Below are 56,664 nucleotides of genomic sequence, written 5' to 3'. Positions count from 1 at the left end.
TCGCTGAAGGAGCCGACGAAGCCGAAACCACGTCCAATATCATCGGCGGCACGGATGAAAACGGCCAATATACCGGCATGAAAGCGCTGCTCGCCGCGCAGACCCAGCTCGATGTGAAGCCGCGCATCCTCGGCGTGCCGGGACTGGATTCACTGCCAGTGGCAGCCGCACTTGCCAGCATTGCGGAGCAGCTGCGCGCCTTTGCCTACGTTTCAGCGTGGGAATGTAAAACCATTTCCGAAGCCCGCCTGTACCGCCAGAACTTCAGCCAGCGCGAAATCATGGTTATCTGGCCTGATTTCGTTGCATGGAACACCGCGACCAGTAAATGCGATACCGCCTATGCCACTGCCCGTGCGCTGGGCCTGCGCGCCAGAATCGACAACGATACGGGCTGGCATAAAACCCTGTCTAACGTCGGCGTCAACGGCGTGACAGGTATTTCTGCGTCGGTGTTCTGGGATCTGCAGCAGACCGGCACCGACGCCGACCTGTTAAACGAGGCCGACGTCACCACGCTAATCCGTAAAGACGGTTTCCGCTTCTGGGGCAACCGTACCTGCAGCGATGACCCGCTGTTTCAGTTTGAGAACTACACCCGCACCGCGCAGGTGCTGGGCACAGATATTTATGACCAGATGGACAGCAGCCTGCGCACACTTACCCAGGACACAACGAAATTTCTGCTCAATATAGATAAATGGGTACAGGCAAACCCGGTTCTGTCAGCGGGCCTTGCTAAAGCGGCAATGGCAGGACTTATTTTTGTTGGCGCACTGGGTGCTATCGGGCTGGTAGCCTGGCCGGTGATTGCGGGCGTCAATACCCTGATTGCCGGGGCGGGCTTCCTCGGTACGGCATTCAGCATCGCGGGCGGAGCTATCACGGCCGCGCTCGGCGCTATCACGCTTCCGGTTGTGGCCGTCGCAGCGGCAATCGTGGCCGGGGCGCTACTGGTGCGGAAATATTGGGAGCCTATCAGCGCGCTTATTGCGGGAATGGCCGAAGGCTTTACCGCAGCGATGGGGCCGATCAGTGATTCCTTCGGTTCTCTGAAGCCGGCTTTTGAGTGGGTAGGTGGCAAGGTCAAAGAGCTGTGGGACTGGTTCGGCAAACTGCTGGAGCCGGTGAAATCCACGCAGACCGAACTTGCCGCCGCCGGAGACATGGGTAAGAAGTTCGGCAACATGCTGGCCGAGGCGCTGAAAATTCCGGGGCACGCACTCGATCAGCTGATGGGCGGCATTGATTGGGTGCTGGAAAAGCTCGGCATCATCGACACGAAATCCGATGGCCTGAAAGACAAGGTGCCGTCGCCTGATCCGGTGGCGACCGGCGGCGCGGGCGCCGATACCGGCGGGCTGCAATACAATATCGCCTACGGTGGCGCACCTTACCGCCCGGTTTCAGCCCCTTCAGCCGGGGGCGGATTCACCGACCGCAGCCAGAATACCTATCAGTATGAAATCAACATGCACGAGGGCATGACCAAAGACGACGCAATGGCGCTAATGGCGCAGCACCAGGCAAAAGAGCAGCGCAATCGTCAGGCGCAGAACCGCAGCAAAATGGGTTGGGAGGATTAACCGATGATGATGATTTACGGCATGATGCCATTTATGCGACAGACCCTGCCTTACGGGGATATGCAGCAGAATATCGACTACCGCTGGCCCACTAACAGCCGCTTCGGGCAGCGTCCGTCGGCGCAGTTTATCGGGCCGGGCGATGAAAAAATCACGCTATCCGGGGAGCTGCGCCCGGAAATCACAGGCGGCTCGGTGTCGCTGATGACCGTCCGCCTGATGGCCGACGAGGGGATGGCATGGCCGCTGATTGGCGGCAGTGGCATGATTTACGGCATGTACGTGATCGAGAGTATTTCTAACACCTTCAGCGAGTTCTACCCCAACGGAACGGCCAGCAAAATCATGTTTACCCTGAGCCTTAAGCGCGTGGATGAGTCGCTTACCTCTATGTTTGGCGATCTGAAGAAACAGGCTGACGGGCTTATCAGCGGCTCAAGCAATCTGCCAGGGCAGCTCACGTCAGCAATTGACGGCGTGAAGTCGGCGGCTGGTAGCCAGATTTCAACTGCAGGGGGGCTGCCCGGATGATCGGGATAAGCAGCCTGCCGGTGCAGGCCGGGGCGCAGCTGACGCCGGATTTCATGCTCAAGGTTAACTCCAAAGACGTCACAACCAATATCCGGGATCGCCTTATCTCGATGACGCTGACCGATAATCGCGGCTTTGAGGCTGACCAGCTGGATATTGAGCTGGACGACGCCGACGGGCAGCTGGCTATGCCGGTGCGCGGCGCAGTGATAACGCTGTTTCTCGGCTGGAAAGGCCAGACGCTTTTCGGGAAAGGTAATTTCACGGTGGATGAGGTAGAGCACCACGGCGCGCCGGACACCATGACCATTCGTGCCCGCAGCGCTGATTTCCGTGGCTCGCTCAATTCCCGCCGGGAGGTGTCCTATCACGACACAACCCTGGGGGAAGTCGTGACGCAGATAGCCGCGCGCAATAACTTAAAGCCCATGCTGGCCGTTGGCTTCGCCGGAATTGCCGTGGCTCATATCGACCAGACCCAGGAGACTGACGCTAAATTCCTGACGCGACTCGCTACACTTTACGGCGCGGTTGCGGCAGTAAAGGCCGGGCGGCTTCTGTTTATTAAGCCCGGTAACGGCGTCACTGCCAGCGGCAAGCCGATTCCGCAGATGACTATCACGCGGCAGGATGGCGACCGGCACAGCTTCAGCATTGCCGACCGTGGCGCATACACCGGCGTCTCTGCGAACTGGCTGCATACCAAAGACCCGAAGCCGAAAAAGGTGAAGGTGAAGCGCAAGCCAAAGGTAAAGCATCTGCGCGCGCTGGAGCACCCGGCGGCTAAAAAGAAAAAGACGACCACGACCAAAACGCCGGAGGCCCGTGAAGGTGATTATCTGGCTGGCACGGAAGACAACATATTCACGCTGACGACTGTGTATGCGACGAAAGCGGCCGCGATGCGGGCGGCTAAAGCAAAGTGGGATAAGCTGCAGCGCGGCGTCGCTGAATTCTCGCTTACGCTCGCGATGGGGCGTGCCGACCTGTACCCGGAGACACCGGTCAGTGTGAGCGGCTTTAAATCCGTGATCGATGCGCAGCCGTGGATTATCAGTAAGGTGACGCATAGCCTGAGCGGTAGCGGGTATACAACCACGCTTGAGTTTGAAGTGCTGCTTTCAGATATTGAATATCAGTCAGAAACAGAGGGTGAAACGGAAACTGCTTAATCAGGGTGTAATTTGCAAAACACAATTTGCAAATTCAAACTAAGTGGCTCTCCCCTGCCCTTTTTTGAGGATATTAATCATGATGCACTGCCCTTTATGCCAGACAGCAGCCCACGCAAAAAGCAGCCGCTATGTTTCAAAAGAAACAAAAGAACGTTATCACCAATGCCAGAATATTAATTGCAGCTGCACATTCAAAACGCATGAGACCGTTACTGGAATGATTGTCTCACCTGGGCAAATCAATAAGGTTCCACTCTACACCAGCCAACAGCAACCTTCACTTTTGCACTAATTTAGCCCGCTCAGCGGGCTTTTTCATGTTTGAAAAACTACAATCAAACATTGAATACTGGTTTTATATACAGTAATTTAACCCCCTTTTATCAAGGGGGCTGCATGGCAATAAGGAAATTGAATACAGGTAAGTGGCTCTGCGAGTGCTATCTCAATGGAAGGGATGGTAAACGAGTGAGACGACAGTTCAGGACCCGAGCTGAAGCCATTGCCTTTGAGCAATACACTCAGGACGAAATGAAGGCTAAACCCTGGCTGGCTGAGAAAGAGGATAACCGCAAGCTTAGCGAACTTATCGAGCTATGGTACAAACTGCACGGTTGCTCGCTAAGTGACAGAAAAGGCCGACTCGGCAAACTCAACATTATCTGTAATGGCATGGGAAACCCCGTTGCTGCCTCTATCACTTCGAAGGATTGGGCACATTATCGGGAGCGACGTTTACAGGGCCTCATACAGAATGGATACAAAACCAGTGATAAATCGTTAAAGGTCTCACCGGGTACCATTAACTGTGAGCATGCATTCCTTCGCGCTCTTTTTAATGAGCTGGAACGGCTTGGCGAAATTAGCTACCCCAACCCACTTAAAAATATACGCGAATTTGATCAGCCAGAGAAAGAAATGGCATGGCTGACTGAAGCCCAGATACAAAAGCTGTTTGCCGCCTGCAAATTTCACGATAACCCTGATCTGACGCTGATTATCAAAATCTGCCTTTCAACCGGGTGCCGGTGGAGTGAAGCCGCGAATCTTAAAGCCTCACAATTGTCTCCAAACAAAATTACCTTCATCAATACCAAAGGCAAAAAGAACCGTTCGGTACCCATCGGCAATGCCCTTTATAACGAATTAAAAGACAAAGAAGGCCGTTTTTTTGCAGAGTGCTATCGCCAGTTTTATCGGGTCATTCGCCTGGCCGGCATTGAATTACCAGAAGGCCAGATGAGCCATGTACTGCGCCATAGCTTTGCCAGTCACTTTATGATGGCCGGGGGAAATATCATCGTGCTGCAGCGCATCTTAGGACACTCAGATATCAGAGTAACAATGCGTTATGCGCACTTTGCGCCAGATCATTTCGAAGACGCTATCAAGCTGAACCCAATTGCAAATTTGATTTGCTGAGCGAATAATCGGTCATACGTTTATTCAGGATAAAAAAGGGATTAAATGAAACTTGGAAGGTTAGGTTCAGTTTTGGTAGTCATTACTATGCTGGCTGGTTGTGCTACCAACATGTCGGAAAGAGCATCTCGCGTGCAAATAATCTCCGCAGAAGATGCAAAACAATATCAATTTGTCGCTAACTTAACGGGCACTTCTACCCTGACCGGGGTAGCAAGGCATACCGGTTATCAAAATGCATTAAATGAAGTATTAGATAAAGCTGCTACAGCTGGCGCGCAATATGTAGTTCTCGATCCTAATAGTGCGCCTTCGTATTGGACAACAAGTGAAGTTGTTAGAGGCACCGCTTACAAGAATAAATAGCCGCCACTATAGTTCAAAATAGATGATTACAAGCACGTTACGCCACTGTTTAATGCCGAACATTGGCGGTTAGAGAGTGGCGACAAAGTGGCGGCACAGAGTCCAGCAGAGTAGCACAGAAGGTAACAGTAAGGGGTTTAACTGATTGTTTTTTCTATAAGTTACTGTTTTTAATGACCAACCAAAAAAAGACCGAATACGATTCCTATATTCGGTCCAGGGAAATGGCTCTCAAGGAGCCGTGCGCTAAAAGTTGGCATTTATGAAGGCGATGTCGCCTTGCCATTTAACATTAGAACAGCACGGTGGAATTGCCAGCAAACGAGAGGCGCAGGACCATAAACCGGATCAGTTTGTGATCGCAACGGCAAAAAAGAGGGGTTGGGCGCAGCGCGATGCTGCACCCGACAGGTTTATTTACCGCACAGCGCCTGGGTGCGCTCAACAATCGGCTGCAGACTCATCATCTGGCCCGGATGCGCTTTATCTTCAACCTGAATCACGCTGATCGGCTGCGCTTTCACCTGTTTATTTTTGAACAGTGTGTCGGCGATATCGTTCAGGGGGTATGTCATCAGCGTGCTCGGGTTGATGGCAAACATCGCACCATCTTTCTCACAGGTCAGCATCACCTCTTCACGGTTAAACGGCCACTTCTCTTTACCGATCTCAAAGCGGCTGACGGTAATGATTTGTGCCGCCAGCGCCTGGCCGCATACGGATAACAACAGGATTGCAGGGATCACTTTCTTCAGCAACATAACTACCCTTTTCTCTCTTAAACCACATTCAGGCTGGCGACAGCGTGGCAAATACGCTGACCAGCCCAACCACTCCACACGCCAGCAGCAGTTCAAGCTGCGTCATGCGAATAAATTTTTGCTGCGTCCCGCTGCCCGCCAGGCGGAATCGCGGCACCAGCCAGTATCGGTTAATCAGCGCCACCAGCACCATCAGGGCAACCAGCAACACTTTACACAGCAACAATACAATGTAGCGTGAATCGTGCCACGTCAGCGGCCAGCCCGCGATCATCACGCTGTTTATCAGGCCACTCAGCAGCGTTAACGCCACCGCCAGATGACCATAGCGCGAAAAGCGCATCATGGTACGGATAGCGTCGGTACGCCGATCGATCTGGCGCGCCTCCCGCATCAACAGCAACAGAGGCAGTAATCCGCCCGTCCAGAACGCCGCGGCAATCAGATGTAGTGCATGATTGAGCTGCTGAAACAATCCCGGCCAGCCATCGCGCATCGCGGCATGACCAATCAGAGCCATGCAGGCCAGTTGCAGAACGCCCGCCAGCAGTAACACCTGCTGACGCAGCCGCCCGGTCAGTAGCAACCCGGCAACGGCCAGCAGGCTAAACAGGATTTCCCACAGCCACACGCCACCGAAGTGCGTGCCAATCACCGCCAGCCAGATATCGACATCGGCCAGATTGGCGCTGTCGCCGCTCATCAACACATTCTGGCAGGCCAGCATCGCCAGTGCACTCAGCAGCGCCAGCCAGGCGCTCCCTTTCACCAGCGGGTTTAATCGTCGCGCCAGCAGGGGTCGATAGCGTTTGGGTGCCAGCAGCGCACTGTAACAGGCGCTGCCGGTCAGCAGCATCACGGCGGCAAAATGCAGCGCGCGTAACAGGATCCAGAGGGTGGTCACCGGAGTTACTTCACGCTAAAGCGATAGCTTCCTGCGGTTTTATGTCCATCCACTGACAGCACATGCCAGTTAACCTGATAGCTGCCCGCTTGCAGCGGCTGAGACAGGCCCACAATCAACCGGTTTTTCTGGCCAGATTCAACGCGGGCTTTAGCAGTGGCGACAGGCTTCTGTTCACTATCCAGCAGCGTAACGCCGCTGAATGCCGCTTCAATATCTTCACTGAAGTTCAGCGTCAGCGCATCGGTGGATGTCGTTACCTGCGCTTTGGCCGCCGGGATTGAAGACTGGAGATGCGCATGCGCCGCTGCCAGCGAACTGAATGTCATCAGTCCGGCTGCCGCCAGCGCAATAACCATGCGGGAAATCAGTTTTTTATGCATAAGATCATCCTTTTAACCGCCGCCAGGGCGATAAACGTGGCAAAAGGATACGCTGCTGTATTTGCACTGTCGAGGCCAGCGATGCGATCCTTTATCCTTGATTCAGACCGCCGAAAACATTACTTTTGCCCGCTATCGTCAGGAGAATATTATGAGCCATAACCTTGCCCTGCTGTCCCAGGAAGAGAAAGACAAGATTAATGTCGATTTGGCGGCAGCGGGTGTGGCGTTTAAAGAGCGCTATAACATGCCGATCGTCGCCGAAATGGTGGCGCAGGAGCAGCCCGAAGCGCTGCGTGACTGGTTTCGTCAGCGTCTGATGCACTACCGCCAGGCGTCGCTCAGCCTGTCGCGCCTTCCTTATGAACCGAAGATGAAGCAATGATATTTCGCGTTATTGATACCGAAACCTGCGGTCTGCAGGGTGGCGTAGTCGAAGTGGCGTCCGTGGATGTGGTCAACGGCCAGATTGTGAATCCGATGAGCGATCTCACCCTGCCCGACCGCCCTATCAGCCGTCAGGCGATGGCCGTGCATCGCATCACCGAAGCGATGGTCGCCGGTAAGCCGACCATTGAAGAGGCGATCCCACGCTATCACGGCAGTGCTTTTTACGTGGCGCATAACGCCAGTTTTGATCGCCGGATGCTGCCGGAAATGTACGGAGAGTGGATCTGCACCATGCAGCTGGCGCGTCAGCTCTGGCCGGGCATTAAATATGGCAACCAGGCACTGCGTCATTCGCTGAAACTGGATGTCACGCCGCCCGCCGACCTGCATGCCCACCGCGCGCTCTATGACTGCTATGTTACGGCAGCACTGCTGATTCGAATTATGGAGACCTCCGGCTGGAGTGCCTCCGAGATGATTGTGCGGTCACAACCGGCGGCCCAGCGCGACGACGTTCTGCCGTTTGGCAAATACCGCGGCCAGGCGATCGCGGTGGTTGCGCGCAAGGATCCGGGCTATCTGAAGTGGATGCTGGATAACGTCAGCGATCTGCGCCCGCCATTGCGGCAGGCGCTGCGTAAGTACCTGACCGAATCTCAGTAATCCTGAGCTGGCGGTAAGGTGCCCTGCGCCAGTCCCAGCAGGAAGGTGTATTCCATCGCGATCCCTTCATAGGCTTTGTAGCGCCCCGACTTGCCGCCGTGACCCGCATCCATGTCGGTGCAGAGCAGCAGCAGGTTATTGTCGGTTTTCATCGATCTCAGCTTCGCCACCCACTTGGCTGGTTCCCAGTACTGCACCTGCGAATCATGCAGGCCGGTGGTGACCAGCAGATGAGGATAGGCTTTCGCCTCGATGTTGTCATAAGGGCTGTACTGGCGGATATAACGGTAGTACTCAGGATCATTAGGGTTGCCCCACTCGTCATACTCGCCAGTGGTCAGCGGAATCGACTCATCCAGCATCGTGGTCACCACATCCACAAACGGCACCTGGGCAACCACGCCGTGGAACCGCTGCGGTGCCAGGTTAATCACCCCGCCCATGAGTAAGCCACCCGCGCTGCCACCCATGGCATAGAGTCGTTCCGGGTGTCCGATGCCACGCGCCACCAGCGCGTTAGTGACATCGATAAAATCGGTGAAGCTGTTCATTTTGTTCAGCAGGCGACCGCCGTCATACCATTGCTGCCCCAGCTCACCGCCGCCGCGCACCTGTATCAGCGCATAGACAAATCCGCGATCCAGCAGGCTCAGGCGGCTGACGCTGAAATCGGCATCCATACTGCTGCCGTAGGCACCGTAGCCATACACCAGCATCGGATTCTGACCGGGCTGATAATGTTTGCGGTGATAGACCAGCGATACCGGCACTTCGGTGCCATCGCTGACTTTGATCCAGTGATGTTCGCTTTTGTAATCTTCCGCGTTAAAGCCTTTCACCGCGCTCTGCTTCAGGATGCGGCGTTCGCCGGTATCCATATCCAGTTCAAACAGCGTGGTCGGCGTGGTCATCGACGAATAGCCGTAACGCAGTTTGCTGGTGCGCGGCGTCGGATTGTAGGCCAGCCAGGTCACATAGGTCGGATCGTCAAAGGCGATGCCGCTGGTTTCACCGCTGGCCCAGTTGATCTGCCGCAGGCTGGTCAAGCCGCGCTGGCGCTCCTCGACCACCAGCCAGTCCCGAAACAGCTGAAAATCTTCCATCACTACCTGTTCACGTGCCGGGATCAGGGTTTCCCAGCGTGACTCGTCCAGATAGCGGCTGCGGTACAGCCCGAAGTTTTCGCCTTCCCGGTTGGATCGAATGAAGAACTGATGATCGTAGTGGTCGATGCTGTACTCATGATCGTGGCGGCGCGGCAGAAACACATGGGGCTGCGCGTCGGGGAAGTTCGCATCAATCAGCTGAATTTCGCTGGTGTTGGTGCTGTAGAGGGCAATCATGATCAACTGCTTGGAGGTGGTCTTATGTACGCTGAGATGATAAGTGTCATCCTGCTCTTCATAGACCAGCTGGTCGTCGAACTGCGGCGTACCCAGTTCGTGTCGCCACACCTGATAAGAAAGCAGCGTCTGCGGGTGTTTTCGCACATAGTAGAGGGTGCGCGAGTCGTTACCCCATGCGAAGCTGGAAGAGGCATTGCTCAGCACTTCAGGGTACCAGCTGCCACTCTCCAGGTTACGGAAGCGGATGCCATATTGCCGGCGAGACAGGAAATCTTCAGCCAGCGCCATGACAAGGTTATCCGGACTGATATGCAGCGCGCCCATGGTGTAGAAATCACTGTGCGAGGCGCGCTGGTTGGCATCCAGCAGCAGGCTCCACTCGCCAGACTCATCGCTCGCGGCAGGCTGGCGGTAATAGGCCGGGTATTCGTTACCGCTCTGATAACGGCTCTGATAACGGTAGCCATTTTTCACATAGGGCACTGAGTGATCTTCAGGCGGCAGCCGATCGATAATCTCTTTTAATACCCGGTCCTGCAGTGGCTGCTGTGACGACATGATTTTTTTGCCGTAGTTGTTTTCGGCACGCAGGTAATCAAGGACCTCGCTGTTTTCGCGCTTGTCGTCGCGCAGCCAGTAGTAGTCGTCAACGCGCGTCTCGCCGTGCAGCGTCATCTCATGGGGTATTTTTTTTGCGATGGGTGCTTTCATCCATCCGTCTCCGTGAACGTAATGATCTGTAAGCGTAACACTTCAGCAGCGGGAAGCCAGGTATAGGTTGAGAAGCAGCCGCTGGCGGATCACATCCTGTGACCCGCCAGCGGAATATCAGAGGGATTAACTGGCGGGTAAACGGGCTTTCTCAGCCTCAAGATCCTGCTGGATGCCGTCGCGGACATCCTGAGGGATTTTCAGCGCGTCGCCCAGCGCGGAGAGATAGCTGCGCTCCATGAAGTGATCAACGTCGATAGCGGCACAGCTCAGGAAGTAGAGCTCCAGCGCCTCCTCCTCGTTTTTCACATCGGCGGCCAGCCACTGCGGATCCAGCGGGCGGTTCATCGCTTTCTGGATCAGCTGTTCCGCTTCCTGACCGTAGCCGGACTGATGAATATTCTGCTCAATGGCTGCCCGTTCCTGATCGTCAATGTGCCCGTCGCTTTTGGCGGCAAACACCAGCGCCGTCACCAGACGTTCAGCCCGCAGGTTAACCGGCGTCTGCGCCACGCCAAAGTCAGGTTCATTCTGGTGCGCTTCGCTGACCCGCTGCTTGTATTTGTTCCATAACACCGCGCCCGCAGCCGCACCGCCACCGATAATCAGCGCCTTGCCGCCATATTTTGTCAGCAGTTTTCGCGACGATTTACTGGCAATCAGCATACCGGCCAGGCCGCCCAGCGCACCCGGCGCCAGCATGTCGCTTAAGCCGCCGCCCGATTTGCCCTCACCGCCCTTCTTCGTCAGTACCGACTGAATTTGTTGCAACCAGTTATTCATCATCCACTCCTTTTAAGATGTCAGTCCGCTATCCTGACGAAAAGGATGTCAGGAAACGTCAGAGCGGGAAAAGTAAGGCAAAAGGTCGTGCCAGATGGACGAAAGATGAGAACGCAAACGTTTTCGTTTATACTTGCGCGCGAATTTTGACTGCTTAGGTGAAGAAATGACGACTCTCGGAACAGCGCTGCGTCCGGCAGCAACGCGTGTGATGCTATTGGGTTCAGGTGAACTGGGTAAAGAGGTGGCGCTGGAGTGTCAGCGTCTGGGTGTGGAAGTGATCGCGGTTGATCGTTACGCCGATGCCCCGGCGATGCACGTCGCCCATCGCAGCCATGTGATTAACATGCTGGATGGCGCGGCACTGGCTGCGCTGATTGCTGAAGAGAAGCCTGATTTTGTCGTACCGGAAATCGAAGCTATCGCCACGGAGACGCTGGTTGAGCTGGAGCAGCAAGGCCAGCGCGTGGTGCCGACTGCCCGTGCCGCGCGGCTGACCATGAACCGCGAAGGCATTCGGCGGCTGGCGGCTGAAGAGCTCTCTCTGCCGACCTCCCGCTATCGCTTTGCCGACAGCAAGGCGCGCTTTGATGAAGCGGCTACCGAAATCGGCTTTCCCTGCATTGTGAAGCCGGTAATGAGTTCATCCGGCAAAGGTCAGAGCTTTATCCGCGACGCCAGCCAGCTCGATAATGCCTGGGACTATGCGCAACAGGGTGGCCGCGCGGGTGCCGGACGCGTCATTGTCGAAGGGGTTGTCGACTTCGATTTCGAGATCACCCTGCTGACCATCAGCGCAGTCGATGGCATTCATTTCTGTGCGCCGATTGGTCACCGTCAGGAGGATGGCGATTACCGTGAATCCTGGCAGCCGCAGCAGATGAGTGATGTGGCGCTGCAGCGGGCACAGGATGTTGCCGCGCAGGTGGTTCAGGCGCTGGGTGGCTATGGTTTGTTTGGCGTTGAGCTGTTTGTCTGCGGTGATGAGGTGATATTCAGCGAAGTTTCGCCGCGTCCACACGACACCGGCATGGTGACGCTGATTTCGCAGGATCTGTCAGAGTTTGCGCTGCATGTGCGGGCGTTTCTCGGTCTGCCGATTGGCGCGATTCGCCAGTACGGTCCGTCAGCGTCCGCCGTTATTCTGCCGCAACTGACCAGCCAGAATGTGCAGTTTGTGAATGTCGAAGCGGCGCTGGGTGCCGGTCTGCAACTGCGCCTGTTCGGCAAGCCGGAAATCAGCGGCCAGCGTCGGCTGGGCGTGGCGCTCGCCAGCGGTGACAGCACCGATCAGGCGATTGCGCGTGCCGTTGCCAGCGCAGCAGCGGTCACGGTTCAGGGGTAAACGTGTGCGGTGAGCAGACGCTCACCGCCATAACTTACTTCGCGCCTTCAACAGCTTCGCGTGCCAGGCGGGTGATGCGATCCCAGTCGCCCGCTTCCAGCGCGTCGTTGGGCACCAGCCACGAACCGCCGATGCACAGCACGCTTTTCAGCGCCAGATAGTCACGGTAGTTCGCCGGAGAGATGCCGCCGGTCGGGCAGAATCGCACCTGCGGGAAGGGTCCGCCAATCGCCTGCAGCGCTTTAACGCCGCCGTTCGCTTCTGCCGGGAAAAACTTGAACTCGCGCAGACCGTAGTCCATACCGGTCATTAACTCAGAAACGGTGCTGATGCCGGGAATCAACGGTACCGACCCCTCAACCGCCGCTTTCAGCAGCGACTCGGTGACGCCAGGACTGATCACAAACTGCGCACCGGCATCGGTCACTTCCTGTAACTGCTGCGGATTAATCACCGTTCCCGCACCGACGATCGCATCCGGCACTTCTTTAATCATCGCACGTAAGGCATCCATCGCCACTGGCGTGCGCAGCGTCACTTCCAGCACTCTGACACCGCCTGCCACCAGCGCTTTTGCCATCGGCACGGCGTGTTCCAGTTTGTTCACAACGATGACCGGCACCACAGGTCCGGTGGTCAGAATCTGTTCTGCACTCGTTTTCCAGTTTTTCATCAGTTCCCCTTGCTTGATAACACCGGGATTGCGACCCGGTCATGGAGCATCGGCTCCTGCCCTGTAAATTGCGTCACTACCATACATGATCAGCTTCCTGAGCGTCTATCATCCTGCGACCATTTTGAAACGGCAGTTCAATTTTATTCGTGTTGGCTGGCCCGGATTAAGGGCGAAAAAAAAGCCCGCGTTGCGGGCTTCATCATCACTTTCGTTATTCGAACTCGTTCCACGAGCGGCCATCGCGGGTAATCATCGCCACTGAGGCCACCGGTCCCCAGGTGCCCGCCTGATACTGCTTGGAAGAGTCGCCGTCCGCAGCCCAGGCATCGATAATGGAATCGACATAGGTCCACGCGGCTTCCACTTCATCGCGGCGCACAAACAGCGCCTGGATACCGCGCATGCTCTCCAGCAGCAGACGCTCGTAAGCATCGGCAAGGTGCGACTGGTTAAAGGTCTCGGAGTAGCTCAGATCCAGCTTGGTGGTCTGCAGTTTGTGTTTATGATCGAGGCCCGGCACTTTGTTCAGGATCTCGATATCCACCCCTTCGTCCGGCTGCAGACGAATCGTCAGCTTGTTCTGCGGCAGCTCGGAGTAGGAGTCTTTAAACAGGTTCATTTCCGGGTTTTTGAAGTAGACCACCACTTCTGAACACTTGGTCGGCAAACGCTTACCGGTACGCAGGTAGAACGGCACACCCGCCCAGCGCCAGTTGTCGATATCGACACGAATTGCCACGAAGGTCTCTGTGGCGCTCGACTTATTGGCACCCTCTTCTTCCAGGTAGCCAGGCACTTTTTTGCCCTGCACAAAGCCAGCGGTGTACTGGCCGCGAACGGTTTTCTCACGCACGTTGGTCTGATCGATGCGGCGCAGCGAGCGCAGCACTTTAACTTTTTCGTCACGGATGCTGTCGGCGCTGAGATCGGACGGCGGCGACATGGCGATCATGGTCAGAATCTGCAGCAGGTGGTTCTGGATCATGTCGCGCATCTGGCCCGCTTTATCGAAGTAACCCCAGCGGCCTTCGATACCCACTTCTTCGGCCACGGTAATCTGGACGTGGTCGATGGTGCGGTTATCCCAGTTATTCACGAAGATAGAGTTAGCAAAGCGCAGCGCCAGCAGGTTAAGCACGGTCTCTTTGCCAAGATAGTGGTCAATACGGAACACCTGGCTCTCATCAAAGTACTCACCAACGCTGTCGTTGATCTCCTGCGAGGTTTCCAGTGAGGTGCCCAGCGGCTTCTCCATCACTACGCGCGCCGGTTTAGCATTCAGCTTCGCGGTGCCGAGCCCCTGGCAGATGGCGCCAAAGGTGCTGGGTGGCATGGCGAAGTAGTTGATGGTGGTGCGATTTTTCTGGTCCAGCATCTTGCCCAGTTTCGGGAAGTGCGTGGTGTCGTTGACATCGAGGTTGCAGAAGTCGAGACGATTGCTGAGTTTGTCCCACAGCGCTTCGTCAATCTTCTCCTTCATGAAGGTTTCCAGCGCTTCACGTACCACTTTGGTGTATTCCGCTTTATCCCACTCGGCACGGCCGACACCAATAATGCGGGTTTCCTCGTGGATCTGCCCCGCTTTCTCTAACTGGTACAGTGAAGGCAACAGTTTACGGCGTGCAAGATCGCCTTTGGCACCGAAAATCACCAGATCGCATGCCTGGGCTGTTTGTGTTACCGCCATTTTCCTCTCCTCGTTGCAGGATAGTCCGGTGGTGATGCATCCTCTGCCACCGGGTCCAGGTTATTATTTTCTTTGAGCACAATGTACTTTTTTCCCCGCGCCAGGTAAACCGACTCGCCGGGTCAACCGCATTAACTCTGTACCGGATGTGCTAAGCGCGTGTGATGACACGTGCGGATTGCCGGTTTTTTCTGTGTCTGTTGGTGTCAGGAAAATCAGGCACCGGTCAAAGTATCCCAAAAAAAAGGGCAATCGACTTGTCCGCCGTTGCGCCTGGCAGGTGCTGACACGATATAGTCTCTGTTAATCGACTCTGACGACAGGGATAATTGAAATTGGTAAAAGTGATTATGGTCATCGGCTTATGAATATGCTGGAAAAAATTGAGGCGCAGTTCGCCGCGCTCAGCAATGCGGAACAGAAAGTCGCCCGGCAGATTCTGGCTGCGCCTCAGGCGGCGATGCACTCCAGCATTGCGACCCTGGCGCGCGAAGCGTGCGTCAGCGAACCCACGGTGAATCGCTTCTGTCATCGACTGGGCGCGCGCGGCTTTCCCGACTTTAAGCTGCAACTGGCGCAGAGCCTGGTGAAAAGCAGCAACTGGGTCAGCCGGGGCGTGGAGGACGATGACAGTGTGGAGAACTACAGCCACAAAATCTTTGACTCGGCGCTGGCAGGGCTGCAGCGGGTGCGGGATCAACTGGATAGCGCCCAACTGCAGCAGGCCGTCACCCTGATTACTCAGGCTGACAAACTTGCCTTTTTCGGGCTGGGGGCTTCCGCTGTGGTGGCGCATGACGCCTTTACCAAATTTCTGCGCTTTAATCTGCCGGTCATCTGGTCAGACGATATTGTGATCCAGCGCATGAGTTGCATAAATAGTCGAGCCGGTGACGTTTTTGTTCTCATTTCGCATACTGGACGCACAAAAAATATGGTAGAACTGGCTCGCCTGGCCCGTGTAAACGGTTCCACCGTTATAGCCATCACCTCTGCCGATTCTCCCCTTGCCCATGAAGCAGCGATAGCTTTAGTGCTTGATGTACCGGAAGATACGGATATCTATTTGCCGATGGTATCGCGCCTGGCGCAGTTGACCGTGATCGATGTGTTGGCGACCGGTTTCACTCTGGAACGGGGTGCGCCCTTCCGGGAAAACCTGAAACGCGTGAAAGAGGCGTTGAAAGCGTCGCGTTACGAAAAGCACACCATTCGGGAAAAGGATGATCAGTAAAAAAAATTAACATCACATTTACAATGTGAGTCGTATCACAACCCGTCGATCATATAGAATAGATAACCATGCTGTGTCCACAGACCAGGGCACGCTTAAATGTTTACGGAGTCCTCGATGTCAAGACGTCTCAGAAGAACCAAAATCGTTACAACCCTCGGCCCGGCCACCGATCGTGATAATAATTTAGAAAAAATCATCGCTGCCGGCGCGAACGTTGTACGACTCAACTTCTCTCACGGCACGCCAGAAGATCACCAGATCCGTGCCGATAAAGTGCGCGAGATTGCCGCAAAACTGGGTCGCCACGTGGCCATCCTCGGTGACCTCCAGGGTCCAAAAATTCGTGTTTCAACCTTCAAAGAAGGCAAAGTTTTCCTGAATATCGGCGACCGTTTCCTGCTGGATGCCAATCTGGGTAAAGGCGAAGGGGATAAAGAGCGCGTCGGTATCGACTACAAAGGCCTGCCGGCAGATGTGGTGCCGGGCGATATCCTGCTGCTGGATGATGGCCGCGTGCAGCTGAAAGTGCTGGAAGTTCAGGATATGAAGGTGTTCACCGAAGTCACCGTGGGTGGCCCGCTGTCGAACAACAAAGGCATTAACAAACTGGGCGGCGGACTCTCAGCTGAAGCGCTGACCGAAAAAGATAAAGCGGATATCATCACTGCCGCCAAAATCCGCGTCGACTATCTGGCCGTCTCTTTCCCACGCTGTGGTGAAGATATGAATCTGGCACGTCGTCTGGCGCGCGAAGCAGGTTGTGACGCCAAACTGGTCGCAAAAGTGGAACGTGCCGAAGCGGTCGCCAGCCAGGAAGCGATGGATGACATCATTCTGGCCTCTGATGTAGTGATGGTGGCGCGTGGCGATCTGGGCGTTGAGATTGGCGATCCGGAACTGGTCGGCATTCAGAAAGCATTGATTCGTCGTGCCCGCCAGCTTAACCGCACCATCATTACCGCGACGCAGATGATGGAGTCGATGATCACTAACCCGATGCCGACCCGCGCAGAAGTGATGGACGTGGCGAACGCCGTGCTGGATGGCACCGATGCTGTGATGCTCTCTGCGGAAACCGCAGCGGGTCAGTATCCGGCTGAAACTGTCTCAGCGATGGCGAAGGTCTGCCTGGGCGCGGAGAAGATCCCGAGCGTCAACGTCTCCAAGCATCGTCTGGACGTGCAGTTCGACAATGTCGAAGAAGCGATTGCTATGTCATCCATGTACGCCGCGAACCACCTGCAGGGCGTTACCGCGATCATCACCATGACCGAGTCGGGCCGTACCCCGCTGATGACCTCTCGTATCACCTCAGGCCTGCCGATTTTTGCCATGTCACGCCATGAACGCACACTGAATCTCACCGCGCTCTATCGCGGCGTAACGCCGGTGTTCTTCGACAGCAATAACGACGGTGTGGCTGCTGCACACGATGCGGTTAACCTGCTGCGCGACAAAGGCTTCCTGGTCTCTGGCGATCTGGTCATTGTGACGCAGGGCGATGTGATGGGCGCCACCGGCACCACCAATACCACACGTGTGCTGCGCGTGGATTAATTGAGCCCGGGTTTACATTGTCGGTGTAGAATAAACGACGCGACTGCCTGGCAGTCGCGTTTTCTTTTCTGACAAGGAGGCCAGATGGCCCGTTTCCACCCCATCAGCCAGCTTACCGGCCGAATTTTACTCTTTCCTCTGGCGTTAGTGCTGTTCGAGTTTGCCACCTATATTGCTCATGACATGATCCAGCCTGGCATGCTGATCGTCACCAGCGAATTTTCCGTCGGCCCTGAATGGGTCTCTACCTCCCTGACCGCCTACCTGATTGGCGGCGTGGTGCTGCAATGGCTGTTGGGTCCTCTCTCTGATAAGTTTGGCCGGCGACCGGTGATGCTCTTCGGCATCCTGTTTTTTGCCGTCGCCTGCATGCTGATGCACTGGGTCAGCTCGATTGAAGAATTTGTCAGCCTGCGCTTTATTCAGGGCATCAGCCTCTGCTTTATCGGCGCGGTCGGTTATGCCGCAATTCAGGAAGCCTTCGATGAGGCGCTGGCGGTGCGCATGATGGCGCTGATGGCCAACGTGGCGCTGCTGGCTCCGCTGGCGGGTCCGCTTGCCGGTGCAGCCTGGCTCACCATTGGCAGCTGGCGCAGCATGTTCTGGCTGTTTGCCGCCTGCAGCCTGGTCGCCTTTGTGGTGCTGTGGCGTGTGATGCCCGAAACCGCAGGTGACCGCAGTCACTCCATCGCCCTGCCCAATCTGGCACGCAACTATGGCCGGCTGATGAAAGACCGGCTGGTGATGTTTGGTTCCTTCGCTATCGGGCTGGTGTTTATCCCGATCCTCACCTGGGTTGCTCTTTCGCCGGTGATCCTGATGCACGACGAAGGTCTGTCACGCATGCAGTACGCCCTGTTGCAGCTGCCGGTGTTTCTGGCGATGATCGCCGGTAACCTGACGCTGAGTAAGCTGGCGGGACGCGTGCCGATTGAACAGCCGGTGAAGTTCGCCGCCTGGCCGATTCTGATTGGTCTGAGCCTGGCGCTGGTGGCGAGCCTGATGAACAGCCACGGTTATCTGCTGATAACCGCTGGCCTGAGTCTCTACGCCTTTGGCGCGGGCATGGTCAATGCCGGACTGTATCGCCTGACGCTCTACGCCAGCAACGAAGGCAAAGGCAGCGTGGCAGCGATGCTGGGAATGATCAGTATTATGACGCTGGCGGTGGGAATTGAGCTGGCGAAAAGCGGCTACTTCAGCGGCGGCACGCTGTGGTTCTGCCTGGTCAACTTTATCAGCGGCGTGCTCTGGTTTGGCCTGGTGATCCTGTTTATGCGCGAGCGTAAACGTCGCAGCAGGCTGGAGGCGTTATAAAAAGGCAGCCCAGCCACAGGTGTGTCCTGAGCAGGCAGCTCAGAAGCTCAAAGCAAGGGAGCACACACCTGTAGCCAGTGATTAGGAGATAAGAAAAGGCCGTTTTCGCGGCCTTTTTGCTATTTGCGCGGATAGAGATCTTTGCGCGAATAGGGCTCGATGTCACCCTCTTTGCGGGTCTTCAGCAGCTTGAGGATCCAGGTGTACTGCTCGGGATGCGGGCGGACAAACACTTCCACTTCTTCATTCATCCGGCGAGCCAACTGGTGATCGTCAGCTTCCAGCAGATCGTCCATCGGCGGACGCACATAAATCTCAAGCTTGTGCGTTTCGCTGTTATAAACCGGAAACAGCGGCACCACACGAGCGCGGCAGACTTTCATCAGTCGCCCTACCGCAGGCAGCGTCGCTTTATAGGTGGCAAAGAAATCGACGAACTCGCTGTGCTCCGGGCCATGATCCTGATCGGGCAGGTAGTAGCCCCAGTAGCCCTGACGGATCGAACTGATAAAGGGTTTAATGCCGTCGTTGCGGGCATGAAGCCGTCCGCCATAACCGCGGCGTGCGGTGTTCCACGCATAGTCCATCAGCGGATCGCTCTGGTTATGGAACATTGCCGCCATCTTTTGCCCTTCTGACGCCAGCAGCATGGCAGGAATATCCACCGCCCAGCCGTGTGGCACCAGGAAAATCACATTCTGCTGGTCCGCTTTCATCTGGTCGATAATGTCACGACCATGCCACTCTACACGTTCACGGATACTCGCCGGATCGCGCAGCACCAGCTCGGTCATCATTGCCATCGCCTGCGGTGCCGTCGCAAACATCTCATCGACCAGCGTTGCACGCTGCGCCTCGCTGAGTTCCGGCAGACAGTAATAGAGGTTAATCAGCGCACGGCGACGTGCGCCCTTTGCCAGCTTACCGGCGAATTTGCCTAACCGACCCAGCAGCGGATCGCGCACTTTCGGCGGTAAATACGCCAGACCCGCCAACGCACCAATTGCCAGCCAGCTGCCCCAGTATTTAGGTTTGAGAAAAGAACGTTCAAAAACGGGAATAAATTCAGTGTTATTTTTTTTACGGGTTTCCATGCACTCGCCTCAAGCAATGACCGGCTAATGATAGTGACGACCTGAAAATTTGCAATCATCCTGCGCCAGATAGCAAAAAACCGACGGGGAACCCGTCGGTTTTTGCGCGATTTAACGAAATTCGCTTACTTCAGACCCAGCTGAGGCAGCCAGGATTTAACCTGTGCCATGTAATCGCTGCGATCTTTACCGGTCAGGCCTTCCATGCGCGGCAGTTTCGCCGTTAATGGGTTGACCGCCTGATTATTGATCCAGATTTCAAAATGCAGATGCGGCCCGGTGGAACGTCCGGTGTTGCCTGACAGTCCAATACGGTCGCCACGCTTCACTTTCTGACCTGGCTTCACCAGCACTTTCTTCATGTGCATATAGCGCGTCATATACTGACGGCCATGACGAATGGCGACGTAGTTACCCGCGGCACCGCCGTTCTTCGCCACCACTATTTCACCATCACCCACTGCCAGCACCGGCGTACCGATCGGCAGCGCAAAGTCGACGCCTTTATGAGGCGCAATGCGGCCGGTAACCGGGTTGAGACGACGCGGATTAAAGTTAGAGGAGACACGATACTGCTTAACCGTCGGGAAGCGCATAAAGCCGCGCGCCAGACCGGAGCCGCTGCGATCGTAGAACTTGCCATCTTCGGCGCGGAAAGCGTAATAGTCTTTACCCCCGCTGCGCAGGCGCACACCCAGCAACTGACTCTGCGCACTCTTGCCATCCAGCATTTCGCGTGACATCAGTACACTGAACTGGTCACCTGCACGCAGCTTACGGAAGTCCATCTGCCACTGCAGCGCTTTGATTACGGCGCTGGCTTCGGCACTGCTCAGCCCGGCACGCTGGGCGCTGGCGGCAAAACTGCCGCGTACTTCGCCCTGCATCACGCTGTTGCGCCATTCGCCCTTCTGCATCTCCGCATCCATCTTAAAGCCACCTTTAGGGGTGCGCTCATAGGTGCGGGTTTCACGGCGGGAAATTTCCCAGCTCAGGGTTTTCAGGCCGCCATCATCATCCAGCGTCCAGCTCAGCTGCTGACCAACCTGCAGATTACGCAGATCGCGGTCGCTCATCACCAGCGCATTAATGTCACTGATGTCGATGCCATACTGATTCAGGGCACTGCTCAGAGTATCGCCGGATGAAACGGTGTAGTCGTGAACACCGGCCGTTTCGGGCACGTCGGTGTCCACATCGTCCGCAGGCAATTCTTCTTCCGGTTCCGGTGTGCTCTGATCGATAGGCTCACTGGCTTCCGGCAACAGCGTGCGGAACGTGTTCTTATCCAGTTCAATGTTTTTGACGATGGGCGTCACATCATCCGAAGGATGATAAACGTAAGGCCGCCAGACAGCGACGGCCAGAGTGACTACAGTTAAAGAACCCAGCATTACGCGGTGGGGGCGCGGCAAATTATTAAATGCGAGGGCGACAGAGCGGGCTATCTGCTGCACTTTTACCTATTCCTCATGCTCCATTCAGGCAGCTTTCATACTGGCTCGACAGTTGTGAGAGGAATTTCACATAGCTGTCTTTGGCTAAGCTGATGTCTGTTCCCAGGGGATCGAGCGTGCCTTTACGCACCTGCGTTCCGCGGGCGACAGCATCGATGACTGCTGGCCTGAATTGTGGCTCAGCAAAGACGCAGACCGCCTTTTGCTCAACCAACTGTGTTCGTATCTGATGTAAACGCTGAGCGCCCGGTTGAATTTCAGGATTGACGGTAAAGTGCCCGGTGGGCGAGAGACCGTATTGTTTTTCAAAGTACGTGTAAGCGTCGTGAAAAACGAAATATCCTTTATTTCTGACCGGAGCGAGTTGTGCGCTAACGCGTTTGTCCGTGTCCGCCAAAGCTACCTCAAACTGCTGGAGGTTGGCGTCAAGTTTGGCTTTATCTTGCGGCATAAGTTCCAATAATTTTCCATGGATTGCAACCGCGGTCTTGCGCGCAATCTCTGGCGACAACCACAGGTGCATATTAAACTCGCCGTGATGATGGTGATGGGCATCGGCGTCCTGTTCTTCGGATTTTTCCGCTGTGTGTTCATCTTCATCTTCACCACCGCTAATCAATAACGGTTTTACCCCGTCGATGTTCACCATCGCGAGGTTTTTTTGGGCCGGAAGTTCAGCCGCAGACTTCGCCATAAAGGCTTCCATTTCAGGCCCGACCCATACGACTAAGTCCGCGTTTTTTAAGCGTTTTGCATCTGAGGGCCGCAGGGAATAATCGTGTTCAGAGGCACCGTCCGGTAGCAGAACGTCAACCGGTGTGACACCATCGGCAATGGCCGCAGCGATAAACCCTACCGGTTTGAGTGAAGCCACGACATTCGCCTGAGCTGGAAGGGTTAACGAAGCTGTAACGGAGAAAGCAGTTAAGGCGAAAATTGCGCCCTTTTTATTATGTAACATATTGCGTCATTCCATCGTGACCATGAGGTGGAATGTGATATTATAACATTCGAAATTCTGTGCAACCTGTAAATACTATGACCTCACTTGTCACACTCGATAATGTTTCGATAAAGTTTAACCAGCGCAATGTGTTATCCGGTGTCAGCCTGGCACTGCAGCCTGGCCGCATCCTCACCCTGCTGGGTCCTAACGGTGCCGGAAAATCAACGCTGGTGCGTGTGGTGCTGGGACTGCTCGCTCCCACCACCGGTTCCGTTCAGCGTGATCCCGGACTGCGAATTGGCTATGTGCCACAGAAGCTGCACATCGACCCGACCCTGCCAGTGACCGTTGAACGCTTTATGCGTCTGACCCGTGGCAGCAAAAACGCCGAGATCCTGCCAGCACTGAAACGCGTGCAGGCGGGTCACCTGCTCAACGCCCCTCTGCAAAAGCTTTCCGGTGGTGAAACCCAGCGTGTGCTGCTGGCGCGCGCCCTGCTGAATCAGCCTCAGTTGCTGGTACTCGATGAGCCTACTCAGGGTGTGGATGTGAATGGTCAGGTGTCACTCTATGACCTTATCAATCAGTTACGCGTCGAACTGAACTGCGGCGTACTGATGGTCTCCCACGATCTGCATCTGGTGATGGCCAAAACCGACGAAGTGCTGTGCCTTAACCATCACATCTGTTGTTCCGGCACCCCGGAAGCGGTATCGCAGCATCCGGAATTTATCGCCATGTTTGGTCCGCGCGGCGCGGAGGAGCTGGCGATTTATCGTCATCATCATAATCACCGTCACGACCTTCAGGGACGTATCGTTTTACGCAAAGGACAGGGTCCATCATGATTGAGTTGTTATTACCGGGCTGGATAGGCGGTGTGATGTTAGCGCTGGCTGCCGGTCCGCTGGGATCGTTTGTTGTCTGGCGCAAGATGTCCTATTTCGGCGATACCCTGGCGCATGCCTCTCTGCTGGGCGTGGCATTTGGCCTGCTGTTTAACGTGAATCCTTACTACGCGGTGATTCTGGTCACGGTCTGCCTGGCGCTGGGACTGGTCTGGCTGGAGCGTCGTCCACATCTGGCTATCGATACCCTGCTGGGGATTATGGCGCACAGCGCGCTGTCGCTGGGCCTGGTGGTGGTCAGCCTGATGAAGAACGTTCGCGTCGATCTGATGGCTTATCTGTTTGGCGATCTGCTGGCGGTGACGCCAGACGACCTCTGGATGATGGGTGGCGGCGTGGTGATCGTGCTGCTGGTGATGGCGTGGCAGTGGCGGTCGCTGCTGTCGATGACCATCAGCCCGGAACTGGCACAGGTGGACGGCGTCAATATCCAGCGTACCCGACTGATTCTGATGCTGGTCACGGCACTGACGATTGGGGTGGCGATGAAGTTCGTGGGTGCGCTGATCATCACCTCACTGCTGATTATCCCCGCTGCGACCGCTCGTCGCTTTGTGCGTTCACCGGAAGGCATGGCGGCCGTCGCCGTAGTCATCGGGGTGATTGCCGTCACCGGCGGCCTGACCTTCTCCGCCTTCTACGACACGCCTGCCGGGCCGTCAGTGGTGCTCTGCGCCGCCATCCTGTTTATTTTCAGTATGGTCCGGAAACCAGCAGTCTAGTTACTCTTGACGCGTGATGCCGAAGTGACGATAAGCGTGCTGCGTGGCCATTCGGCCACGCGGTGTGCGCTGAATGAAGCCCTGCTGAATCAGGAAGGGTTCAATCACATCTTCGATGGTTTCGCGCTCTTCACCAATAGCCGCAGCCAGGTTATCCAGCCCCACCGGCCCACCCATAAATTTGTCGATGATCGCCAGCAGCAGTTTACGGTCCATATAATCGAACCCTTCGCTGTCTACGTTAAGCATATCCAGCGCGCTGCAGGAGACTTCACCGCTCAGGTCACCATTTGCCCGCACTTCGGCGAAGTCACGAACGCGGCGCAGCAAGCGATTGGCAATACGCGGCGTGCCGCGGGCGCGACGGGCGATCTCTAACGCCCCTTCGTCACTCAGCGCCAGACCCAGACAGGCGGCGCTGCGGCCTACGATGTGCTGCAAATCTTTAACCTGATAGAACTCAAGCCGCTGCACAATGCCGAAACGATCGCGCAGCGGCGAGGTCAGCGAGCCAGCACGCGTGGTGGCACCAATCAGGGTAAACGGCGGCAGATCGAGCTTGATTGAGCGCGCAGCCGGGCCTTCGCCAATCATGATATCCAGCTGATAATCTTCCATCGCCGGGTAGAGTATCTCTTCCACCACCGGTGAGAGACGATGGATTTCATCGATAAACAGGACGTCATGCGGTTCAAGGTTGGTCAGCATCGCCGCCAGGTCGCCCGCCTTTTCCAGCACCGGACCTGAAGTAGTGCGAAGATTGACACCCATCTCGTTGGCCACGATGTTCGCCAAGGTGGTTTTACCCAGTCCCGGCGGACCGAAGATCAGCAGATGATCGAGCGCATCGCCGCGCAGTTGCGCTGCCTTGATGAAAATCTCCATCTGCTCACGCACCTGCGGCTGACCGACATACTCGGTCAGCATCTTCGGGCGAATAGCGCGGTCAATAACCTCTTCTTCGCTGATACTGGCAGCGGAGATCAGGCGGTCGGCTTCTATCATGACTTACCTCAAATGGCGGCGCGTAGCGCTTCGCGGATCAGGGTTTCGCAATCCGCATCCGGTCGACCGACTTTACTGATCATACGGCTCGCTTCCTGCGGTTTATAACCCAGTGATACCAGCGCTGCAACCGCTTCGGATTCCGCATCATTGGTTTCCGGCTCGGCGCTCGGCGTGGTCAGCGTAAACGCAGAATCGCCGCCAAACAGGTCGCCGTGCATTCCTTTGAAGCGGTCCTTCATTTCGACCACCAGACGCTCAGCCGTCTTTTTGCCCACGCCTGGCAGTTTCACCAGTGACGCGATCTCCTCTTTCTCGACAGCGGTCACAAACTGCTGCGCCGACATGCCGGAGAGGATCGCCAGCGCCAGCTTAGGTCCGACGCCATTCACTTTAATCAGTTCGCGAAACAGCGCGCGCTCCTGCTTGCTGTTAAAACCAAACAGCAGCTGCGCATCTTCACGCACCACGAAGTGGGTAAAAATCACCGCTTCGTGCTGAAGTTCAGGCAACTCATAAAAACAGGTCATGGGCATATAAATTTCATAGCCGACGCCGTGTGCCTCAAGCAGCACCAGTGGCGGCTGCTTTTCCAGAATATTGCCCCGTAAACGACCTATCACCTGAACGCTTCCTTAACTAACGAATGTGGCGGATTTTATAACATAAAAAAGGCTGGATGAATATCCAGCCTGAGAGTGATACCTGAGCGATGACGGCTAACCTGAGCGTAACCGTCCGCGCGTCAGCACCAGCTTGCTGTCACTCATGCGAGCCGCATTCTGAGCCACATGACAGTGCGTAATGGCAATTGCCAGCGCATCGGCGGCATCTGCCTGTGGGTTCGCCGGCAGCTTCAGCAGGGTTCGCACCATGTGCTGCACCTGACTTTTCTCGGCGCTGCCGATGCCAACCACGGTCTGTTTTACCTGACGGGCGGCATACTCAAACACCGGCAGATCGTGGTTTACTGCGGCAACAATCGCGGCCCCGCGTGCCTGGCCGAGCTTCAGCGCGGAGTCTGCATTCTTCGCCATGAACACCTGTTCAATGGCGAAGAAGTCGGGTGAAAACTGCGTAATGATTTCACAGACGCCCGCATAAATCAGCTTCAGACGGGCGGGCAACTCGGTGGTGTTAGTGCGGATACAGCCGCTGCCCAGATAAGTGAGCTGGCGGCCAGTCTGACGAATAACACCATAACCGGTGATGCGTGAGCCGGGATCAATACCCAGGATAATCGACATTACGCCTCTTTGGTTAAAGTGATTACGGTAGACGCCATTACAGCGTTTCCGCTACCTCGTCGGAGATTTCACCGTTGTGATAGACCTCCTGCACATCGTCGCAATCTTCCAGCATGTCGATCAGACGCAGCAGTTTAGGTGCGGTTTCCGCATCCATTTCGGCTTTGGTGGTCGGGATCATCGCCACTTCTGCAGTGTCCGCTTTCAGGCCGAGTGCTTCCAGTGCATCACGCACCGTGCCCATCTCTTCCCATGCGGTGAAGACATCAATTGCGCCGTCGTCATAGCTGACCACATCTTCTGCGCCTGCTTCCAGAGCCGCTTCCATCACCGCATCTTCATCCTGACCCGGCGCATAGGAGATCACGCCTTTTTTGTTGAACAGGTAAGCCACGGAGCCGTCGGTGCCGAGATTCCCGCCGGTTTTGGTGAAGGCGTGACGCACTTCGCCCACGGTACGGTTACGGTTGTCACTCAGGCATTCAATCATGATGGCCGAGCCACCAGGACCGTAGCCTTCGTAGATGATGGTTTCCATGTTGGCATTGTCATCGCCGCCCACACCGCGCGCGATAGCGCGATCCATGGTGTCACGCGTCATATTGTTCGCCAGCGCTTTATCCATCGCTGCACGCAGACGCGGGTTTGAGCCCGGATCGCCGCCGCCCAGCTTGGCCGCCGTCACCAGCTCACGAATGATTTTGGTGAAGATTTTGCCGCGCTTGGCATCCTGCGCCGCTTTACGGTGTTTGGTGTTTGCCCACTTACTGTGTCCTGCCATTTTAAATTTTCTCCGATCTTTTACAGGGTGCAGGCTATCCTGCTTGCGAGCCTGTTTACCGTCCGTACGCATACAGGTGACTGACAACCTGAATGCCCCGAGGGCGAGCGTCGCGAAGCATCCTCACGTACAACCGTACGCTGACGATATCGCGCGGGCGGTGAACAACCTCACGGTGCCGATTACGCCTGACTGTTCAATATGTTGGTGAAGTCCTGTTAAAACTCACCAGATTCATAAAATTTAATCTATCCGCCGCCGGAATACCGGGCGATGGCGAGCATTCAGATAAATTCTTCAATTGCCTGGCGGTTACTCCATGATCGGGTTAATGCTGCAGCGTCAGCGGGTGCCAGCCAGCGAAACGCCAGATGCTCGGTGAGCATCACATTGCGCTCCGTCGGCAGTTGCAGGCGAAACCAGTGCTCGTGATTATGGGTGACATCAGGGGCGTAGCGATGGCGGAAATGGGGAAAGATTTCAAAGTCGATCTGACGCTGACAATCCTCCACCTCCAGCCGCTCGGCCAGCACGTCGATGCCGATTTCTTCATTCACTTCACGACACGCGGTCGCCAGCGGTGACTCTCCCGCCTCCAGGCTGCCGGTGACCGACTGCCAGAACGTGGGATCGTCACGCCGCTGCAGCATCAACACCCGGCCAGTATCGCGCGCCGAAATGACGACCAGCACTGAAACCGGGTGTTTATAGCCCATTATTTATTCTCAGGCTTTTCTTTTTTAACGACCTGAATGCCGAGCTCCAGCAGGGAAGCCGGATTAGCTTCGCTTGGCGCTTCGGTCATCATGCAGGCGGCCGCCGTGGTTTTCGGGAACGCAATGACGTCACGAATATTATCGGTGCCGGTCAGCAGCATGGTCAGACGATCCAGACCAAAGGCCAGGCCCGCATGCGGTGGCGTACCGAACTTCAGCGCATCCAGCAGGAAGCCAAACTTCTCACGCTGCTCATGCTCTTCGATACCCAGAATGCTGAACACCGTCTGCTGCATTTTGCCGTTGTGGATACGCACTGAACCGCCGCCCACTTCATAACCGTTGATCACCATGTCGTAGGCATTCGCCACGGCACGGGTTGGATCGGCGGCCAGCTCTTCTGCGCTCATCTCTTTTGGCGCCGTGAACGGATGGTGCATCGCAGCCAGACCGCCCTCTTCGTCCTCTTCGAACATCGGGAAGTCGATCACCCACAGCGGTGCCCAGGCTTTCTCATCAGTGATGTTCAGCTCGCGGCCCACTTTCAGGCGCAGCGCACCCAGTGCATCCGCGACTACTTTGGCGCGATCGGCACCAAAGAAGATAATGTCGCCATCCTGAGCGCCGGTGCGGCTCAGAATGCCTTCTACGATCTCTGCATTCAGGAATTTGGCAACCGGGCTCTGCACGCCTTCCAGGCCGTCAGCACGGACGTTAACCTTCATCCACGCCAGACCTTTGGCACCGTAAATCTCCACGAACTTGCCATATTCATCAATCTGCTTACGGCTCAGCTGTGCGCCGGTCGGTACGCGCAGCGCGGCAACACGGCCCTTTTCATCATTAGCCGGGCCAGAGAAGACCTGGAACTCCACGTTTTTCAGCAGGTCGCCGACGTCCACCAGCTCCATCGGATTACGCAGATCCGGTTTATCAGAACCGTAGCGATGCATCGCCTCTGCAAAGGTCATCTGCGGGAACTCGCCGAGATCAACGCCCTGCACGTCCTGCCATAGATTGCGGATTAAACGCTCCATGATTTCACGCACCTGTGGCGCGGTCATAAAGGAGGTTTCCACGTCGATCTGGGTAAATTCTGGCTGACGATCGGCGCGTAAATCTTCGTCGCGGAAGCATTTAACGATCTGATAGTAACGGTCAAAACCGGACATCATCAGCAGCTGTTTGAACAGCTGAGGTGACTGCGGCAGCGCATAGAATTTGCCTTTATGTACCCGGCTTGGCACCAGATAGTCACGCGCGCCTTCCGGCGTCGCTTTGGTCAGCATCGGGGTTTCGATATCCAGGAAACCTGCGTCATCCATAAAGCGACGAACGAAGCTGGTGATTTTTGCGCGGGTTTTCAGACGCGTCACCATCTCAGGGCGGCGCAGATCCAGATAGCGGTACTTCAGGCGCGCTTCTTCGCTGTTGGTCTGATTCGAGTCCAGCGGCAGTGGCTCAGAGCGGTTAATAATGGTCAGTGCCTGGGCAAACACTTCCACTTCACCGGTCGCCATGTCGCTGTTTTTGTTCTTCTCATCACGCGCACGTACGGTACCGGTGATCTGGATACAGAATTCGTTACGCAGTTCAGAAGCCAGCTTAAATGCGTCCTGGCGATCGGGATCAAAAAACACCTGCACGATGCCTTCACGGTCGCGCATATCGATAAAAATCAAACTGCCCAGATCGCGACGGCGGTTTACCCAGCCGCAAAGCGTGACTTGCTGACCCACATGAGACAGATTGAGCTGTCCGCAATATTCTGTACGCATAACACTATCCTTTTAACTTCGCCGCTGCATCTGACAGCATCCGGCCGCGTTACCTGTTGCGATGCTGTCGCAAAAATGGCGGTCATTATAATGGAAAAAGCCAGACAGGATAAGCAGATCCGCGCCAAAGCGCCGATTTCCTGTGTGCATTTGCCCCCCAGCCTGACCATAGCGGATAATGGGGTATCTTAATCTGCAGCCAGGAGCGCGCGTGACACTTCGTATTGGCCTGCCCCAGTGGCAGCATTCACACTGGAAACGCTGGGGCATCGAAAGCCTGGCGGACTATGCCCGCTATTTCCATTGTGTAGAGGGAAATACCACGCTCTATGCGCTGCCGAATCCGGAAACGGTGATGCGCTGGCGCGATATGACGCACGATGCGTTTCGCTTCTGCTTTAAGTTTCCCAATACCATCAGCCATCAGGCGGCGCTGCAGCACAGCGACGACCTGCTGACCGATTTCCTGCGCCTGATGGAGCCGCTGGCCGATCGCATCGGTCAGTACTGGCTGCAACTGCCTGCCAGCTTCTCTCCGACGCAGCTCGACGACCTGTGGCGCTTTCTCGACAGTCTGCCGCGCCGTTTTCACTACGGCGTCGAAGTCCGCCATCCCGCTTTCTTCGCTAAAGGGGATGCTGAACGGGCGCTGAATCGCGGCCTGCTGGCGCGCGGCATCAATCGCGTGATGCTCGACAGCCGTCCGGTTCACGCCTCTACCTCGCAAAGTCCGGCCGCGCTGGTGGCCCGCGCGCAAAAACCCCGGGTGCCGCCTCATGCATTGCGAACCGGCTCGCAGCCGATGGTGCGGTTTATCGGCAGCGACAGTGTGGAAGAGAGCGTGCCGCTGTTTCAGATCTGGCGTGACAAACTGACAGATTGGCAGCAACAGGGCGACGCCATGCTGTTTCTGCACACGCCCGATATGGGTCAGGTCTTTCCGCTGGTGCAGGCGCTCTGGCCGCAGCTGCAACAGATCGATCCCGGCATAGGTAGCGGACCGGACTGGCCGCAGCAGACGTCACTGTTTTGATTCCTGCCCAGGACAGCGGGCTGCACGCCCGTTAGAATAGAAGCATTATGGACAGTCGCAGGGGTGGCAATGGTTAGCGCGTTATATGTGGTGATGGGTGCATTACTGGTGATGAAATTCACGCTGGACGTGGTCCGCTATCGCCGATTCTACCGTGTGGCGTATGGCGATGGCGGCTACCATGACCTGAAAATGGCGATTCGCATTCACGGCAACGCCATCGAAACCATTCCGCTGGCGCTGTTCCTGCTGGTAATGATGGAGATGAACGGCGCCGATATCTGGATGGTGCATCTCACGGGTCTGCTGTTCTTTATCAGTCGCCTGCTGCACGCCTGGGGTTTGCGCAGCAGCGCAATGGCAGGCCGCAAATATGGCATGCTGCTGACGCTGTTTTCCCTGTGCGGCATGGTGATTTTTAACCTGATCTATATGCCGTGGGAACTGGTGCTGACGCTGCATTAAGCTGGCCTGGGTTAAGGGGTGCAGCCCGCCCCACTTTCTGCGAGAATAGCGCCCTTTCCGTCGTCTCTTCGGATTTTCGATATGTCTGACCGCGATCAACTCTTCTCAGCGCCCATTGCAAAACTGGGCGACTGGACTTTTGACGAGCGTGTAGCTGAAGTCTTTCCTGACATGATTCAGCGCTCGGTGCCGGGCTACTCCAACATCATTTCGATGATTGGCATGCTGGCAGAACGTTTTGTTACCCCGGACAGCAAGGTTTATGACCTGGGCTGCTCGCTGGGCGCGGCCACCCTGTCGGTGCGCCGCAATATTCAGGTGCCGGGTTGCCAGATCATCGCAGTGGATAACTCCCCGGCGATGGTGGAGCGCTGTCGTCGCCATCTTGATGCGTTTCGCGCGGACACACCGGTAACGGTGCTGGAAGCGGATATCCGCGACATTGAGATTGAGAACGCCTCTCTGGTGGTACTCAACTTTACGCTGCAGTTTCTGGAACCGCCTGCGCGTCTGGCGCTGCTGGAAAAGATCTGGCAGGGACTGAAACCGGGCGGCGCGCTGGTGCTGTCAGAAAAATTCAGTTTTGAAGATGCCGAAGTCGGTGAGCTGCTGTTTAACATGCATCACGACTTCAAGCGCGCCAACGGCTACAGCGAACTGGAAATCAGCCAGAAACGCAGCATGCTGGAAAATGTGATGCTGACTGACAGCGTTGAAGCTCATAAAGCCCGTCTGAAACAGGCCGGTTTCTCGCACGCCGAACTCTGGTTCCAGTGCTTTAATTTTGGATCTCTGGTGGCGTTGAAATGATCGACTTTGGCCGTTTTTATCAGCAAATTGCGGTGGGACCGCTGGCGAAGTGGCTGGAAGTGTTACCGGCGCAAATCAGCGAGTGGCAGCGTGAAAACCTGCATGGGCACTTCCGCGACTGGTACAAGTCGCTGGAGTATCTGCCGCTGCTGGAACCTCAAAAGCTTGACCTGCTGCACAGCGTTACTGCCGACCGCGATGACATCAGCGATCGCCATCGTCAGGGTATTGAGAAATTACTGCGCAACCTGATGCCGTGGCGCAAGGGGCCCTATTTCCTTTATGGCACCCACATCAACACCGAATGGCGTTCGGACTGGAAGTGGGAGCGCGTACTACCGCACATCTCTCCACTGGCCGGCCGCACAGTGCTCGATGTGGGCTGCGGCAGTGGCTATCACATGTGGCGGATGATTGGCGCGGGTGCCCATCTGGTGGTCGGAATCGATCCAATGCAGCTGTTCCTGGTGCAGTTCGAAGCGGTGCGTAAGCTGCTGAACGACGATCGCCGGGCGCATATGCTGCCGCTGGGCATTGAGCAGTTACCGGTGTTGCAGGCGTTCGATACCGTGTTCTCGATGGGCGTGCTCTATCACCGCCGTTCGCCGCTGGATCACCTGTTACAGCTTAAGAATCAGCTGGTCAGCGGTGGCGAGCTGGTGCTGGAGACGCTGGTGATTGAGGGCGATGTAAATCAGGTGCTGGTGCCCGGTGAGCGATATGCGCAGATGCGCAATGTCTTCTTTATTCCGTCAGCTGAAGCGCTGAAAAGCTGGCTGGAAAAAAGCGGCTTTGTGGATGTCCGGATTGTCGATTTCGCCCTCACTACCACTGAAGAGCAACGCCGTACTGACTGGATGACCAGCGAGTCTCTGGCTGAATTCCTCGATCCCGATGACCCCAGCAAAACGGTCGAGGGCTATCCGGCGCCTCTGCGCGCCGTGCTGGTCGCCACCAAACCGTAATGCCCTAGCGGCGAGACAACGCCAGTTTCGCCGCAAATCCTATAAACACACAGCCGGTCAGGCGATCCATCACCTTCAGCACCCGCGGTTTGCGCAAATGACCGGCGAAATAGTGGCTGCCGCCAATCAGTACCGCATTCCAGATCAGCCCCAGCAGCATGTGTGCCAGCGCCATCAGACTACACCAGAGCGCCACCGACGCCCCTGCCGGGATAAACTGTGGCAAAAAACTCACATAGAAGATGCCCACTTTGGGGTTTAGCAGATTGCCCAGCAGCCCGCGGCTGAAACAGGCAAGATAGCCCTGTTGCAGCGCCGGTTGTTGCGAGTCGATTGCTGCCTGGCGGGGTTTCAGCAACAATTTCAGCCCCAGATAAAGTAACCAGGCGGCACCCAGCCACTTAAGCAGGTTATAGGCCATTTCGGAGGCCAGCAGCAGCGCGCCTAATCCGAATCCCACCGCAACACCCCAGACCAGACAGCCGAGCGTGATACCCAGTGCCGTCACGCTGGCGCGCTTTGCGCCCTGAGCGACTGCAGAGCGCAGCACCAGCGCGGTATCAAAGCCCGGCGTCAGCGTCAGTATGGTGATGGCAAACAGAAATGAAAACAGCGTGGTGGTCATGGCGTTCTCCCTGGAGGTAACAGCCGGTCAGCAGCGTATGGGTGTCCTGCCAGCGTAACAGGCCCGTCGAATTATCTCACCCTTGTCACTCTCCCTGTTCGTCAGCGTGTGCCAGGCTAAGGGCGGTTTAACTTCATATTAAGGAGCTGTGATTATGAGTAAATTTATCTTCTCTTCACCCCGTAAATATGTGCAGGGCGCGGGCGTGCTGGACGAGCTGGGCCCCTACGTGGCCGAACTGGGTGATAACGCTTTCCTGGTTGCGGATGATGTCGTCTGGAAATTGATCGGCGAACGCGCCCAACAGGCGCTGCAAAAGGCGGGCGTTACCTTCAACTGGCACCCGTTCAACGGCGAGGCGTCGAGCAATGAGATCACCCGTCTGAGCCAGCTGGCGAAAAACCAGGGCTGTAACGTGGTTGTCGGGCTGGGCGGCGGCAAAACGCTGGATACGGTTAAAGCGGTGGCGGATGAGCTGAAGCAGCCGGTAGCCATCGTGCCTACTATCGCCTCCACTGATGCCCCCTGTAGCGCGCTGTCGGTCATCTATTCTGACAGCGGCGTATTTGAGAGCTATCGCTTCTACAGCAAAAATCCTGATTTGGTGCTGGTGGACACCGCAGTCTGCGCCAGTGCACCAGCACGACTCTTTGCCTCCGGCATTGCCGATGGACTGGCGACCTGGGTTGAAGCGCAGGCGGTGGCGCGTTCGCATTCAAAATCGATGGTCAATGGTGATCCGACAATTGCCGGACTGGCGATTGCCCGTGCCTGTGAAGAAACGCTGCTTACCTGGGGTTACAGCGCCTATGTTGCCGTCACCCAAAAACGAGTGACGCCCGCCGTGGAAGCGGTGGTTGAGGCGAATACGCTGCTATCAGGGCTGGGTTTTGAAAACGGAGGGCTGGCAGCTGCGCACGCTATTCATAATGGGTTCACCGCGATTGATGGTGATATCCACCATCTGACCCATGGCGAGAAAGTCGCCTACGGCACACTGACGCAGATGGTGCTTGAGAAGCGTCCGGATGAGGACATTGCGCGCTATATCCGCTTCTATCGCTCGATCAACATGCCGACCACGCTCCGGGAACTGCATCTGGAAAATGAGAGCTGGGAGAATCTGGTTAAAGTGGGTGCACTGGCGAACACTGAGGGCGACACGCTGAAAAACCTTAATCCAAACCTTTCACCGGAAGATATTGCAAACGCGCTGCTGGCGCTGGATGCCTTTAGTCAGACGGTTAAATAGTCACACGACAGGCGATCATCCGATCGCCTTTTACTCCGCCGCCGCCGGCTGGTCCCAGTACTCATATTTGTAGGCGGAACTGAGATGGCGCTCAATAGTGCCGCGCGTGAAGATTTCGGTCTCGTGCAGATAGCTCAGGGTACAGTTACCCACCTGATCCCAGGACTGACACTCATCTACTGACCGGATGGTGCTCAGCGGTGTGGTCGCCGTGCCGTTGAGCCGCACTTCACGCCATTGGGGATCGTAGGTATAACTGTCGGTGCTGCGGGCCGATGTGGTGCGGGTCACCAGACCCTGCGGATTCCAGTGGTAATGATTTTCACCGTTGGTCAGGGGATCGCTGCCGCGCGCCACGCTCTTCTCCAGCCTGAACTGCCGATCATAACGGTAAGTCGTGTCGGTAAAGCCGCTTTTACCCATGCTGGTAAACCTGTCGGAGGCGCTGGTAATGTTGCCATGCTGACCTTTCTGCCAGTTAATCGTCCCCTGTCGGTTATCGACCACCACCTCTTTGCCCTCTTTCAGCACTTTTACCAGATACGCATATTCCGCCACCCAGCCGCCCTGAACCCGGGCAATGTGTTGCTCCATGCTGAGAATAACGTTGCGCTCACTTTTGTCATAGCTGACGTCGGCAACCGTCAGATCGCCACAGGCGTCAAACTGCCCCAACACCCGCTTTTGCGAGTTCACATCTTTACCAAACTCGCCCGCAACCACCTGCTTCACCGCGCCTTTCGCATTCCCGCCCAGCAAAATCAGGTTATTGCTGTTAGCCACAGCAGCGTTGTTCGGGCTGCATGCGCTGGCTGCAGCGCTGCCACTGCAGAGAGCAGTCAGGATCAGAGTCAGGACAGCAATCGGATTGGGTTTCATAGGATACTTTTCCAGGCGACGTTGCTTTCAGTGTAAACGCTGCGGTGATGAACAGCGGCAATCTGTGAAGATTTCAGCCTGCATCGCCTTTTAAGGTTTTAAGGACCGGAGAGGCAACACGGCATCAGCATAACGAATAAAGCGGGTGATTACGTTGCTGCCGGGCCTGAAAGTCCTGGATGACATGTAATGATTAATAAGGGGCAGGTGATTTTTATCGAGCCAGGCGAAAGAGTGATAATTTCGCTGCAGCCAGATTTAGATCCCTCTGACATCAATAACATGCCAGAGAAGCGCAAAACAATTTAACCGGGACGGCGTGTGTTTTACACAAAAAGAACCCCAGCAAGGATACTGGGGTTTGGTACTTGCAAACACCACGTCAATGATCGGCGTGCTGCGCGGCAAAATCTGTTGTGGTTCAGGCGACCCGAACGGTGCTCATCTGCATCACGCTTTTCATCGCCTCAACCACATCGCCGTCTACACAGTAGCGGCTGAACTCGTCAGTCTCGGCTTCTGAACACATGGAGACCCCCGCTTTGCGGTAGCGCATCGGCGACGCGACAAGGCGGCTGGCCGAGCTGTGAACTTCATCAATCCCCATGTCGAGAAACTTTTGCAGGTTGCTGAGACGTACCCCGGCACCCGCCATAATGATAGGACCGGTGCTGGCCTCATTTAGTTCCCTGAGTAATGCAATTCCGTTTTCAGCGCTCTGCTGCTGACCGGATGTCAGAATACGCGCCACTCCCAAATCCGTAAGTTCTTCCAGCGCACGCTTTGGGCTGTGACAGAGATCGAAGGCGCGATGAAAGGTTACGGCCAGGCCGTCACAAAGCGCCATAATCTGCCGCATCTGACCATGATGAATGTGAGCATCTTCATCCAGCATCCCAATCACCAGACCAGGAAAACCAAGTTCACGGATTAACGCCACATCCGATTTCATCGCTTCAAATTCGCGTGCGGTGTAACAAAAATCGCCACCACGTGGACGGACAATAGGATGAACCGGAATCGAAACTTCTTGCCGGGCGGCATTCAGCATCCCCGCTGATGGGGTCAGGCCGCCTTCACGCGGTGCGGCACAGAGTTCAACCCGATCGGCGCCCGCCTGTTGTGCGGTCACAGCGCAATCCACGCCATAGCAGCAAATTTCCAGTGTGGTCATTCTCTTCTCCTTTACATGACTCTGGTTCAAGGCAGATTCATCAGTTAGTCTGGCTGCTGGAATGAGTTTACCGGGAAAGTTAACTATGGCATTCAATTTCGACCAACGGATAGACCGTCGTCACAGCGATAGCCTTAAATGGAACAAATATGCGGACCAGGACATTCTGCCGTTGTGGGTGGCAGACACCGATTTCCGATCGCCTGACTGCGTCATCGATGCGATTAAAACCCGTGCCGAACATGGGATTTTCGGCTATGGCGACACGCCAGTTGAATTTATCGATAGTGCGATAGCCTGGCTCGCCTCGCGCTATCAGTGGCACGTTAATCCGGAATGGATTGTGGTTTTGCCGGGTGTCGTAAGCGGGCTGAATCTGGCGGTGCGCGCTTTCACCGCGCCTGACGAGCTGACGATTGCGCCAACACCCATCTATCCGCCGTTTCGCGGTGCAGCAAAACTGGCAGAGCGCGGTCAGATCACGCTGCCACTGACGCTGCAAGAGGGACGCTGGCTGCTGGATCTGGATGCGCCGGAAGGTCAGCTGGACGATAAAGCGCGGCTGTTAATGCTGTGCAACCCGCAGAATCCGGGCGGCACCGTCTATCGCCGCGAGGAACTGCAGGCGCAGCTGGAATTTGCGCAGAAGCACGATTTGATTGTCTGTTCCGACGAGATCCACAGCGATCTGCTGCTGGAACCCGGCGTTAAGCACATACCCTTTGCTTCACTGAGCGAAGATGCAGCCCAGCGTAGCGTGACGCTGATGTCACCCTCAAAGTCCTTTAATATTGCTGGTCTGGGGGCTTCCATCGCCATCATCCCCAACGCCGGGCTGCGCGCGCAATTCAACCGGGTACGACGCGGCATTGTGCCAGATGTTGATATTCTGGCACTCACGGCAGCAGCAGCGGCATGGCGCGAGGGTGAGCCCTGGCTGAATGCGCAGAATGCCTATCTGCGCAGTAACCGTGACTGGCTGGTGTCGCAGGTCAATAAGATGACCGGCCTGTCACTCGCCTCACCGGAAGCGACCTACCTGGCCTGGATCGACGCCAGCGCGCTGGGTATGGCCAGCCCGGCGCTCTATTTTGAAAAGCACGGGCTGGGCTTAACCGCCGGACGTGAGTTTGGCAATGACCAGTTTGTCCGGCTCAATTTCGGCTGTACCCGCGCGCTGCTCGACGAAGCTGTTGCGCGCCTGAAGCGTGCGTTAGCCGCCCGCCTTTAGTTCTGTTCGCTGGCGACAATCTCCTCCAGTCGCCACGGATGGAACTTGATTGTCGTCTGCCCATCCGTAACCGCCAGGGTCGGATTGGGCAGGCGCTCATTCTCGCCCTGCGGTGAACTGGTTTTAAATGAGATACCCGGCTGCGTCAGTGCCTCATCTGACAGCAAGGCCATCGCACGCACGCCCAGCGTCTGATGATCGCCGCGTAACACCACCTCAATATGCTCCCAGCCTTCATGGCGATAACGCTTTTCACCCGGCCATGGCAGTTCAACCACATCAATCTGCCTGCCTGCGACAATCAGCGGGTCATGGAGTTTAAACAGGCAAATCTTCCTGCCATTGATCATCGCCGCCGAAAACTGCGTGCCAATCTGCTGCAAACCTTGCTGCCAGCGCATCGCCGTTGTGTCCTGATGGCAACGCACGGCGATATGGTCCACCTCCAGATCGGTAAGGCGCAAACCGAGCCGCTGCGCAAAACTTTGCAACGATTCTTCAAAACGTCCTAAATCTGTCTTTAAATCATCCAATTCTGCCGGAAAAGATCTCTTCACTACCCCACTTCCTCTCAATTTGTTTAGCATTTATAACCCGCCTGCCTTTTGGCGCGCCGCGTGCTCAGCATCACATAATGATAAGATTCATCTTATTTGGCCCGAAATTTAACGCTAATCCTCATAATAACATCTTTCATTTCGGATTTATCTCCTGTTTAGGACCATGAGTTCCTTGATGAAAGCATGTTAAATATATGATTTATATCGACTTCTTTAATACAATAAGATAACTCTCATTTACCTGGTAAACAATTGCAGCCCACCCCGCCTTCCTATAAATTTGACCTAACACAACCAAAAGGAATGGCTCTATGTCTATGCTCATCGTTGTCGCTGTCCTGATCGCACTGATGGGATTTGCAATCTCCCGCCATTGGAAGGTGCGTGAAGATAAAAGCGTAAAGAACCCACGCCGTCATCTGCGACGTCGTTAATGCTTCAGGGAAACATCTATTAAGCTCTGTTTCCCCGCTTCATCCAACTGCTGACGCCCACTGACATTTCACGTATACTTTTCCCCTCATTTTTTTCCGTTTTGTCTGCCCCATCCGTTTCTGCCTCTCCGTGACGCGATGCGCTCAGGCAAGATGATGACAGCCCGGCTTTCTGGTCCGGGCGTTGCTCAGCACATGAAGGTAACTCGGTGAATATTCAGGCACTTCTTTCCGCAAAAGTCAGTCAGGCAATGGTTTTAGCCGGCGCACCCGCCGATTGCGAACCCCAGGTTCGTCAATCCGCCCGGGTTCAGTTTGGAGACTATCAGGCCAACGGCATTATGGCCGTGGCGAAAAAGCTGGGACAGGCACCGCGACAATTAGCGGAAACGGTGATTCAGCACCTCGACCTGACCGGCATCGCCAGCAAAGTCGAAATTGCCGGGCCGGGCTTCATCAATATCTTCCTTGACCACAACTGGCTGGCCAGTCATGCCCGGGAAGCGCTGCGTCTGCCGCGCCTTGGCGTGCAACTGGCCGAGCCCCAGACTATCGTCGTCGACTACTCTGCGCCTAACGTTGCGAAAGAGATGCATGTGGGCCACGTCCGCTCCACCATCATTGGTGACGCGGCGGTGCGTACGCTGGAGTTTCTCGGACATAAAGTGATCCGAGCGAACCACGTTGGCGACTGGGGAACGCAGTTCGGTATGTTGATCGCGTTCCTGGAAAAGCAGCAGAATGAAGATCATGCAGAGATGGCGCTGGCCGATCTCGAAGGCTTCTACCGTGAAGCCAAGCGCACTTATGATGAAGATCCTGAGTTTGCCGAGCGCGCACGCAGTTATGTGGTGAAATTACAGGGCGGCGATGACTATTGCCGCCAGATGTGGAAGAAGCTGGTCGACATCACCATGAGTCAGAACCAGAAAATCTATGACCGCATGAACGTCACGCTGACGCGCAATGATGTTATGGGTGAAAGTCTCTATAACGATATGCTGCCTGGTATCGTCTCCGATCTGAAACAGAAAGGCTTAGCGGTAGAGAGTGAAGGTGCGACCGTGGTGTTCCTGGATGAATTCCAGAACAAAGAGGGTGAACCGATGGGCGTCATCATCCAGAAAAAGGATGGCGGCTACCTCTACACCACCACCGATATCGCCTGTGCGAAATATCGTTACGAAACGCTGAAAGCCGATCGTGTGCTCTATTACATCGACTCACGTCAGCATCAGCATCTGGTTCAGGCCTGGACTATCGTCCGCAAAGCGGGTTATGTGCCGGAATCTGTTCCGCTGGAGCACCATGCATTCGGCATGATGCTGGGCAAAGATGGCCGTCCGTTCAAAACCCGCAGCGGTGGCACCATCAAGCTCTCCGATCTGCTGGATGAAGCCTATCAGCGTGCCTACACGCTGGTGCGTGAGAAGAACCCGGAGATGAGCGAAGCGGAAGTGAAAACGCTGGCGGAAGTGGTTGGCATCAGCGCGGTAAAATACGCCGACCTGTCAAAAAGCCGTACCACCGATTACATTTTCGACTGGGACAACATGCTGGCGTTCGAAGGCAATACCGCGCCTTACATGCAGTATGCCTATACCCGCGTTCTCTCCGTGTTCCGCAAGGCGGGCATTGATGCCGATTCGCTGGATGCGGAGATTGTGATCAGCGAAGAGCGTGAGGCGCAGCTGGCCACCCGTCTGCTGCAGTTCGAAGAGGTCATTACTCAGGTCGCTCGTGACGGCACGCCACACGTGATGTGTGCCTATCTCTACGATCTGGCCGGTCTGTTCTCCGGATTCTACGAGCACTGCCCTATTCTCACCGCAGAATCAGACACAACCCGTCTGAGCCGACTGCAGCTGGCCGCGCTGACCGCGAAGACGCTGAAGCAGGGTCTGGATACGCTGGGCATCGACACCGTCGAGCGCATGTAATCTCTGAAACGGAGAGGGGGTTCCCTCTCCGTTGCTGAATTCGTATATCCGCTCTGATCCCCCAAATCTTCGCAGCAGGATGGTGTTATGTCTGTAGCCGCGCACCTCATCAGCAGCCACCTTCCCACCATAAAACAGTTACAGTGCTTTCTGGCTGTTGCGCACGAGCTGAATTTTCGCCGGGCCGCAGAACGTCTCAGCATGACGCAACCGCCGCTGACCCGTCAGATTCAGAGTCTGGAAGATCTGCTGGGCCACTCGCTGTTCAGCCGCACGACCCATGAGGTAACGCTCACCGATTCTGGCCGTGCGCTGGTCGCGAAAGCGGAAGCGATCCTGACTGCGCTGAGTGCCCTGAAGCAGGATGCGCAGCCCGCCGCGGCACGGCTACGCATCGGGCTGACCCGCACGCTGAACTTTGAACTGATTTCGCCACTTAACCGGCAGCTCGCCGCTTTTCATGCCAGCGAAGAGATGGAGATGCCCCGCCTGACCTCCCCTCAGCTTTTGCAAAGCCTGGCCAAAAACAGTCTGGATTTAATACTCACCGGAGAAAAGGGGTCGGATACGGAAGACACCATTCAGTACGCCTGGGTTTACCGTGAGCCGCTGCTGATTGCCATACCGTCGGCGCATCCTGCCAGTGTGGCGGAACGGGTCTCGCTGGAAGCGCTGGCCGATCTGCCGCTGTTCTGGTTTGCCCGCAGCGCCAATCCGCTGTTTTACGATAAATGCGAGCGCTACTTCGCCACGCTCAGCGTCTCGCTGAAACGGGTGAGAGAGCCGGACGATTCCCTGCTGATGCTGTCACACATCGCCAGAGGAAAAGGATTCGCCCTGATGCCGCAGTCAAAATGCACCTTTAATCAGGCAGGTCTCTGTTACCGCCCGCTGACAGAAGATGCGGCACAGCAGCTGGCGATTGATGTTTACGCGGCGATTCGCGCCGATGAAAAAAATGAGGCCGTTCTCAATGCGCTGAGAGAACTCTCTCATCCCGGGAATGCGATAACGTCCGCATGATGCCGTGCCGCTGAAACAGAGCGAAGCACCACCACACTCTTCTTACTTCTTATTCACGCTCAGCCTGTTGTTGAGATATTACTGTAGCGACATGCCGGATGTATGTCTGAAGCCCTTTCATTCGCCTGATACCTTTTTTGCATGACGGAAAGAGCAATTCATTGCTTTCACGCGGAGTGAAACAATCGCGTCTCACATACGAGGAGCGACAATGAAAAAGCGAACGTTAACTCAGGGTCTGGACGTCAGCGCAATCGGCTATGGCGCGATGGGGCTCAGCGAATTTTATGGTCAGACCGATGACCGTCATTCCCTGCAACTGCTCAATAAGCTGCGCGATCTGGATATCACCTTTATCGATACCGCCGATCTTTACGGTCGCGGTCACAACGAGCAGTTGATAGGTCAGTTTCTTGCCGGGCTCAATCGGGCCGAACGGCTGAAGTTCACCGTGGCCACCAAATGTGGCATTGAACGTCCTGCTGAAGAGGCCTATGCCCGCACCATCAACAATCAGCCGGACTACATTACCCGCTGCTGCCATGCATCACTGAAACGGCTAGGCGTTGAGCGTATCGATCTCTTTTATCTGCACCGGATCAGTCCGGCGACACCGATTGAGGAGAGCATGCAGTGTCTCAGCCGTCTGGTGCAGGAGGGAAAGATTGCCCGGATTGGGCTGTGTGAAGCATCGGCTTCAACACTGAATCGGGCGCAGGCGATCCATCCGCTGGCCGCGCTGCAGACGGAGTATTCACTCTGGACGCGTGACGTCGAAGAGGAGATTCTCCCTATGGTGAAAAAACTCGGTATCGGACTGGTGCCCTATTCACCGCTGGGCAGAGGATTTCTGACGGGTAAATACCGTAAAAACAGCGATTTTGCCGAGGGTGATTTCCGCAAAAATAATGACCGTTTCCGGCAGGAAAATATCGATCACAATCTCCAGCTTCTTAACGCGGTGACGCCACTTGCTGAGAAATATCACGCCACCACCGGGCAGATTGCGCTGGCCTGGCTACTGGCACAGTATGACAAAATTGTGCCGATACCGGGCACCAAACAGATCGCTTACCTTACTGAAAACGCGCAGGCCGCAGATATCGAGCTGGAAGAGGAAGATATCGCGATGCTGAACGCTGTTCATCAGCAGATTGAAGTTAAAGGCGGTCGCTACTCTGAGGAGGGAATGAAGGGGGTGAACGCCTGAATACAAACTACGCACTTGCGCACTGTGCCTCGGTGCGTTAAATTGTTTTCAGTGTGATACAGGGAGGTAATGAGGTGGCGACGTTAAGGAATATTGAAAGTTTCAGGGATGACTGGCTTAAGGATTATTTTTTATATGGCAAATTTTCTAAAAGAATACCGTCAAGCCTCTCATCAGCGCTGGCGCGAAAGCTCGACATGATCAATGCGGCGATTAACTATAAGGATTTAAGGTCGCCGCCTGGCAATCGTTATGAGGAACTAAATCCGCCTCTCAAGGGATATGCTTCAATCAGGGTCAATGAGCAATATCGGCTGATCTTTAAATGGATAGAAGGTAAGGCCGTTGACCTTTATCTGGATGCTCATAGCTATAAAACGCACAAGCGATGAAAACTGAGCCTGGCTGCATCAGGCGCTGTAAGACAGCATGTAACACATCAACCTCTGTCAGTAATAAAGAGAGCAAGACTATGAACCAGGCGACCCGCAAACCGACCACTGTCGGTGACGTATTACTTTACGAATATCTGGAGCCAACCGGCCTGAAGATTCTCGACTTAGCGGAGATGCTAAAAGTGCACCGCAACACCGTCAGCGCCCTGGTCAACAATAACCGGAAGCTGACGCCGGATATGGCTTTCAGGCTGGCTGCAGCCTTCGAAACCAGCGTTGAGTTCTGGCTTAATCTGCAAAACAGTGTCGATATCTGGGAAGTGATGCATGATGCCAGGGCACAGGAGGAGATCAGTCGCGTAACACCGTTGAAGGATTTTCTGGTGCAGAAAGAGAATCAGCTGGCGTGAAAAGCTTTATAACGCACTGGTCATGACGGGATTTGAAACGGGTCAATTATCTGTCAGCCGCTGGGTCAGGGTTAGCATCGGTTTACAGCCAGGGTCATCACGTAACAAGGGAGCCAGGAGGCGATCTCTGGCTCGCCTTCAGTCAATTCAGCAACGATATCCTTACTCGTAATTGACCATCACTTCACTGCTCACCACCCGTAATCCGGGTGGCAGCGCCCCGCTTCCGGCGAAACCAAACACCATATGCAGGGTCTCACTGGCGCTCAGATGTGCCAGCCCGCGCGTGGTGCCGCTTGCCCCCTCCAGGGAAGTGCAGCGCTGTTCGCCGCACAAGCGCACCTGCAGGCCGGACGGGGCCGGTCTGCTCAGCTGGTAACGCCAGTTAATGACGCTGACCTCCCCGCCAATGTCGGCGGGCGGCGTCAGCGGCTGCGCCCGTTGCCAGCTGCCGCGGTTCGCCAGCAGCGGCCCATTGGCCGAAGCACTCCAGGCACCACCGGCCGCCTGCGCCATCAGTGGCAGCATCACGAATGCCATCACCAGCCAGCGCATTATTTGCCTCCGATGGTGGCAGTCATACGGATCTGACGGTTGTCGCTCAGCTCCAGGTTAGAGAGCACCACCAGCTGTGGCAGATTGCGGCGCAGGAAACGCGCCAGCAGCGCACGCAGCGGATGATTGACCAACAGCACCGGTGGCGCACCCAGCATCTCCTGACGCTGCAATGCCGCCTGTGCCTGACTTAACAGCCGATCGGCCAGACCCGGCTCCAGTCCGCCACCGCCCTGCAACGCCTGTAACAGCAGGCGCTCCAGCGTGGAATCGAGCCCGATAACCTGCACTTCATCATTACCCGGGAACCACTGCTGAGTAATCGCACGGCCCAGCGCCACACGCACCACGCTGGTCAGCTCCTGCGGATCGCTCTGCACCGGCGCGTGTTCCGCCAGCGTTTCGATAATGGTGCGCATATCGCGAATCGACACCCGCTCCACCAGCAGGTTCTGCAGCACCTTGTGCAGGGTGGTCAGCGAGATCACTCCCGGCACCAGATCTTCGGTCAGCTTCGGCATCTCCTGAGTCACACGATCCAGCAACTGCTGCGCTTCCTGACGGCCAAACAGCTCGCTGGCGAACTGGCCAATCAGATGGTTAAGGTGGGTTGCCACCACGGTACTGGCTTCAACCACGGTAAAGCCCTGAATCTGTGCCTGCTCTTTCAGCGCGCTATCAATCCAGACCGCCGCCAGTCCAAAGGCGGGATCAACGGTCGCTTCGCCTGGCAGACTTCCGGCAGCCGTGCCCGGGTTAATCGCCATCCAGCGGCCAGGATAGGCATCACCGCTGCCAATCTCCACCCCTTTCATCAGGATGCGATAGCGTGCCGGTGGCAGCTCCATGTTGTCGCGGATATGCACTACCGGCGGCAGGAAACCGACATCCTGAGCGACTTTCTTACGGATACTGCGGATACGTCCCAGCAGCTCACCGTTTTGCTGATGATCGACCATCGGAATCAGGCGATAGCCCACTTCCATGCCCAGTGTATCTTCCAGCTGCACATCGGTCCACGACGCTTCGGTGGCGGCTGGCGTATCCGCCGTTTTGGCGATGCCGCCCGTGACTTCCACTTTCTTCTTCGGCTGCATTTCGCGGCCGCGCAGCCACCAGGCCAGACCCAGTAAGGCGGCGGTGAACAGCAGGAAGACGAAGTTCGGCATGCCCGGCACCAGACCGAGCAGACCAATCACGCCGGCGCTCAGCATCAGCACGCGCGGATCTTTGAACAGCTGGGTGACCATCTGTTCGCCGACATCCTGATCGGTGGCAACGCGCGTCACGATAACACCGGCTGCGGTAGAGATAACCAGCGCCGGGATCTGCGCGACCAGACCATCACCGATGGTCAGCAGCGTATAGGTCTCTGCGGCATGACCCACATCCATACCGTGCTGCACCACGCCCACCAGCAGGCCGCCGATGACGTTGATCACCATGATCATAATACCGGCGACGGCATCACCACGAACGAACTTACTGGCACCGTCCATCGAACCGTAGAAGTCCGCTTCCTGGGTCACTTCGGCACGGCGGCGTTTGGCGTCATCTTCACCGATCAGACCGGCGTTGAGGTCGGCATCGATCGCCATCTGCTTACCGGGCATCCCGTCCAGCACAAAGCGCGCGCCCACTTCGGCGATACGGCCAGCACCTTTGGTGATAACCATAAAGTTGATGATGACGAGGATGATAAACACCACGATACCGATGGCGAAGTTACCGCCCACCAGGAAGTGACCGAACGCTTCAACCACCTGTCCTGCCGCGGCGGCACCCGTATGCCCTTCCATCAGGATGATACGGGTTGAAGCCACGTTCAGCGCCAGACGAAGCAAGGTAGAGAACAGCAGAATGGTCGGGAACGCCGCAAACTCCAGGGTCCGCTGGGTGAACATCGCCACCAGCAGGATCATGATCGACAGCGCAATGTTAAAGGTGAACAGCAGATCGAGGATGAACGGCGGTAATGGCAGAACCATCATCGACAGGATCATCAGGATCAGTACCGGCCCGGCCAGCACCTGCCACTGCATATCTTTAAAGTTGCCCGGTAAACGTAGTTTTGCGGCCAGGTTATTAGCCATCGTTTTTGCTCTCTCCTGCAAAGTCCATCTCTGCCGGAACCGGCAGGTTTTTTGGTTTGGTTGGGATCAGGCCGCCTTCGCGCTTCCAGCGACGCGACTGCCAGACCCACGCCAGCACCTCGGCCACGGCGGCATAGAGCGCGCCGGGAATGTGCTGACCAATTTCAGTATGTCGGTATAACGCACGCGCCAGCGGCGGTGCTTCCAGAACCGGGATGCGGTGTTCGGCAGCCAGTTCACGAATTCTCAGGGCGATCTCACCTGCGCCTTTCGCCACCACTTTCGGCGCACTCATCTTCTTCTCGTTGTACTGCAGTGCCACCGAGTAGTGCGTCGGGTTGGTGACGATGACATCGGCTTTCGGCACATCCGCCATCATTCGGCGTCGCGCTGCGGCGCGCATCTGCTGCCGGATGCGCCCTTTAACGTGCGGGTCACCTTCCTGCTGCTTATGCTCGTCGCGGATCTCCTGCATCGACATCTTCAGCTTTTTAAAGTGGCTGTGCAGCTGCCAGAAGACGTCATACCCGACCATCGGGATCAGCCCCAGCATCACCAGCGAACAGCAGACTGCGATCATCTCCATGCCGTGAATCAGCGCGGTGACGGGCGCTTCGCTGATCAACCGCAGCATCTCGGGCCAGTGGCTCCAGATGTACCACCAGCCCACCGAGCCAACCAGAATAGTCTTGAGGATGCCTTTAAACAGTTCGGTCCAGGCCTGCGCCGCAAACATTCGCTTGAACCCAGCCATCGGGCTCATCTTCTTCAGGTCGAACTTGATCGATTTACCGCTGAAAACGATACCGCCCAGCAGCATGGGCGCGGCGATTGCCACCAGCACCAGACCGCCCATCAATGGCAGCAGCGCCATCAGTGCCTGCGTGATCAGGCTGCCGATGTGGCTGACGATAATTTTGTCATCTCTGACCATGCCGTGATCAAAACGGAGTCCGGTGGCGACCATCGCCGCCAGCCGGTGCGCCATCATGTTGCCGCCCATCCACAGGATCATGATGCCGGCCAGCAGCATCAGTACGGATGTGAGTTCGCGCGAACGCGGAATCTGGCCCTCTTCACGCGCTTTCTCAAGTCGGTGGGCCGTGGGCGATTCTGTTTTGTCTTCGTCGCTATCTTCAGCCACGACAAACCTCGGTTGGCAGGAATTCTGAGCATAGGATGCCAAATCTGGCTTAAGTTAAAGCGGAGATAAGATGAAGAAAACAGGCGTTCTTTCGGGGATGGGTCTGACAATGCGGAACGGGGCCACCCGAAGGTGACCCTGTTTATTATAAGCTGCAGCTGTTTCACCCGCCCGCAGGCGGACGAAACCTAGAACCCTAAGCTGTCCAGCAGGTCATCAACCTGATCCTGGTTCGCCACCACGCCCGGTGCATCGGCGTGAATCTGCGGCCCGTTCAGCAGGCTGGTGCCTTCCTGACGCTTCTCAGCGCTGACTTCTGGCATATTCTCCAGCAGCACCATTAACAGCTGGCGCTCAATTTCCTGGATCACATCCATCATGCGCTTGATCACCTGACCGGTCAGGTCCTGGAAATCCTGCGCCATCATGATTTCAAGCAGCTGCTTGTTGGTAAAGGCGGTATGCTCTGGCACGGCGGTGAGGAATGCGCGCGTATCCGTCACCAACTCCCGCGCATCACCCAGTTCAATCGGGTTCTCAAACCACTCATCCCAACGCCCTTTCAGCTGGGTTGCCCCGGCTTCCATCTTATCCTGATGGGGTTGTGCTGCTTCAACACAGTTCAACGCACGGTCAGCGGCCTGCGCCGTCATCTGCACAACATAATCCAGACGGTCGCGGGCATCAGGAATGGCTTCAGCCGCATCGGCTATGGCTTTATCCAGCCCCAGCTCGCGCAGGCTGTCGCGCAGCATGCGCGTCAGAGAGCCAATACGTGAAATGATGTCGTGTGCCGCGGCATCCTCAGTTGGTTTCGGAAAGTCGCTCATCACATCCCCTTACATGCCCAGTTTTTCGAAAATTTTACCCAGCTTTTCTTCCAGGGTTGCCGCAGTGAATGGCTTCACGACATATCCGCTGGCACCGGCCTGGGCGGCGGCGATAATGTTCTCTTTCTTCGCTTCCGCGGTCACCATCAACACCGGCAGCGAACTCATTGCCGCGTCGGCACGAATGGTCTGCAGCAGCTGCAGGCCATCCATGTTTGGCATGTTCCAGTCGGAAATCACGAAGTCGAAACCACCCGCTTTCAGTTTGCCGAGGGCGTCCACACCATCTTCCGCTTCTTCTACGTTATTGAAGCCCAGCTCTTTCAGCAGGTTACGCACAATACGACGCATCGTATTGAAGTCGTCTACTACCAAAAAGCGCATGTTTTTATCAGCCATATCTACTCCTGAGTTGTCTCGCCCGGCGGGACGGGCCTGTTAAATACGCAATGCCTGTCCGGCGCTAATTTTCGCCAGCATGTGCTGGCTGATGTTGCTTAAATCCACGACTTCGCTCACGCCGCCTGTGGCAATGGCCTCACGCGGCATGCCAAATACCACACAGCTGGCTTCGTTCTGGGCGATAGTCCAGGCGCCTGCCCGATGCATTTCCAGCATCCCGGCGGCACCGTCGTTGCCCATGCCGGTGAGGATGACCCCCACCGCATTTCGTCCGGCGTAAGTTGCCACCGATTTAAACAGCACATCCACAGAGGGTTTGTGCCGGTTAACCGGTGGTCCTTCATTCAGTTTCACCACATAGTTGGCGCCACTTCGGGCCAGCTCCATGTGCATTGCGCCTGGCGCGATGTAGGCATGGCCTGGCAGAATACGCTCACCATCTTCAGCTTCCTTCACCGTGATCTGACACAACTTGTTCAGACGCTCGGCAAAAGAGCGGGTAAAGCCTGGCGGCATATGCTGGGTAATCAGCAGTGCCGGGCTGGTCGCCGGTAACGGCTGCAGCACATGGCGAATCGCCTCGGTACCCCCGGTTGAGGAGCCAATCGCAATCAGCTTCTCACTACTCAGCAGCGGGCCCGCTTTCAGCGTCGCCGGCACCGGCATCGCTGCACGGTTGTGCAGTCGGGCACGGGAAGCGGCACGAATTTTGTCGCCAATCATCTGGCTGTAAGACAGCATCCCTTCGCGGATACCGAGCTGTGGCTTGGTGACGAAATCCACCGCTCCCAGCTCCAGCGCGCGCAGGGTAATTTCAGAGCCTTTCCCGGTCAGCGATGAAACCATCACCACCGGCATTGGCCGTAACCGCATCAGTTTTTCCAGGAAATCGAGGCCATCCATGCGCGGCATTTCCACATCCAGCGTCAGCACCTGCGGATTGAACTGCTTAATCAAATCGCGGGCGACCAGCGGATCGGGTGCCGTAGCGACCATCTCCATATCCGGATGGCTGTTGATGATTTCAGTCATCAACTGCCGCATCAGCGCAGAGTCATCTACGCACATCACGGTGATTTTGCTCATCATCTTTCCTTCGTCAGTCCATAGACGGTTTGCCCGCGCAGCCAGAACTCTTTACTGATCTGACTGAAGTTTTCTGAATGACCGGCGAACAGAATGCCACCCGGCTTCAGGAGCGGGACAAACCGACGCAGAATCTTCTCCTGCGTCTCTTTATCGAAATAGATCATCACGTTGCGACAGAAAATAGCGTCGAACTGACCCGGCAGCGCCCAGTCATTGGCCAGCAGGTTAAGCTGCGCGTAAGTGACCATATTGGTCAGCTCGGGACGCGCCCGCACCATACCGGCATGAGGACCGGTGCCGCGCAGGAAGTAGCGCTGCATTTGTGCGGGTGACAGCGTGCGCAGCTCCTCCTGGCGATAAACACCCGCCACCGCTTTTTCCAGCACCTGGGTGTCGATATCGCTGGCATGAACCTGGAACTTGCCCGGTCCGGTGCCCAGCGCTTCCGCCAGCGTCATGGCGATGGAGTAAGGCTCTTCGCCGGTTGACGCTGCGGTACTCCAGACGCTGAAGTTGCCCTGTCGCTTACGTGCATGCTCCGCCAGAATCGGGAAGTGATGCGCTTCGCGGAAGAACGCGGTCAGGTTAGTGGTCAAGGCATTGATAAACGCCTGCCACTCGGCACTGTTCGGATCGGACTCCAGCAGCGCCAGGTAGCGACCGAAATCATCGATATTCAGCGTACGCAGGCGACGAACCAGACGGTTGTAAACCATCTCACGCTTGTGATCGGCCAGTACGATACCGGCACGCTGATAGATCAGCTGGCTGATACGACGAAAATGCGTATCGGAGAGCGGTAAACGCTGCACCATCTGCGACAGCAGCGTTGTCGTCTCATTTTGATCTAAAATTGTCGATTTTTTCATCTCTGCACCTGGCCCGAACTCAATACATTATTTGTCTGCTGCGATGCCCGGCGGCTCAATGGCGGCCGGGCCACGGGCGATTAAAAGGTTTCCCAGTTGTCGTCGCTGCGGGTAGCAGGCGAACGACCAACGGCTAACGGTGCATCTGACTGGAGAGTTTTCATCGCCGTTGTCTTGTTAACGGCCTGAGCGACAAATTCTTTACCAATATTGAACACTGATACCGCTTGTTTTAAGTGACTTGCCTGATCTTCGAGCGCTGCAGCCGCTGCCGCTGACTCTTCGACCAGTGAGGCGTTCTGCTGGGTGACGCGATCCATCTCGGTCACGGCAAGCCCCACCTGGTCAATGCCACGGCTCTGCTCGTCTGACGCTGAGGCGATCTCACCCATGATGTCGGTGACGCGGGTGACCGCGCTGACGATGTTGCTCATGGTGTCACCGGCGCTCTCTACCAGCACCGAGCCGGTATTAACGCGGCTAACCGAATCTTCAATCAGACCTTTAATCTCTTTGGCGGCCTGGGCGCTGCGCTGCGCCAGGCTGCGCACTTCACCGGCAACGACCGCAAAACCGCGACCCTGTTCACCGGCACGCGCCGCTTCAACGGCCGCATTCAGCGCCAGGATGTTGGTCTGGAAGGCGATGCCATCAATCACACTGGTGATATCGGCAATCTTTTTGGAACTGCCGGCAATTTCTTTCATGGTGGTGACCACGCCATCCACCACTTTGCCGCCCTGCTGCGCGGTTTCAGAGGCGGTCAGCGCCAGCTTGGACGCCTGACGGGCGTTTTCGGCATTCTGCTTCACGGTCGCGGTGAGCTGCTCCATGCTGGCAGCGGTCTGCTCCAGCGAAGCGGCCTGCTGTTCGGTACGCGAAGAGAGATCGTTATTGCCGATGGAGATTTCGCTCGCACCGGTATAGATGGCATCAGAGCCGTCTCGAACGGTTCGCACGGTACGGACCAGCTCCTGCTGCATGTGCTGCAGCGAAGTCAGTAACTCCCCGATTTCGTTACGCACGCTAATCTCAACCGGCTGGGTCAAGTCGCCCCGTGCGATGTGCTGGATATGCTCAATACTCTGACGCAGCGGACGGATCAGCACCGAGCGCATCACGTTCCACACCAGGATAATCATCAGCAAGGTCACTGCCAGTGTGGCGATAACGATAGTGATGGAGCGGGTATACGCGTGCTGGTTAGCTTCCACACCCTGCTGAGACAGCGCTTTATTGTGCTCAAGCCACTCGCTGTAATCTTTCTGGAACTTGTCCTGGTAGCTCTGGGTCGGCTGATCCACAAAACCTTTGAAATTGCCGGCGGTGAAGAAGACCATCAGCTCCGCCAGCGCATCGTGATAGGCCTTGTAGTTCGCCTGTAACGCCCGGACGTTTTCGGCCGTTTTGCCTTCTTCTGACAGGTTATCGTTGAATATCTGATAGCTGACTTCAGCCTGCTTCAGCTCCTCGCCCGCCAGGGCGACCAGCTCTTTCACGCTGGCACCCGAGCCCGACATCTGTGCATCCTGCAGAAAACGGATACCGGCGCGGTTAAGGGTGTTACGCGCCTGAACCAGCGAAACCCATGAGGTGCCCATCGCCTGTTGCAGAGTATTCAGGCGTTGGTTGTAGGCAAAATTCTCTTTATCTGAACTGACAGTTTTGAAAAACATTCCGCCGGAAAACAGCTGCAGCAGCGCAAACAGCGCCAGCACACACAGCAGGCCGGAGACGACTCGTACTCGACTAAACATAAACACCTCATTGGTTGGCGATTCGTGTGTATTTATCGGCGGAGACGGGGGGAACTTTATGCATGGCGACGGCTTTACGCCGCCGCCATGTTGAAAGAGGGAAAATCAGGCGCGGGAAATTTTGAAAACGGAGACGGCCTGGGTCAGGACGCTGGCCTGCTGCTCCAGTGCCGCCGCAGCGGCGGCAGACTCCTCAACCAGCGAGGCGTTCTGCTGGGTCACGCGATCCATTTCGGTGACGGCCAGACCGACCTGCTCAATACCGCGGCTCTGCTCATCGGAAGCCGAGGCGATCTCACCCATGATGTCGGTAACGCGGGTCACGGCACCCACAATCTCATTCATGGTGCTGCCGGCGCTTTCAACCTGCAGTGAACCGCTGTTGACGCGTGACACCGAGTCTTCAATCAGGCCTTTAATCTCTTTCGCAGCCTGGGCGCTGCGCTGGGCCAGACTGCGCACTTCACCGGCCACCACCGCAAAACCGCGACCCTGTTCACCGGCACGTGCCGCTTCAACCGCCGCATTCAGCGCCAGGATGTTGGTCTGGAAGGCGATGCCGTCGATTACGCTGATAATGTCCGCGATCTTCTTCGAGCTGCCGGCGATCTCTTTCATGGTTGTGACCACGCCATTCACCACTTTACCGCCCTGCTGCGCGGTTTCGGAGGCGGTCAGCGCCAGCTGGGATGCCTGACGGGCGTTGTCAGCATTCTGCTTCACCGTGGCAGTGAGCTGCTCCATGCTGGCGGCGGTCTGCTCCAGCGAAGCGGCCTGCTCTTCGGTGCGGGCCGACAGGTCGTTGTTACCGGCGGCGATTTCGCTGGCACCGGTAAAGATGGCATCAGAGCCGTCACGCACATTCCCCACCGTCATCACCAGCGACTGCTGCATCTCATGGATGCCTGCTGCCAGCTGGCTCATCTCATTACGCCCCTCAACCACAATCGGCTGGGTCAAATCGCCGGAGGCAATAGCGCGAATCTGTGCCAGCAGCTGTTGCAGCGGCTGAATCAACACCTGACGCAGGCCAAACCAGCAGGTAATAATCACCGCAAGCACCGCAACACCAATCGCGGCCAGCAGCCACATCATCTGTTTAAAGGCTTTCTGGTTCTGCGCCATTCCCTGATCGGAAAGCTCAGTCTGACGCGCACGCCATTTGTTGTAGCTCTCCTGCATCGCGACCTGTTTCTGCTCAATGTTCTGTTTGAACATCCCTTCCAGGTCGCGCGCCTGCAGGCTTTTTACCATCGCCTTCAGGCCGTTTTCGTAGTTAGCGTAATCGGCTTCAAGCGTGTCGCCCATGGTTTCGTCAAGACCCGACGTGGTTGGCAGATGGTAATAGATTTTAAAGTGGCGATCGGCTTCCGCTAACTGGGTATTGGCTTTGTTGATCAGCTCATCAAGCTGACCGCCGTTCATCTGCGAGGCCATGCTGGTCTGTAAGCGCAGCATGCCGCGGTTCAGCGTGGTACGGCTGTTGTTCAGTGAAATATAGGCGTCAGTCATCTCGGTGACATTGCGATTAGAGACCTGCGACAGCGCAAAGGACTCTTTGTCTTTATTGAGGGCTGACCAGAAAAGGCTGCCAGCGACTAGCTGGAGCGCGCCAAAGATGACCAGGACTGCGATTAAACTGGTCACCACTTTTATTTTTTTTAACATCTTGTTCCCCTGCAGGTTAATTTAGGTGCAGCGGCTATATCGGCGATGTAACAGGATTAATTAACGCTATTCAGCGCTTTCAGGAGAGAAGTGGCTTTTGTAATTATTTTTATCAGCATGAGCTGCTGAGTTTGGCTTTACGCAGAGGAATCGCGAGGGGTTGCTGCGCATCCCGCAGGATGCGCAGCGTGACATCAGAAGGTTTCCCAGTGAGTATCACTGACCGGCGCCGTCAGGGCTTTGCGTGGTGCCAGCGCCGCCGTAGCGGGTGCGGCAATCGGCAGATGCTTTGTCAGCGTCTGCTGCAACGCGCCGCGTTTAATTTTGAAGACCGACACTGACTGACTTAACCGGCTGGCCTGATCTTCCAGCGAGGCGGCTGCCGCAGCGGACTCTTCCACCAGCGAGGCGTTCTGCTGGGTAACGCGATCCATCTCAGTGACCGCCTGCCCGACCTGATCGATACCGCGACTCTGCTCGTCCGACGCCGAGGCGATTTCACCCATGATGTCGGTGACGCGCGTAACCGCACTGACGATATCGCTCATGGTTTCCCCGGCGGTGCCGACCAGTTGCGAACCGACATTGACCCGGTTCACTGAGTCATCGATCAACCCTTTGATCTCTTTTGCCGCCTGGGCGCTGCGCTGGGCCAGATTACGCACCTCGCCCGCGACCACGGCAAAACCGCGACCCTGCTCTCCGGCACGCGCCGCTTCAACGGCGGCGTTAAGCGCCAGAATATTGGTCTGGAAAGCAATGCCATCAATCACGCTGGTGATATCGGCAATCTTCTTCGAACTGCCAGCGATTTCGCTCATGGTTTTCACGACACCCGCCACCACGTTGCCGCCTTTTTCTGCGGTTTCTGAGGCGCTGAGTGCCAGCTGTGATGCCTGGCGGGCGTTTTCGGCGTTCTGTTTCACCGTGGCAGTGAGCTGCTCCATGCTGGCCGCCGTCTGCTCCAGTGACGCAGCCTGCTGTTCTGTGCGGGCAGAAAGATCATTGTTTCCGGCAGAGATCTCGCTGGCACCGGTGAAAATCGCATCCGAGCCGTCACGCACATTGGTCACCGTGCGCACCAGTGACTGTTGCATGTCATGCAGACTGGCCGCGAGCTGAGTCATCTCGTTGCGCCCTTCCACCACAATCGGCTGGGTTAAATCGCCCTGGGCGATATGCTGAATGTGATTAATGCTGCTGTTGAGGGGTGTCATCACGATTTTGCGCAGGCCAAACCAGCAGAGCACGATCACGGCGACCACGACGGCCATGATGGTGGAGAGGATCCACATCATGCGGCTGTAAGCAGAACTGTTCTCTTCAACACCAAGCGTAGTCAGGCGATTCTGATCGGCTCGCCATTCACGGTAAAGCGTCAGAAACGCACTCTGGCTTGGCGCCACCGGGGCTTTACCGGCCGCAATCAGATCGTTTGCCTGTAGCGCCGTCTGCAACTGATCCAGCGCAGCGCCATAGTCGCTGTAGCGCTGCTCCAGCTGGTTGTTTAACTCACTATTTTGTCCCGGCGTATCGGGTGTCTCTTTAAAGACTTTGAAAAAACCGGCGGCCGCCTGCTGAAAGTTTTTGCTGTCGTCAAACAGCGTGGCGACATCGGCCGTTTTGCCTTCCAGCTTACTGGTGGCGAAACGCAGCTGAATACGGGTCAGCAGCACCCGGCTCTGGTTAAGACTCATATAGGCGTCGTTGAGCGACTGCGTATTTTGCATCGCCAGCTGCGACACGGCGAAGCTTTGCTTGTCGTGGCTTAATGCGGAGTAGAAAACAGAACCGGAGAAGGCCTGTAACAGCCCAAACACCAGCAACACCAGTAACAGGCTGGTGACAACACGGATTTTCGTTAACATGAGTAACCCTGAAGAAAGTAGGTAATTAAAGTGACTGAGGGATTATCGGCAGGTGACAGCGGGAAATTAGAGTGCAATGCGGCTTTATTCTATGAATAGAAAGGAATTATCGCTCTGTGAAACTATCACGGGCCAGCCATAACCGGCCCGTGATGATTCAATTACGCGCTACGCAGGTTATCCACCAGCGCCATCTCGTCGCTGCTCAGCAGCTTCTCAATGTCGACCAGAATCAGCATGCGATCGCCCAGCGCACCCAGACCGGTCAGGTACTCGGTGGACATGGTCACAGCGAACTCTGGTGAAGGACGGATCTGATCCTGGGTCAGCGACAGCACATCAGAGACGCCGTCAACCACGATACCGACCACGCGATTTTCCAGATTCAGCACGATAACCACGGTGTTTTCATTGTACTCAACATCGGGCTGCGCAAACTTCACGCGCAGATCGATAATCGGCACGATAACGCCGCGCAGGTTAGTGACG

At 56.1% G+C, this 56,664-nt stretch carries 56 protein-coding genes and 1 pseudogene (2 of these 57 running past the window's edge); 26 read left to right on the top strand and 31 right to left on the bottom strand.

Annotated features, from left to right (window positions below):
* From ACVKSX_RS02015 to ACVKSX_RS01990, 6 genes and pseudogenes are all read left to right on the top strand, one after another.
* Positions 1-617, top strand: a pseudogene (locus tag ACVKSX_RS02015) (phage tail sheath subtilisin-like domain-containing protein) (its annotated part extends 256 nt beyond the left edge of the window); the annotation flags it as partial.
* Positions 618-1,589: 972 nt separating this feature from the next.
* The gene (locus ACVKSX_RS02010) at positions 1,590-2,117 is read left to right on the top strand and encodes a phage tail protein (RefSeq protein WP_132499921.1); all 528 of its coding nucleotides are present in this window, start codon (positions 1,590-1,592) and stop codon (positions 2,115-2,117) included.
* A complete protein-coding gene (locus ACVKSX_RS02005; protein WP_354438274.1) occupies positions 2,114-3,289 on the top strand; it encodes a phage late control D family protein in 1,176 nt (391 codons plus the stop codon). Before ACVKSX_RS02010 ends, ACVKSX_RS02005 begins: the two co-directional genes overlap by 4 nt.
* 79 nt (positions 3,290-3,368) lie before the next feature.
* Complete coding sequence (locus ACVKSX_RS02000) at positions 3,369-3,584, top strand: ogr/Delta-like zinc finger family protein (RefSeq protein WP_069026604.1); 216 nt, start codon at positions 3,369-3,371, stop codon at positions 3,582-3,584.
* A 104-nt stretch (positions 3,585-3,688) separates the two neighbouring features.
* The gene (locus ACVKSX_RS01995) at positions 3,689-4,714 is read left to right on the top strand and encodes a phage integrase (RefSeq protein WP_132499919.1); all 1,026 of its coding nucleotides are present in this window, start codon (positions 3,689-3,691) and stop codon (positions 4,712-4,714) included.
* A gap of 45 nt (positions 4,715-4,759) precedes the next feature.
* Positions 4,760-5,080 (top strand): hypothetical protein, encoded by a 321-nt coding sequence (locus tag ACVKSX_RS01990; protein ID WP_132499918.1) that lies wholly within the window; start codon positions 4,760-4,762, stop codon positions 5,078-5,080.
* A gap of 413 nt (positions 5,081-5,493) precedes the next feature.
* Here the strand turns inward: ACVKSX_RS01990 and ACVKSX_RS01985 are convergent, their stop codons facing one another.
* Genes ACVKSX_RS01985 through copC form a run of 3 tightly spaced genes read right to left on the bottom strand, consistent with a single transcriptional unit; the run spans position 5,494 to position 7,128 of the window.
* Positions 5,494-5,841: a YebY family protein gene (locus ACVKSX_RS01985; protein WP_010258700.1), complete on the bottom strand. Its 348-nt coding sequence runs from the start codon at positions 5,839-5,841 to the stop codon at positions 5,494-5,496.
* 28 nt (positions 5,842-5,869) lie between these two features.
* Positions 5,870-6,745, bottom strand: coding sequence for a copper homeostasis membrane protein CopD (gene copD, locus ACVKSX_RS01980; RefSeq protein WP_187484294.1), 876 nt, complete (start codon positions 6,743-6,745; stop codon positions 5,870-5,872).
* A gap of 5 nt (positions 6,746-6,750) precedes the next feature.
* Positions 6,751-7,128 (bottom strand): copper homeostasis periplasmic binding protein CopC, encoded by a 378-nt coding sequence (gene copC, locus ACVKSX_RS01975; RefSeq protein ID WP_033769230.1) that lies wholly within the window; start codon positions 7,126-7,128, stop codon positions 6,751-6,753.
* A gap of 151 nt (positions 7,129-7,279) precedes the next feature.
* Here copC and ACVKSX_RS01970 point away from each other — a divergent pair, with 151 nt between their 5' ends.
* Together ACVKSX_RS01970 and exoX are read left to right on the top strand one after the other, a co-directional pair.
* Positions 7,280-7,513: a DNA polymerase III subunit theta gene (locus tag ACVKSX_RS01970; RefSeq protein WP_010258692.1), complete on the top strand. Its 234-nt coding sequence runs from the start codon at positions 7,280-7,282 to the stop codon at positions 7,511-7,513.
* The gene (exoX, locus tag ACVKSX_RS01965; protein WP_022625523.1) at positions 7,510-8,181 is read left to right on the top strand and encodes an exodeoxyribonuclease X; all 672 of its coding nucleotides are present in this window, start codon (positions 7,510-7,512) and stop codon (positions 8,179-8,181) included. Before ACVKSX_RS01970 ends, exoX begins: the two co-directional genes overlap by 4 nt.
* Here exoX and ACVKSX_RS01960 read toward each other — a convergent pair.
* Entirely contained in the window at positions 8,175-10,238 is a 2,064-nt protein-coding gene (locus ACVKSX_RS01960; RefSeq protein ID WP_354438272.1) for a prolyl oligopeptidase family serine peptidase, read from the bottom strand. The two genes, exoX and ACVKSX_RS01960, sit on opposite strands and share 7 nt — an antisense overlap.
* Positions 10,239-10,364: 126 nt before the next feature.
* Positions 10,365-11,021 (bottom strand): tellurite resistance TerB family protein, encoded by a 657-nt coding sequence (locus ACVKSX_RS01955; protein ID WP_010258682.1) that lies wholly within the window; start codon positions 11,019-11,021, stop codon positions 10,365-10,367.
* Between the two features lie 166 nt (positions 11,022-11,187).
* Here ACVKSX_RS01955 and purT point away from each other — a divergent pair, with 166 nt between their 5' ends.
* A complete protein-coding gene (purT, locus tag ACVKSX_RS01950; RefSeq protein ID WP_033779003.1) occupies positions 11,188-12,366 on the top strand; it encodes a formate-dependent phosphoribosylglycinamide formyltransferase in 1,179 nt (392 codons plus the stop codon).
* 34 nt (positions 12,367-12,400) lie between these two features.
* Here purT and ACVKSX_RS01945 read toward each other — a convergent pair whose 3' ends face one another.
* Positions 12,401-13,039: a bifunctional 4-hydroxy-2-oxoglutarate aldolase/2-dehydro-3-deoxy-phosphogluconate aldolase gene (locus ACVKSX_RS01945; protein ID WP_033769234.1), complete on the bottom strand. Its 639-nt coding sequence runs from the start codon at positions 13,037-13,039 to the stop codon at positions 12,401-12,403.
* 214 nt (positions 13,040-13,253) lie between these two features.
* Positions 13,254-14,729: a glucose-6-phosphate dehydrogenase gene (gene zwf / locus ACVKSX_RS01940; protein WP_354438270.1), complete on the bottom strand. Its 1,476-nt coding sequence runs from the start codon at positions 14,727-14,729 to the stop codon at positions 13,254-13,256.
* A gap of 364 nt (positions 14,730-15,093) precedes the next feature.
* Between zwf and ACVKSX_RS01935 the strand changes: the two genes are divergently transcribed.
* From ACVKSX_RS01935 to ACVKSX_RS01925, 3 genes are all read left to right on the top strand, one after another.
* Positions 15,094-15,963, top strand: coding sequence for a MurR/RpiR family transcriptional regulator (locus ACVKSX_RS01935; RefSeq protein WP_187484296.1), 870 nt, complete (start codon positions 15,094-15,096; stop codon positions 15,961-15,963).
* A gap of 117 nt (positions 15,964-16,080) precedes the next feature.
* A complete protein-coding gene (pyk, locus tag ACVKSX_RS01930) occupies positions 16,081-17,523 on the top strand; it encodes a pyruvate kinase (RefSeq protein WP_033757915.1) in 1,443 nt (480 codons plus the stop codon).
* Positions 17,524-17,607: 84 nt separating this feature from the next.
* Positions 17,608-18,840 carry an MFS transporter gene (locus ACVKSX_RS01925; RefSeq protein WP_022625519.1) on the top strand — a complete coding sequence of 411 codons (1,233 nt, stop codon included), beginning with the start codon at positions 17,608-17,610 and terminating at the stop codon, positions 18,838-18,840.
* 119 nt (positions 18,841-18,959) lie between these two features.
* Here ACVKSX_RS01925 and lpxM read toward each other — a convergent pair whose 3' ends face one another.
* From lpxM to znuA, 3 genes are all read right to left on the bottom strand, one after another.
* The gene (gene lpxM, locus ACVKSX_RS01920; protein WP_122888765.1) at positions 18,960-19,934 is read right to left on the bottom strand and encodes a lauroyl-Kdo(2)-lipid IV(A) myristoyltransferase; all 975 of its coding nucleotides are present in this window, start codon (positions 19,932-19,934) and stop codon (positions 18,960-18,962) included.
* Between the two features lie 125 nt (positions 19,935-20,059).
* A complete protein-coding gene (mepM, locus tag ACVKSX_RS01915) occupies positions 20,060-21,391 on the bottom strand; it encodes a murein DD-endopeptidase MepM (RefSeq protein WP_010258653.1) in 1,332 nt (443 codons plus the stop codon).
* 13 nt (positions 21,392-21,404) lie between these two features.
* A complete protein-coding gene (gene znuA / locus ACVKSX_RS01910; protein ID WP_010670802.1) occupies positions 21,405-22,352 on the bottom strand; it encodes a zinc ABC transporter substrate-binding protein ZnuA in 948 nt (315 codons plus the stop codon).
* Between the two features lie 77 nt (positions 22,353-22,429).
* Between znuA and znuC the strand changes: the two genes are divergently transcribed.
* The gene (gene znuC / locus ACVKSX_RS01905; RefSeq protein ID WP_010258646.1) at positions 22,430-23,185 is read left to right on the top strand and encodes a zinc ABC transporter ATP-binding protein ZnuC; all 756 of its coding nucleotides are present in this window, start codon (positions 22,430-22,432) and stop codon (positions 23,183-23,185) included.
* The gene (znuB, locus tag ACVKSX_RS01900; protein WP_010258643.1) at positions 23,182-23,967 is read left to right on the top strand and encodes a zinc ABC transporter permease subunit ZnuB; all 786 of its coding nucleotides are present in this window, start codon (positions 23,182-23,184) and stop codon (positions 23,965-23,967) included. Before znuC ends, znuB begins: the two co-directional genes overlap by 4 nt.
* On the opposite strand, the gene ruvB is transcribed toward znuB, so the two are convergent.
* From ruvB to aspS, 6 genes are all read right to left on the bottom strand, one after another.
* Positions 23,968-24,972: a Holliday junction branch migration DNA helicase RuvB gene (ruvB, locus tag ACVKSX_RS01895; RefSeq protein WP_236351680.1), complete on the bottom strand. Its 1,005-nt coding sequence runs from the start codon at positions 24,970-24,972 to the stop codon at positions 23,968-23,970.
* A gap of 8 nt (positions 24,973-24,980) precedes the next feature.
* Positions 24,981-25,595 carry a Holliday junction branch migration protein RuvA gene (gene ruvA, locus ACVKSX_RS01890; RefSeq protein ID WP_003849207.1) on the bottom strand — a complete coding sequence of 205 codons (615 nt, stop codon included), beginning with the start codon at positions 25,593-25,595 and terminating at the stop codon, positions 24,981-24,983.
* Positions 25,596-25,691: 96 nt separating this feature from the next.
* Positions 25,692-26,219, bottom strand: a complete 528-nt coding sequence (gene ruvC / locus ACVKSX_RS01885) for a crossover junction endodeoxyribonuclease RuvC (protein WP_003849205.1) — start codon at positions 26,217-26,219, stop codon at positions 25,692-25,694.
* A 37-nt stretch (positions 26,220-26,256) separates the two neighbouring features.
* The gene (locus tag ACVKSX_RS01880) at positions 26,257-27,000 is read right to left on the bottom strand and encodes a YebC/PmpR family DNA-binding transcriptional regulator (RefSeq protein ID WP_010258633.1); all 744 of its coding nucleotides are present in this window, start codon (positions 26,998-27,000) and stop codon (positions 26,257-26,259) included.
* Between the two features lie 284 nt (positions 27,001-27,284).
* Positions 27,285-27,716, bottom strand: a complete 432-nt coding sequence (gene nudB, locus ACVKSX_RS01875) for a dihydroneopterin triphosphate diphosphatase (protein WP_031591430.1) — start codon at positions 27,714-27,716, stop codon at positions 27,285-27,287.
* Positions 27,716-29,494: an aspartate--tRNA ligase gene (gene aspS, locus ACVKSX_RS01870; RefSeq protein ID WP_010670804.1), complete on the bottom strand. Its 1,779-nt coding sequence runs from the start codon at positions 29,492-29,494 to the stop codon at positions 27,716-27,718. The genes nudB and aspS overlap by 1 nt, the downstream gene beginning before the upstream one ends.
* Positions 29,495-29,705: 211 nt before the next feature.
* On the opposite strand from aspS, the gene ACVKSX_RS01865 reads away from it, so the two are divergent.
* The 4 genes from ACVKSX_RS01865 (at position 29,706) to cmoB (ending at position 32,767) form a co-directional block, all read left to right on the top strand.
* Complete coding sequence (locus ACVKSX_RS01865) at positions 29,706-30,527, top strand: DUF72 domain-containing protein (protein ID WP_061703863.1); 822 nt, start codon at positions 29,706-29,708, stop codon at positions 30,525-30,527.
* Between the two features lie 69 nt (positions 30,528-30,596).
* The gene (locus tag ACVKSX_RS01860; protein WP_010258617.1) at positions 30,597-30,992 is read left to right on the top strand and encodes an MAPEG family protein; all 396 of its coding nucleotides are present in this window, start codon (positions 30,597-30,599) and stop codon (positions 30,990-30,992) included.
* An 81-nt stretch (positions 30,993-31,073) separates the two neighbouring features.
* A complete protein-coding gene (cmoA, locus tag ACVKSX_RS01855) occupies positions 31,074-31,802 on the top strand; it encodes a carboxy-S-adenosyl-L-methionine synthase CmoA (protein WP_010258614.1) in 729 nt (242 codons plus the stop codon).
* Positions 31,799-32,767 carry a tRNA 5-methoxyuridine(34)/uridine 5-oxyacetic acid(34) synthase CmoB gene (gene cmoB / locus ACVKSX_RS01850; protein WP_010258611.1) on the top strand — a complete coding sequence of 323 codons (969 nt, stop codon included), beginning with the start codon at positions 31,799-31,801 and terminating at the stop codon, positions 32,765-32,767. The genes cmoA and cmoB overlap by 4 nt, the downstream gene beginning before the upstream one ends.
* 4 nt (positions 32,768-32,771) lie before the next feature.
* Here cmoB and ACVKSX_RS01845 read toward each other — a convergent pair whose 3' ends face one another.
* Complete coding sequence (locus tag ACVKSX_RS01845; protein WP_033757930.1) at positions 32,772-33,392, bottom strand: LysE family translocator; 621 nt, start codon at positions 33,390-33,392, stop codon at positions 32,772-32,774.
* Between the two features lie 154 nt (positions 33,393-33,546).
* On the opposite strand from ACVKSX_RS01845, the gene ACVKSX_RS01840 reads away from it, so the two are divergent.
* On the top strand, positions 33,547-34,644 hold the full coding sequence (locus tag ACVKSX_RS01840) for a glycerol dehydrogenase (RefSeq protein ID WP_354438266.1): 1,098 nt from the start codon (positions 33,547-33,549) through the stop codon (positions 34,642-34,644).
* A gap of 30 nt (positions 34,645-34,674) precedes the next feature.
* Here ACVKSX_RS01840 and ACVKSX_RS01835 read toward each other — a convergent pair whose 3' ends face one another.
* Both ACVKSX_RS01835 and cutC read right to left on the bottom strand, forming a co-directional pair.
* Positions 34,675-35,523, bottom strand: a complete 849-nt coding sequence (locus ACVKSX_RS01835; RefSeq protein WP_010258604.1) for a hypothetical protein — start codon at positions 35,521-35,523, stop codon at positions 34,675-34,677.
* A gap of 421 nt (positions 35,524-35,944) precedes the next feature.
* Positions 35,945-36,697 (bottom strand): copper homeostasis protein CutC, encoded by a 753-nt coding sequence (cutC, locus tag ACVKSX_RS01830; RefSeq protein ID WP_010258601.1) that lies wholly within the window; start codon positions 36,695-36,697, stop codon positions 35,945-35,947.
* An 85-nt stretch (positions 36,698-36,782) separates the two neighbouring features.
* Between cutC and ACVKSX_RS01825 the strand changes: the two genes are divergently transcribed.
* Entirely contained in the window at positions 36,783-37,928 is a 1,146-nt protein-coding gene (locus ACVKSX_RS01825; RefSeq protein WP_187513666.1) for a MalY/PatB family protein, read from the top strand.
* Here ACVKSX_RS01825 and ACVKSX_RS01820 read toward each other — a convergent pair.
* Positions 37,925-38,515 carry a VOC family protein gene (locus tag ACVKSX_RS01820; protein ID WP_370516261.1) on the bottom strand — a complete coding sequence of 197 codons (591 nt, stop codon included), beginning with the start codon at positions 38,513-38,515 and terminating at the stop codon, positions 37,925-37,927. The two genes, ACVKSX_RS01825 and ACVKSX_RS01820, sit on opposite strands and share 4 nt — an antisense overlap.
* A gap of 284 nt (positions 38,516-38,799) precedes the next feature.
* Between ACVKSX_RS01820 and ACVKSX_RS01815 the strand changes: the two genes are divergently transcribed.
* From ACVKSX_RS01815 to ACVKSX_RS01790, 6 genes are all read left to right on the top strand, one after another.
* Complete coding sequence (locus ACVKSX_RS01815; protein ID WP_009089698.1) at positions 38,800-38,922, top strand: hypothetical protein; 123 nt, start codon at positions 38,800-38,802, stop codon at positions 38,920-38,922.
* Between the two features lie 209 nt (positions 38,923-39,131).
* Positions 39,132-40,862: an arginine--tRNA ligase gene (gene argS / locus ACVKSX_RS01810; protein WP_010258588.1), complete on the top strand. Its 1,731-nt coding sequence runs from the start codon at positions 39,132-39,134 to the stop codon at positions 40,860-40,862.
* A gap of 87 nt (positions 40,863-40,949) precedes the next feature.
* A complete protein-coding gene (locus ACVKSX_RS01805) occupies positions 40,950-41,885 on the top strand; it encodes a LysR family transcriptional regulator (protein WP_182504265.1) in 936 nt (311 codons plus the stop codon).
* 211 nt (positions 41,886-42,096) lie between these two features.
* Complete coding sequence (locus ACVKSX_RS01800) at positions 42,097-43,095, top strand: aldo/keto reductase (protein WP_354438264.1); 999 nt, start codon at positions 42,097-42,099, stop codon at positions 43,093-43,095.
* A gap of 74 nt (positions 43,096-43,169) precedes the next feature.
* Positions 43,170-43,487, top strand: a complete 318-nt coding sequence (locus ACVKSX_RS01795) for a type II toxin-antitoxin system RelE/ParE family toxin (RefSeq protein WP_010258579.1) — start codon at positions 43,170-43,172, stop codon at positions 43,485-43,487.
* A gap of 80 nt (positions 43,488-43,567) precedes the next feature.
* The gene (locus ACVKSX_RS01790) at positions 43,568-43,900 is read left to right on the top strand and encodes a HigA family addiction module antitoxin (RefSeq protein WP_010258577.1); all 333 of its coding nucleotides are present in this window, start codon (positions 43,568-43,570) and stop codon (positions 43,898-43,900) included.
* 162 nt (positions 43,901-44,062) lie between these two features.
* Here the strand turns inward: ACVKSX_RS01790 and flhE are convergent, their stop codons facing one another.
* The 11 genes from flhE to cheW all read right to left on the bottom strand — a co-directional run.
* Positions 44,063-44,455, bottom strand: coding sequence for a flagellar protein FlhE (flhE, locus tag ACVKSX_RS01785; protein WP_010258573.1), 393 nt, complete (start codon positions 44,453-44,455; stop codon positions 44,063-44,065).
* Entirely contained in the window at positions 44,455-46,548 is a 2,094-nt protein-coding gene (flhA, locus tag ACVKSX_RS01780) for a flagellar biosynthesis protein FlhA (protein ID WP_010258569.1), read from the bottom strand. Before flhA ends, flhE begins: the two co-directional genes overlap by 1 nt.
* Positions 46,541-47,692, bottom strand: a complete 1,152-nt coding sequence (gene flhB / locus ACVKSX_RS01775; RefSeq protein ID WP_010258565.1) for a flagellar biosynthesis protein FlhB — start codon at positions 47,690-47,692, stop codon at positions 46,541-46,543. The genes flhA and flhB overlap by 8 nt, the downstream gene beginning before the upstream one ends.
* Positions 47,693-47,880: 188 nt before the next feature.
* Positions 47,881-48,522 (bottom strand): protein phosphatase CheZ, encoded by a 642-nt coding sequence (gene cheZ / locus ACVKSX_RS01770; RefSeq protein WP_003849160.1) that lies wholly within the window; start codon positions 48,520-48,522, stop codon positions 47,881-47,883.
* Positions 48,523-48,531: 9 nt separating this feature from the next.
* The gene (gene cheY, locus ACVKSX_RS01765; protein ID WP_010258559.1) at positions 48,532-48,921 is read right to left on the bottom strand and encodes a chemotaxis response regulator CheY; all 390 of its coding nucleotides are present in this window, start codon (positions 48,919-48,921) and stop codon (positions 48,532-48,534) included.
* A gap of 39 nt (positions 48,922-48,960) precedes the next feature.
* On the bottom strand, positions 48,961-50,010 hold the full coding sequence (locus tag ACVKSX_RS01760) for a protein-glutamate methylesterase/protein-glutamine glutaminase (protein WP_010258555.1): 1,050 nt from the start codon (positions 50,008-50,010) through the stop codon (positions 48,961-48,963).
* Positions 50,010-50,882 carry a protein-glutamate O-methyltransferase CheR gene (gene cheR, locus ACVKSX_RS01755; protein WP_010258551.1) on the bottom strand — a complete coding sequence of 291 codons (873 nt, stop codon included), beginning with the start codon at positions 50,880-50,882 and terminating at the stop codon, positions 50,010-50,012. Before cheR ends, ACVKSX_RS01760 begins: the two co-directional genes overlap by 1 nt.
* An 80-nt stretch (positions 50,883-50,962) precedes the next feature.
* Positions 50,963-52,639, bottom strand: a complete 1,677-nt coding sequence (locus tag ACVKSX_RS01750; RefSeq protein ID WP_010258548.1) for a methyl-accepting chemotaxis protein — start codon at positions 52,637-52,639, stop codon at positions 50,963-50,965.
* Positions 52,640-52,744: 105 nt separating this feature from the next.
* On the bottom strand, positions 52,745-54,307 hold the full coding sequence (locus tag ACVKSX_RS01745) for a methyl-accepting chemotaxis protein (protein WP_022625501.1): 1,563 nt from the start codon (positions 54,305-54,307) through the stop codon (positions 52,745-52,747).
* Positions 54,308-54,501: 194 nt separating this feature from the next.
* Positions 54,502-56,175, bottom strand: a complete 1,674-nt coding sequence (locus ACVKSX_RS01740) for a methyl-accepting chemotaxis protein (protein ID WP_010670819.1) — start codon at positions 56,173-56,175, stop codon at positions 54,502-54,504.
* 161 nt (positions 56,176-56,336) lie between these two features.
* Positions 56,337-56,664, bottom strand: the 3' portion of a protein-coding gene (gene cheW, locus ACVKSX_RS01735; protein WP_010258541.1) for a chemotaxis protein CheW. It continues 170 nt past the right edge of the window; 328 of the gene's 498 nt are visible here — the last part of the coding sequence; its start codon lies off the right edge, out of view; it ends in the stop codon at positions 56,337-56,339.

It is taken from the genome of Pantoea sp. PvP021, assembly GCF_054056055.1.
The sequence above is the reverse complement of the archived record's forward strand: the minus strand, read 5'-3'. Positions and strand labels throughout refer to the sequence as shown.

Bases quoted from the DNA above. Each gene is read 5' to 3' on its own strand.
- ACVKSX_RS02010 (WP_132499921.1), top strand. From the start codon at position 1,590: ATGATGATGATTTACGGCATGATGCCATTTATGCGACAGACCCTGCCT.
- ACVKSX_RS02005 (WP_354438274.1), top strand. From the start codon at position 2,114: ATGATCGGGATAAGCAGCCTGCCGGTGCAGGCCGGGGCGCAGCTGACG.
- ACVKSX_RS02000 (WP_069026604.1), top strand. From the start codon at position 3,369: ATGATGCACTGCCCTTTATGCCAGACAGCAGCCCACGCAAAAAGCAGC.
- ACVKSX_RS01995 (WP_132499919.1), top strand. From the start codon at position 3,689: ATGGCAATAAGGAAATTGAATACAGGTAAGTGGCTCTGCGAGTGCTAT.
- ACVKSX_RS01990 (WP_132499918.1), top strand. From the start codon at position 4,760: ATGAAACTTGGAAGGTTAGGTTCAGTTTTGGTAGTCATTACTATGCTG.
- ACVKSX_RS01985 (WP_010258700.1), bottom strand. From the start codon at position 5,841: ATGTTGCTGAAGAAAGTGATCCCTGCAATCCTGTTGTTATCCGTATGC.
- copC (WP_033769230.1), bottom strand. From the start codon at position 7,128: ATGCATAAAAAACTGATTTCCCGCATGGTTATTGCGCTGGCGGCAGCC.
- ACVKSX_RS01970 (WP_010258692.1), top strand. From the start codon at position 7,280: ATGAGCCATAACCTTGCCCTGCTGTCCCAGGAAGAGAAAGACAAGATT.
- exoX (WP_022625523.1), top strand. From the start codon at position 7,510: ATGATATTTCGCGTTATTGATACCGAAACCTGCGGTCTGCAGGGTGGC.
- ACVKSX_RS01960 (WP_354438272.1), bottom strand. From the start codon at position 10,238: ATGAAAGCACCCATCGCAAAAAAAATACCCCATGAGATGACGCTGCAC.
- ACVKSX_RS01955 (WP_010258682.1), bottom strand. From the start codon at position 11,021: ATGAATAACTGGTTGCAACAAATTCAGTCGGTACTGACGAAGAAGGGC.
- purT (WP_033779003.1), top strand. From the start codon at position 11,188: ATGACGACTCTCGGAACAGCGCTGCGTCCGGCAGCAACGCGTGTGATG.
- ACVKSX_RS01945 (WP_033769234.1), bottom strand. From the start codon at position 13,039: ATGAAAAACTGGAAAACGAGTGCAGAACAGATTCTGACCACCGGACCT.
- zwf (WP_354438270.1), bottom strand. From the start codon at position 14,729: ATGGCGGTAACACAAACAGCCCAGGCATGCGATCTGGTGATTTTCGGT.
- ACVKSX_RS01935 (WP_187484296.1), top strand. From the start codon at position 15,094: ATGAATATGCTGGAAAAAATTGAGGCGCAGTTCGCCGCGCTCAGCAAT.
- pyk (WP_033757915.1), top strand. From the start codon at position 16,081: ATGTCAAGACGTCTCAGAAGAACCAAAATCGTTACAACCCTCGGCCCG.
- ACVKSX_RS01925 (WP_022625519.1), top strand. From the start codon at position 17,608: ATGGCCCGTTTCCACCCCATCAGCCAGCTTACCGGCCGAATTTTACTC.
- lpxM (WP_122888765.1), bottom strand. From the start codon at position 19,934: ATGGAAACCCGTAAAAAAAATAACACTGAATTTATTCCCGTTTTTGAA.
- znuA (WP_010670802.1), bottom strand. From the start codon at position 22,352: ATGTTACATAATAAAAAGGGCGCAATTTTCGCCTTAACTGCTTTCTCC.
- znuC (WP_010258646.1), top strand. From the start codon at position 22,430: ATGACCTCACTTGTCACACTCGATAATGTTTCGATAAAGTTTAACCAG.
- znuB (WP_010258643.1), top strand. From the start codon at position 23,182: ATGATTGAGTTGTTATTACCGGGCTGGATAGGCGGTGTGATGTTAGCG.
- ruvB (WP_236351680.1), bottom strand. From the start codon at position 24,972: ATGATAGAAGCCGACCGCCTGATCTCCGCTGCCAGTATCAGCGAAGAA.
- ruvC (WP_003849205.1), bottom strand. From the start codon at position 26,219: ATGTCGATTATCCTGGGTATTGATCCCGGCTCACGCATCACCGGTTAT.
- ACVKSX_RS01880 (WP_010258633.1), bottom strand. From the start codon at position 27,000: ATGGCAGGACACAGTAAGTGGGCAAACACCAAACACCGTAAAGCGGCG.
- nudB (WP_031591430.1), bottom strand. From the start codon at position 27,716: ATGGGCTATAAACACCCGGTTTCAGTGCTGGTCGTCATTTCGGCGCGC.
- aspS (WP_010670804.1), bottom strand. From the start codon at position 29,494: ATGCGTACAGAATATTGCGGACAGCTCAATCTGTCTCATGTGGGTCAG.
- ACVKSX_RS01860 (WP_010258617.1), top strand. From the start codon at position 30,597: ATGGTTAGCGCGTTATATGTGGTGATGGGTGCATTACTGGTGATGAAA.
- cmoA (WP_010258614.1), top strand. From the start codon at position 31,074: ATGTCTGACCGCGATCAACTCTTCTCAGCGCCCATTGCAAAACTGGGC.
- cmoB (WP_010258611.1), top strand. From the start codon at position 31,799: ATGATCGACTTTGGCCGTTTTTATCAGCAAATTGCGGTGGGACCGCTG.
- ACVKSX_RS01845 (WP_033757930.1), bottom strand. From the start codon at position 33,392: ATGACCACCACGCTGTTTTCATTTCTGTTTGCCATCACCATACTGACG.
- ACVKSX_RS01840 (WP_354438266.1), top strand. From the start codon at position 33,547: ATGAGTAAATTTATCTTCTCTTCACCCCGTAAATATGTGCAGGGCGCG.
- ACVKSX_RS01835 (WP_010258604.1), bottom strand. From the start codon at position 35,523: ATGAAACCCAATCCGATTGCTGTCCTGACTCTGATCCTGACTGCTCTC.
- cutC (WP_010258601.1), bottom strand. From the start codon at position 36,697: ATGACCACACTGGAAATTTGCTGCTATGGCGTGGATTGCGCTGTGACC.
- ACVKSX_RS01825 (WP_187513666.1), top strand. From the start codon at position 36,783: ATGGCATTCAATTTCGACCAACGGATAGACCGTCGTCACAGCGATAGC.
- ACVKSX_RS01820 (WP_370516261.1), bottom strand. From the start codon at position 38,515: ATGCTAAACAAATTGAGAGGAAGTGGGGTAGTGAAGAGATCTTTTCCG.
- ACVKSX_RS01815 (WP_009089698.1), top strand. From the start codon at position 38,800: ATGTCTATGCTCATCGTTGTCGCTGTCCTGATCGCACTGATGGGATTT.
- ACVKSX_RS01805 (WP_182504265.1), top strand. From the start codon at position 40,950: ATGTCTGTAGCCGCGCACCTCATCAGCAGCCACCTTCCCACCATAAAA.
- ACVKSX_RS01800 (WP_354438264.1), top strand. From the start codon at position 42,097: ATGAAAAAGCGAACGTTAACTCAGGGTCTGGACGTCAGCGCAATCGGC.
- ACVKSX_RS01790 (WP_010258577.1), top strand. From the start codon at position 43,568: ATGAACCAGGCGACCCGCAAACCGACCACTGTCGGTGACGTATTACTT.
- flhE (WP_010258573.1), bottom strand. From the start codon at position 44,455: ATGCGCTGGCTGGTGATGGCATTCGTGATGCTGCCACTGATGGCGCAG.
- flhA (WP_010258569.1), bottom strand. From the start codon at position 46,548: ATGGCTAATAACCTGGCCGCAAAACTACGTTTACCGGGCAACTTTAAA.
- cheZ (WP_003849160.1), bottom strand. From the start codon at position 48,522: ATGAGCGACTTTCCGAAACCAACTGAGGATGCCGCGGCACACGACATC.
- cheY (WP_010258559.1), bottom strand. From the start codon at position 48,921: ATGGCTGATAAAAACATGCGCTTTTTGGTAGTAGACGACTTCAATACG.
- ACVKSX_RS01760 (WP_010258555.1), bottom strand. From the start codon at position 50,010: ATGAGCAAAATCACCGTGATGTGCGTAGATGACTCTGCGCTGATGCGG.
- cheR (WP_010258551.1), bottom strand. From the start codon at position 50,882: ATGAAAAAATCGACAATTTTAGATCAAAATGAGACGACAACGCTGCTG.
- ACVKSX_RS01750 (WP_010258548.1), bottom strand. From the start codon at position 52,639: ATGTTTAGTCGAGTACGAGTCGTCTCCGGCCTGCTGTGTGTGCTGGCG.
- ACVKSX_RS01745 (WP_022625501.1), bottom strand. From the start codon at position 54,307: ATGTTAAAAAAAATAAAAGTGGTGACCAGTTTAATCGCAGTCCTGGTC.
- ACVKSX_RS01740 (WP_010670819.1), bottom strand. From the start codon at position 56,175: ATGTTAACGAAAATCCGTGTTGTCACCAGCCTGTTACTGGTGTTGCTG.